We start from the raw sequence: 57,671 nt of genomic DNA, 5'->3' as shown, positions 1-57,671 counted from the left end.
TGCTGACGGGCGGGGCCTCGCGGCCGCGCTAGCGCTTGGCGCGTCAGGCGTGCTGATGGGTACGCGCTTCTATGCAACCCGGGAGTCCGCAGGAAAAGATGCTGCGAAAGCGAGAATTCTCGCCGCGACTGGCGACGACACCTTGCGAAGCATCGTATTCGACGTTTCCCGTCGCAACGTTTGGCCCGCTCCGTTCACCGGACGGTGCCTCCGCAATGGGCATCTGGATCGCTGGTATGGCCGGGAGATTGAGCTGCTGCGTCACCTCGACGAGGAGTCAGCGAAATACGCGAACGCCCGCGAGGCTGGGGATTTCGACATCGCCGCCGTAATTGCAGGCGAAAGCGCCGGGTTGATTCAGGATATCCCGACTGCCCAGGAGGTCGTCGAGAGGACCGTGCGAGAGGCTTCGGCAATTCTTGCGAATGGCGTTCACCGGATTCGTTTGGACCAGGATTGAGGCGTTGGCCATTGCGGTCGCCGGGTAGCACGACAGCTCAGCCGCTTCAACGTCTCACCGCCTTTGTCAACAGGCGCCCCCCTCCTCGATACCACCAGGCGCACTCTGCTACGTCGCCTTCTTGACATCGTCGCTCGACGGATTTGTCAGGATGGCGCTCGCAATCACGTGAACAAGATGATCCCCCCGTGGCGCGAATGCGGGTTGGCCGACGACCCAGCCGAGCACCGGCATCAGGGCGGGGTCGACATGACCCATTCGCCTTCCCGCAAACGCGACATCGGCTCGAAACGATCAATGCAGGGTCTGGACGCTGCTAACGGCCTCCCCATCGGCGTCATCGGACGCGGCTTGATCGAGGATTGCGCACCTAAAGTCGAACTTGACGCGAAGGATCGCCGATTCAACACGAGCGTCGCCGCGATAGCCCTTCAGGCGAGTATCGATCGCCTCCTCGACGGCGAGGATCGCCTGCTCGATGCTCTCAGGGTCATCGCTATCGAAACCGACCTCAATCTCAATGCTCTCCAGTAGATTCAGCGCTGTTGCCATGTCCTCGGAAGCGACGAATAGCGTCTCGGCGTTTTCTCTCATCTTCCCTCCCCGTTGGGTTGTCTTGAGTCTTCAGACAAGTGCGAGTTGCACGGTTATCGTTGCATATCCGGAGCAAGCCTGCAGGGCGACCGAGGCGGGTGTTGCGTTCGAAACAACGGGAGGGTTGCCGAACGTTGTGAAGCGAATAGAATTGAATGTTCCAGCTCGATCCATGGTCGTTGCGCTCGACCCGAAGCTGTCGTTCGCCGAAATCCGTGACAAGACCGTTCTGTTCGGCGCAGCTCGCTAGCCGCCGGTCAACCAGCGAGCTTCGCGTGACTCGTTTCCCGACCAAAAATGACGAGCCGGTTCCACCATGTCATGCTCTCGACATAGCCAACGCATGGATTGCTTGCACCACGCCGGATGATTGCCGGAGGCAGCGAATTCGACCGTAACCCTTGTTGGAGGTGATGATGCGCAGACGTTCTGTTCTGAAGACCGGTGCTGCAACGCTAGCCATTGCGGGACTGTCGCTGACCCGATTCCCGGCGGCAATGACTGAGGCCGTTGCCGCAGAGTCCAATGCAGCGAAGCGTCACGAAATCGACGCGAAGGTCAACGCGACACTGTCGAGGCTGTACGAGACAGTCAAAGGCTCAAAGGAACTTGTCGCCAAGGCGGATGGCGTACTTGTCTTCCCGGCTGTGATCAAGGCTGGGTTCGTCGCCGGGGGAGAATACGGTCAAGGCGCTTTGCGGGTGGGCGGGAAAACGGTTGGCTACTACAGCACCGCGGCGGGCTCATTCGGCTTGCAGGCAGGTGCGCAATCCAAGGCTGTCATCTTCCTTTTCATGACCCATGATTCGCTTAACAGCTTCCGCAACTCGAAAGGCTGGTCAGTCGGTGGCGAAGGGTCGGTTGCGCTGCTGAAGGTTGGAGCAAACGGCCAGATCGATACGACAACGGCTAGCGCACCGGTTCAAGCCATTGTGATGACCAACGCCGGGCTGATGGGCGATGTGTCGCTGTCCGGCACCAAGGTCTCCCGGCTGAAAATCTGAAGTCGCTCGCATCGTCCTTGAGGCCGCAACTACCCGTGCGGCCTTATCGGGTCGGCGTGGTGCGTCGCCGTCGGCCCGCGTTCGCCCAGTTACCGACGTTGACAAGCGCTTGAATCTGCATTGAAGCACAACAAGGCGCGATCGTCGTTAGTCGGCAATGATTTTACGGTTGCATTTAAGGCTGCGCCGGCTCGAACGGCATCGCAACGTCTATTGCGGCGCGATCCAGGTTGGTATGCGGCCGGCGCGTTTTGTGGCTAGCCGAGATTTTTCCAGAACGTTTCGGCCAGGCTCAGGCCGGCACTCAGGAAATTATCGGCTTTGGTTTGATCCAGATTGCCGTCTGCATCGCGTGTATAGGAATCCAGAAGATCGTTGAACACCTGGCTTCCGCTCGAAATGCTCTTGCTCACGCCCGTCACGAACTCGGTAAGCGATACCTGACCGTCATCGGACGTGTCGAAGCTGCTAAAAAGCTGCTTTGCGTCGTCGGCCCCTACGCCGGCGCGCGAAAGTTGAGCCTGGAATTCGTCGAGCGACAGGGCATCGTCGTTGTTCTTGTCGCCCTGCACGAACATCTGGGGCGCCCATGCAACCGCGAGCGGCGTCGCGCGCAGTGTCTGCGTTTCAGCCGCGCCGGTGCTCGTATTGATGGCCGTGACCGTTTTCTGGGTCGAAAAGCTGTTGAGCGTGGCACGATCGGGGGAGTCCGACGAAGCTGACTGCTTTTGCGCGAAGCTGGAATAAGCGTCGTAAGCAGAAGTCTAACCGTTCACTGAGGACATGGACATCACAGAATCCTTTGACGAATTGTGTTTGGTGGGCCGCAAAATGCCGTACGGCCGTGCAGACATTCATTCTGGATTACGGTTGCATTTCATCTGACTTTAGACGTTGTACAAATCTGTACAAATCTCTACAAAGGCACACGCGATCGACGCATGAGGTCGGCGCGCGATGCGACCAGGAGGCGTCATTCACCAGCGCCGTCGCCCAGAGACTCAGATGTCCGCTCCGCATCAAGCAAGCGACCGAACCATTTGCGACGGTGAACTGCAGCACGTGCCTATCGATTCGCCGGTTGTATGATTCCTGCCTCACTGCCGACAGCGGCCAGTCCAGTTATTTCTGACTGTTTGTGCAAGCTTGATGGTTACTTGCACAACGGTATAACGCGCCGCGGCCACGACGGCGGACTGCCAATGCGCGGTATCGGACTCGGCCGGCGGGAACTTTCATTTCGCAATCCTGGCCATTGCAATGTTGACGACGTATCTTTTCAAAGAATAATATGCGCACATATTATTCTTTGAACGGAGCTGGCATGTGGTCAGTCGAGGTCACGGGTGAATGTACAGCGACACCAGCAAAGGTTTTTGGCGTCCTGGCGGAACCGGAGAAGTGGTCGGAGTGGAACAAAGGTGTCCTTAGCATCGAAATGCACGGACCGTTCCAGGCTGGCACAACTGCGGTGATGGTCTTGCCAGACTTGACGAGGTTGCCGTTCCGCTTCGGGTGGGTTGAGGCTGACAAGGGTTTCGAGGATATCACTGAAGTACCCGACGCTGGCGTGGTGGTTCGCGTTCGTCACGAGCTATCGCCGACCGAACGCGGCACCCGGATCACGTATCGCTGCGAGGTCGATGGCCCTGAACCCGTAGCCCGTGAGGTGGGCACCCTTGTTACGTCTGATTTCGCCGATGTCATCGCCGCCCTTGGTTTGCGGGCAGAGCAACCAGGTGAGTGAGGTCCGCTGGACCTCATGCCGCGCAAATTAGCCCACGAAGTGCCAAAGCGTCGGCAAGTGAACGATGACCAGTAAAGTGATGAGCGTTAAGACCGGCTAGCCCGGCGCCTGCAATATTGTCCGGAAGGTCGTCGACGAAAAGCGTTTCGTGCGGCAAAGCACGAAGCTTCTCGAGACATCGACGGAATACCTCGACGTCCGGCTTTGCGGCCGAGAACGATGCAGATGCGTACACGTGATTGCCAAATACGCTGGCGATTTCCGGGCAAAGGTACTTGATGTTTGACGACACGATCTCCGGATTATTTGTCAATACGGCGATCTGACAACGATTCGCTGCTTCCTTTGCCAATTTCAAGACCTCGTAATTGGGCGACATCGCTGCCTTGCGGGCGCTCAACCAGTCCTTCTCCGAGATCTCGCACCCAAGCAGTTTTCCCGTCGCAAACAGGTATTCCGCATCGGTCACCGCGCCAGCGTCGGCCTTTGCTTCGAGCCCGGAATCCCAGATCGCATTCGCAACCTCTCGCTCGGTTCGGCCGGAGAGCGCGGCCAACCTGCGGACCCGCAACGATCTGTCGTAGTGACAGAGAACGTCGTCCATGTCGAACAACGCCAGGGAGATTGAATTCATTGGATTTTGGATATCAGGCGTTCAGGGCCTGCGGGACGTTCCCGTATCAGCAAGCTGTCGAACTTACAACAGCAGCCCCCTGGTTGGCAATGGCGTCTGCACCTGTCGCGACATGTTGCACAGTCCTGCACGGTGGAAACCCGGTGCTTCGTAGCGGATCGTCAATTCCAGGAACTCGCCGGACGGCCGTTTAGTGCCGCGAAGCCGTCACACGAACCACATCGCGGGCAATAGCGGCAATGGGTCGTTCAGCGAACACTGGCAGTATAGGGCCACCTCACAACGCTAAACATTTGTCCACTGTAAATTTGAATTGACAATCTTTAAATATAGTCAGTTGTTCGTGCAACGAAAGTTATGATTAAATTAGCACGATCGTTAGTCTGGCTGTTCACTCCATTTAACATGCGTGCACCGGACGATAAAAGAAGTTAAAAACTTAAATCCCATCTTCAACGGCGGTATTGACTGGCCACGAATGCGTCCAACCAGTCGCGCATGCCCGGCACCGCCAAAGTGGCCTGATCCGCGAACCAGATGTTGGCCGCCACTCTTGCTGTGACGGGCCTGAACAGCAAAGCGCTCGAAAATCCCCCAATCAATAATTCATTGCGCATGCACTGTTGTGCAGCCGCCGCAAGCTCATTTTTCGCTAAAAAAATTACCAATTCTTCTTATATCTTTCGTGCCGAAAATTTTAAGGCAATTAACGTAAGTAATCGTGCACGAGGTAGCGAATTGGAGTTTCCGGAAATGCGAAATGGTGTCAATGCGGCGGCATCGGGAAATGGAGTGAAACAATATCCGCCGGTGGAAACTGGCTGGGGCATCAAGCGAGGTGAGCTTTTCCTCCTCTCGCGCAGCCGAATCTCCATCGCGATCATGCTGGCCGTTGCAGGGAGCTTCGCATTGGGCAGCGGCTCAGTTCGAGCGAACGGCGGTAACGGCGCCACTGTCCTGGGCGTTGGACTGGGTGGTACAGGCGGCACGGACGGCAGCCCATCGAGCGCCACGGGTCAGGACGGCGCCGCGGGTGGCGCGCGGGGCGTCTATGGAACGAGCGTCGTTCTCGGTACAGCGGGTGCTGCCGGCACCGTGGGGATGGTCGTCACTACACAAACGAGTATCTCGACAACCGTCAGTGGCGGTACGGGACAGGCTGGTCAAGCCGCTGTCGCGAACGTGAACAGCGACGGCGGCAATGGCGGCGGCGGCGCTGGCGTGCAGGCCACGGCCGACGTGACGGTGACCGGCACGGGCACGGGCGACGGCATTCTGCTCGTCCAGGTCAACGGCACGTCGGCGGCGAACAGCTTCCGCCTGGCGGCGCCCGTTCAGGCCGGTGCCTATCAATACCTGCTGTACCAGGGCGGCGCGACCGACGCGAACGGCTGGTACCTGCGCTCGCAGTTTGCGACGGCCCAGGCGGCATCATCGAACCCCGGCGACCCGGCCGCGGCACCGGCCACGACAGGTCCGGTTGCGTACCGTCCCGCAGTGGTCGGTTATTCCGTCACTCCGCTGCTCAACGCGGAATATGACTTCAGCATTCTCGATCGCCTGCAGGAGCGCGTTGGAGACGTGACAAGCGTCGATTCGGCGGAACCTGCACACGGCAACGGTGTGTGAGGCCGCATTGGCGGACAGAATCTCGACGCCGACGCAGGCGAGCGATTCTCCACCGACGAGCGTACGTTCTTCGCGCAGTTCGGCAGAGACTGGACGCTCTCGCGCTACGCCAGTGGCGCCAGCACGCGCGCCGGCGCAACGATCACGATCGGTTCCACGTCCGCGAGTTTCGCCGACAGCGCGCGAAGCGTGATGGGGACGTCCGGCTCAACGGGCAGCGTGGAAACGCAGGCCCAATCGTTTGGCGGCTACTGGACGAAGTACTTGCGGGACGGCACTTATTTCGACGGTGTGGGTCAACTCACGCACTATCACAACCGGTACGGCGACATTTACGGCGGCAGCGCTAGCCAGAACGGCTTCGGCGCAGGCGCTTCCGGTGAAGTGGGCAAGCCGTTCGCGCTCGGCTCGAGTGGCGTGGCGATCGAGCCGCAGGCTCAACTGCTCTATCAATATCTGCACCTCAATGGCTTCGACCGACGGCATCGCGCCTGTTGGCTCGAACACGACGAACGCGTTGCGAGGCCGCCTCGGCTTGCGGCTGTTCAAGGCCAATTTGAGCAATGACTCGAAGACGTCGAGCGTGACGCCCTACTTCACCGCCGACGTGCTGCACGACGTCTTCTCGCCGGGGCAGACCACGGTCGGCGGTACGCCTTTTGACAACGCAATGCAAAAGACCTGGTATGCCGTTGGCTTTGGCATCATGGGCGGATTCGGCAAGCACTCGCAGGTGTACGCGAACGTGAAATACGGACACAGCCTGGGTGGCGACTATCGCGACAACGTGTTCGGGCAGGCAGGTTACCGGTTCAACTGGTAATGCGTTTGTCCGCGGCGACTTCGCCGTGACAGTCGGCCGTCGTTGCGGGTCGCGACGACGGATCTCGAGCACACGTCTCGTGCTGTACAAAGGCTCGCAACGGACTTTAAACAGCGAGCACAAAAATTACCAATTGTTTCAATGTCGCAAGATAACTTGCAACCCGTCGAGCGTATGCTTCGCGCACCAGGGACAAAACAAAAGGTGCTCGATATGAACGGCATGCATAAAACACTAATGGCCGCTGTTTTCGGGGCGGCCGCTCTCACGGCTTGCGGCGGTGGAGGCGGCAGCAGCAGTAGCAGTAGCGGCGGCAACCCGACCGGCACCGTGAACGTCCAGATGACCGACGCCCCATCGTGCGGCTTCGACCACGTCTACGTAACGGTGAGCCAGGTCGGCATTAACGCAAGCTCGAGCGCCGGCGACAACGACAGCGGATGGACCAACATCACGCTCGCTGCCCCGCAGAAAATCGATCTACTTTCGCTGACGAACGGCACGATGGCGACGCTCGGTCAAGCAACCCTGACCGCGGGCCAATATCAGCAGGTACGGCTTGTCCTTGCCCAGAACCAGGGGAACACGGTGGCCAATTCGGTCGTGGTGTCGGGAACGACCAACGAACAGCCACTGGCGACGCCAAGCGCAACCCAAAGCGGCCTCAAGATCATTCGCCCCTTCGACGTGGCCGCGAACTCGACCGTCGATCTCGTGCTCGACTTCAACGCCTGCAAGTCAGTCGTTCAGAAGGGCAACGGCTCGTATGCGTTGAAGCCGGTGATTACCGCCACGCCGACGACCGTCACAGGCTTGATTGATGGCTACGTCGCAGCGGCCGAAGCTGGCGCTACGGTGTATGCCGAGCAGAACGGCAAGGTGGTGAGCGGCACGGTGGCGGACAGCACAGGCCACTTCGTGTTTTCGACGCTGGTCCAGAGTTCGACCAACGGCAACTACGATATCGTGATCGTGCAACCCAACGAGACAACGGGGATCATTTCGTCAGTGCCTGTCGTCGTAGGCGCTACGACCCACGTGTCAACGGCAGGCCAACCCATTGCGCTTCCCGCCTCGGCGATGCATACCGTGAGCGGCACCGTCACGGTGTCGGCGGATGCCAGTGTGCGTGCGATTCAGACCACATCAGCGGGCGTCTACGAAATCGCAGCGGCGAATGCCAACCTGGACACGGGCGTCTATACAACGAGCCTGCCCGTTGCGGCGCCGATGGCCGGCGCCTATAACGGAACACTGCCCGTTAGCCTGACCGCGGTGACCTCAGCGGCGGGCCAGTACACAATCGAAGCGGATGCGGCTTCCGGCACCACGCAATCGACGGCCGTCAACGTGACGAGCGGCAGTCAGACCAGCGTGAATTTCACTTTCTGATAACGGCAGGAATAACGAAGGGGCGAATCGCCTCTTCTCTTCGGGGGACGGTCATGAAAAGAATCATCATCGCTTTGGCGATTGCTTCCGGCACACTGGCCGGGTGTGCCGTGTACGTGCCGGGCGAACCCGCCGTGGCCCCGCCGCCGCAAGGCGGTCCTGGCAACGGGTTCTGTCCGCCCGGACAGGCCAAGAAAGGAAACTGCTGAGACGATTCTCTTGTATGCGGGAAAGATGCCGAGGGCCATGTCTGAGGCGAGACCGAACCGCCGCGCGGAGAACCAGTCACGTGTCTCCAGATATGGCGACGCGCAGTAACGAGCCCGGCGCCGTGCCCATCAAAAGTGTGTGCGGTAGCGTACAGACACGATGTAACCCCGGCACCCCGGCAACCGTATAAGGCGTTATAACCATCCCAAGGACTTTCCATTTTGCGAAGATCGCTGCGCGCAATGCAAGGACCTCATTCGATAACAGATATCGTTAGGAAACCTTGACGAATGCGTTGGCGCAATTCTACTTTGGATGAGCATCCCGAGACTTTAAAAATTCAAACGCTCTCTCGTTGAACGCTCGAGAAGCCCGCGGCCCAGTTTTCCCACCCTTACGTCGAACGCCCGTTGCGTCCCAGCTGTTTGACCAAGTCGGTTGACAGCCGGCGGAAAGCCTCTGGCGCGGAAATTCAGATCAATGTCTCCCATTTAGGAGAGTGACATGGCATGCATCGAGTCCGACTACTTCGTGACAGGAACGGGCGCTACCGCCATGGCATTCGTCGACACGCTGCTCACCGAGTCGCCCGATGCGCGAGTCGTGATGGTGGATCGCCACCACCGTCCCGGCGGCCATTGGAATGACACTTATTCGTACGTGCGGCTGCACCAGCCGTCTGCCTGGTATGGCGTGGCCTCGCGTGAACTGAGCGACTGGTCGCATGAAGCGACGGGCTTTAACGAAGGGATGCTTGGGCTTTCCTCGGGAGCCGAAGTGCTCGCGCATTTTGAGCAGGTAATGAAACAGCGCTTCATGCCCTCTGGCCGCGTGCAGTGGTTCCCGAAATGCGATCACTTCGCGAGCGAAGGCCGCACGCACCGCTTCCGCTCGCTGCTGACCGGCGCCGAGCACGAGGTGCGCGCGCGGCGCAAATGGGTGAATGCCACGCATGCGAAAACCGAGGTACCGTCCACTCACCCGCCAAAATACAGCTTGGCCGCGGGTGTGCAGTGCATTGCCTGCAACGAATTGCCGAAGGTTACGCGGCCGTACTCGTGTTATACCGTCGTCGGCTCCGGCAAGACCGGCATGGATGCGTGCATCTGGCTGATCGAGAACGGTGTGCCGCACGAGCGCATCCGCTGGATCATGCCGCGCGACGCATGGGTGATGGATCGTGCCAACATGCAGCCCGGCCCGACCGGCTGGCGGCGTTATTTCGAGAACAGCGTGGTGCAATTCGATGCGATCCGCGACGCACGCGACGTCCCCGACCTGTTCCGGCGACTCGAAGCGGGCGGCGCGCTCATGCGGATCGACCCGGCCATCGAACCCACGACCTACCGCTGCGCACTCGTTTCGCGAGGCGAGATGGCCCAGTTGCGCAAGGTTGGTGAAATCGTTCGGCTGGGCCGTGTGCGCGCAATCGAGCCGTCGCGCATCGTGCTGGAGAAAGGCGAACTCAGCGCCGATCCTGACACGCTGTACATCGACTGCACGGCCTGCGCGATCCAGCCATTGCCGGGCGTACCGGTGTTCCAGGAGGAAGCCATCAACCTCCTGATGGTCCGCTGGTGCCAGCCGCTCTTCTCGGGCAGCGTGATCGCCTGGGTCGAGGCGCACATGGAAAATCTGCAGGAACAGAACGCGATGTGCATGCCCGTGCCCGTGCCCGAACTGCCGATCGATTACCTACGGATGTGGCTGCCGACGCTCGCCAATGCCGCGCACTGGCAGCAGAACCCCGACTTGAGCGCCTGGCTCAGACAGTGTCGCCTCAACGGGCAGGTTGTGATTCTCAAAGGTGTGGAGTTGGACGCTGCCGTGCAGGACCTTCTCAAGACCGTCGGGGCCAAAGCTTCGGATGCGGCGCAGTGCATTGCGCAATTGCTGGCAACAGCGGAGGCAGCGTGAGCGGCCCCCGCGAGCTGCAACTCGAAACGCTACAGGTCGGTGCCATCCGCATGCGTGTCGCGCTGCAGGGCGCTGGGCCACTCGTGGTGTTTTGCCACGGATTTCCGGAGTCGTGGGTATCCTGGCGCGCGCAGATGGCTGCGGTCGCGGACGCTGGCTATCGCGCCGCGGCGCCGGACATGCGCGGCTACGGCGGCACCGACGCGCCGGCGGACCCCGCACAGTACACGATGCTGCACCACGCAGGCGACATGGTGGAACTGGTCCGCGTCCTTGGTGCCGATACGGCGGTGATCGTCGGCCACGACTGGGGAGCGCCTGCAGCCTGGAACAGTGCGTTGCTACGGCCCGATGTCTTCCGCGCCGTCGTCGGCCTGAGCGTACCGTATGTCCCGCCCGCGAAAATCGACCTGCTGACGGCACTCGAACGGCAGGGTGTGACGACCTTCTACATGCAGTACTTCCAGCGAGAGGGTGTGGCCGAGGAGGAACTTCAAGCCGATGTCGAAGCGACCCTACGCCGCGTCACGTTCAGCATGTCGGGCGACGGCCCGGGCCGCATGGTCGCAGGCATCCTCGCGCCGGGCGCCGGCCTCCTCGATAACACCGTGGACCCCGACGTCTTGCCGGACTGGCTTCTTCAGGACGACCTCGACTATGTCGTCGGTGAGTTCCGGCGCACCGGCTTCCGTGGCGGATTGAACTGGTACCGCGCGATCCGCCGGAGCGCGGAATTGCTCGCCCCCTGGTATGGTTGCCCAATTCGTCAACCTTCGCTCTTCATTGGCGGCTCGCGGGACGATGTACTCAGGTTTCCCGGCATGCAGCAGCGTGTCGCCGCGTTGCCGCAAGTGCTGCCGGGTTTGCGCGGCGCTCACGTGCTGGAAGGCGCAGGCCACTGGCTGCAGCGCGAGCGCGCCGAGGAAGTGAACCGGTTGCTGCTCTCCTTCCTGAGCGAACTCGACGGATGACCTGCACAATCGCGCGACATGGAAGCGCCAGCGCCGACAAGCGACTTCTGTCAGCGCAACCGCAAAACCACGCTTGACGCTATTGCCCGGGGGCTTGCGGCGGGTCACATAGCCTGGCCACGCATCGCCAGAACTCGTGCTCGTGCGGTGCGTTGTCGAAGAAGCCTGGCGTTGCCTGCCACAAGGAGGCGCTTTGAATTCGCCCTTCCGGGGTTTTGCAGTCGTTGGCTGCTTGCTCAACCGATTTTGCTGCGCCATCAAGACAGCGCGGATCACCTTGTGAGCACATTGCCGCGGCCTCTTTTTCGCAGGCAGCAAAAGCACAACCCGCAGTGAGATACAGTGCGGCTGCCATTATTTGCGCCGCAATTTTAATCGGGAAATGCGTAAAAAGACGCGGGTCTGGAATAGCCCACTGCTGCGTGGTCTGGACGTTCACGGTAGCCTCCCTCGGCGTATTCGCCATTCACTGCATTCACAACGATGGGGAGAAAAGACCTGAGTAGTCCGGCGATGGCCTGACCGTTGAGCATGCATCGGACAGGATTATTATTTGTTATCCTAAGTGGTTTTCGTATTCTAGTTCGCCGCACTTACGTATCAATTAAACTGAAATTTACGGATAGCAGAAAAGGCGCTGACCGTAGGCTTTCCGCGCCGCCGGAATCGTTGAGTTTTGGATCGGGAGCTTGGCGTGCCGCCCTGCTCACCCCTCATAGGGCGAGCGCCTTTAACCCGGCGAACTACAATGGCGCGCCTTTACACCCATGCAGCCCCGGCAGCTTGCGCCGCACGAGCAGCGCATTGGCCCCCCACTGCAGCGCACCGCACAGCAGCAGATAAACGAGCCCGACGAACAGGAAGATCTGCGCCGGATACACCAGCAGCCGGTTATTGAGTTGATTGGCGAGGAACGTGAATTCCGGCACGCCGACGATATAGGCGAGCGACGTATCCTTGATCAACGCCACCCACTGATTGACGAACGACGGCATCATCACGCGCACCGCTTGCGGCAGGATGACTTCGCGTAATGCCTGCCAGCGCGTCAAGCCAAGCGAAAGCGCGGCCTGCCGCTGCCCTTCGCTGATCGACGTGATGCCCGCATAAACCGAATGCGACAGATACGCGCCGCCAATCAGCGCCAGCGCACACACGACGGTCGCGAGGCCCGGAACGTCGACGTGCAGCAGGATCGGCATCAGAAAGAAAGTCCAGAAAATCAGCATGAGCACAGGTATCGCGCGAAAGAACGCGACGCCGGCGGTCAGTGCGAGACGCACGGCGCCTCGCGTCATGGCGAGCGCAACGCCAAGCGCGAGTCCGATCAACGCCGCGAGCAGCGCGGATATCACGGAGAGCGCAATCGTCAGCGCAATGCCGCCCAGCGGTCCAGCCGGAAACGCGCCGAGCATCAGGTAGCGCAACGCAGGCAGCCACTCGAACCCGTTCACGCGCGGCCTCGCTGCAAACCGCGCAGACCGGCGCGTTGCCACAACACCAGCGCGACCTCGATCACCGCGATAGCCAGCACATAGAACATAGTGGCCGTGCCGAATGCCTGAAACGTCCTGAAGCTTTCCGTATCGACCTGACGCGACATATACGACAGCTCCCCAACGCCAATCGCCATCGTCAGCGACGAGTTTTTTATCACGTTCATGTATTGGCCGGCGAGCGGCGGCGTCGCAATGCGCAACGCCTGAGGGAGGATCACATAGCGCAGGGTCGCGTAACGGCCCATGCCGAGCGCCGCAGCGGCATGCCACTGTGCGGGGTTCACGCCGCGCATGCCGGCCAGGAACTCTTCGCCGATGAACGCCGTGGTGTAGCAGGTCAGTCCGACCCAGCCCGCGAACAGTTCGAAACTCGGCCAGCGCAGCGTGAGCGGCCCGAACGTTGCCAGGTGCGGCGTGTTAAGCCAGTCCATCAATCCGGACGGCAACACAGCCGCGGCGCCGAAATACCAGAACAGCAGTTGAACGAGCAGCGGCGAATTGCGGAAGACGAACACGTAAAGCGCCGCCACCCGCGCAATTGCACGGGTAGGGGCGCTGCGCGCGACCGCCAGCAAAAAACCCAGCGGCGTCGCGAACGACGCCGCGCAGGCGGAGAGCATCAACGTAACGAAGAAACCCTGTTCGAGCCACGCAAGATACTTCGGTTCAAGCCAGTTATGCATGAATCAACCGCGGCGCTCAACTGTTCTTTTGCGGATCGCCGATCTTGAAGAGACGGGGCAGCGGCGCCGCACTCTTCGGGCCGAACCACTTGTCATAAATCTGCGCGGCTTCGCCGTCGGTTTCCAGGTGCGTCAGCGTGCTGTTCACCGCATCGAGCAAACGCGTTTCGCCTTTGGGCACGCCAACGCCTTCGTAGTCGTTCGAGATCGTGAACGGGGAAATCTCATAGTTCGCCTTGTCCGGCGCGCGTGCAAGCAGCGCGACGAGTTTCGGACCATCCTGCGTAATGGCTTGCACGTTGCCCGTGCGCAGCGCGGCGAATGCGAAAGGCGTGTCGTCGTAGGCGACGATCGTTGCGCTCGGGAATTTCGCGCGCACCTGCTGTTCGTTGGTCGTGCCTTTGTCTGCGCCAATGCGCAGGCCATTGATCTGTTCCGCAGACGTCAGCACGCCCTTCTTCGCAATGAACTGGGTGCCGGAAGCAAAATACGGGGTGCTGAAATCCACCTCCTTCTTGCGATCGTCGGTAATCGTAAAGTTGGCGAAGACCAGATCGACCTTGCCCGACTTCAGAAACGCAATGCGATTGGCGGGGTTGGTGGGTTGGATTTCGAGCTTCACGCCAAGGCTTTTGGCCACGGCGCGCGCGTAGTCCACGTCGAGCCCGACGATCTGATTGTCTTTCTGATCGACGAAACCGAACGGCGGGTTGCTGTCGAATGCAGCCACGCGCAATACGCCCGCGCGCTTGATATCGTCCAGACGATCCGCATGCGCGGCGGTCGATGCCACGACCAGAAGTGCCGTCAACAGTGCGCCTGGCACTGCGCCCCAGATGCTGCTTTTCATTATTGAGTTTCCTTCTTCTTTTGTTGCCCTTGCGCTGCCACACTGAATATTCGCGCTGGCGAAGTACGCAGGCTATCGGTATGACGCGCACGAAGGAACCAAGCATTTCTCAGATCGAAAGCGCTACGGGCGATATGGACCGCTGGGACAGTGCTGCATTCGCGGGGTGCTCCACGTTATAAGCACCCGGATATAGCGACGTAGCGACCCGATTCGCTCGACAGGAAGCGGAAGTCATGTTGACGCACGCCGCTTCACACATGTGACCTGCGTCGCAACTCTTGCCGGGTAAATCGCCGCGACCCGGTAATGTCGACTATCGCCCATGTCGTCGATGCGTATTTCTTTCGCGCGAGAAACCTAAATGTGAATGCGTTGCGAAGTGCTTACAAATTCAAGGGCTTATCTCCCTTGACCTGGGCACAGGGGCTGCTTACGCTCGACCAGGGACTTTGCTCTCAGGTTCTTCATCGATGAGCCACCTGGTCGGGCCGCGCAGTCAGATTCAGACTGCAGCCATGCCCGCTGCAAAGCCCGGCTTTTCTGCATTTTGGGGGACTTTTATGTCTTACCGCCGCTGGACCTCTCCTGCCGAGACGGCAGAATGGATCATCCTCGTCGGCGCAGCGTTCGCCGTGCTGGGCGGGTGGATCCCCTGGATGGGCCACGCGCCTTACTACTTCGTTGCCGGCGTTGCATTGATCGGCGCCGGCATCCTCATGCTTTGGAACCGCTCCGCGGGACTCTGGTGGTATTTCGCCATGTTCGCCGCTGCCGTGATCTGGTCGATCTTCAAGGTTGGGCTGGATGGCTGGAGTCTTCTGCCGCGGCTCCTCGTGCTCGCCCTGATCGGCATCGGGATAAGCCTCGTCATTATCACCAGCACTTCGACAGTTGGCCGGCCGCTACGCGTAGCGGCCATCATCACGGCGGTGATCTACGCCCTCGCCATTGCCAGCATGCTCTGGTCCGCCATCTACTGAGCGCGACCGCGAGCTTCCCGTTTGTCCTGGCCGTCACGTTGCCCAGGCCTTCACATACGCGGGCGCCTCGCGCTCCGGCGTTGCCGTGTCGGCCTCGGGCGGCAACGGTGCGAGCGTGAGTGGCAGCACGCCTGCCCAGACGGGCCGGTCCATGTCCTCCTCGTCGTCCTTCGGGCCGCCCGCGCGGATCTTCGTCACGGACTCCGCGAGCGCAATGCGCATGACCGTGGTCGCCGCCAGCTCCTTGCTATTGCCCGCGCGCACTTCATGCCTGCGCCCCGGCGCAATGTGCTCCATGAAGGCGTCCAGCACGGCAGCCTTGTGCTCATGGGCCACCACCTCGAATACGCCGTAGATCACCGCGGAACGATAGTTCATCGAATGATTGAACGCCGAGCGCGCTAGCACGAGCCCATCCAGATGCGTAACGGTCACGCAAACCTGGGCGCCTTCGGCTGCGAGGCGCAACATGCGGCTGCCGTTCGAACCGTGAATGTAGAGATAATCGCCCTCGCGCCAGCATGCGGTGGGAATGCAATGCACGCCGTGCTCGTCGGCGAACGCCACGTGGCAGACGTAGGCTTCGTCAAGAATCGCGTGCAACGTTGCCGCGTCGTAGTGCGCGCGTTGCGCGACCCGGCGCACGCGCGTGCGTTGCGAAGGTGCCGCGCTGGTGTCGGCGGAGGATTCGTTGACGGCATCGGCGAGGGACATCGTTGTGCTTCCTCTACGGTTGGGGTTGAGATGCCGTCTACGATAGTCAAGCTGTGGCCCCATGGGTAGATCCAGACTTCCATTGCGCAATGGAGCCACGAGCGGGCCAAACCTTCTCCGCGAGTAGGTAATACACCATAAACCGTTAGATTTCTACCTTAATTGCCCGCAAAGGCCCTTGTTGAAATTTGTCAGGAAAAAGCTGCAACTTCGAAAAATCTCCTGTACAATCCGGCCTCCTTGATTCCCCGATAGCTCAGTCGGTAGAGCGCCGGACTGTTAATCCGTAGGTCCCTGGTTCGAGCCCAGGTCGGGGAGCCAGACATGCGGGAGTAGCTCAGTTGGTAGAGCGCAACCTTGCCAAGGTTGAGGTCGCGAGTTCGAGACTCGTCTCCCGCTCCAGCACCCAGGCGGGCCATCCGCCTGCGATCAAGGCAGCAAGTCGGCGCACTTGCCCTTGCCTTACGGTAGTGAAAACCTCAAGCACGTCCCCTGCCCGATCAGCGAAGTCGCTTCGATCTGTCCGCCATGCCGGATGCGGTCGCCTTCAATGAGCCTGTGTCGCGAAGTTGCCGATAACAACGTCGCGCGCTCGACATCCCAGCCTTTTGCACTATTTCCGATAGTTGCCAGCGCAACGACATTGAGCGTGCCCTGTTCGGGCACATGCAGCCCGACGCGCTCGGTGCAGGCGTTTTGAAACGCAATGTCCCGCTGCACTTCCACTCCATCAACCTGCACTGCGCCGTCGCGCAACAACGCGCGCTCGCTCGATGCGCTTCTCTGTCTTTTGTACACGACCCAAAGCGCCAACTCCGCCTGCCCCGCGGCGGGAATAGCGCGAATCGCTCAGGTGTTTTGATGGCCTGGGACGTTATTGGAGCCGAGGTCGGTTCATCGCTCGCCCATTGCGCCCGCGCGCACCGAACGTGCCCTCCATCAACCCAACCTGGCCTCGTCGATGAATTCCCTAAATTCGCCTCAAATTCCCTTCGTGCCGCACCGCCCGCTGGCGGGTAGCGATCACCGCACGCTCACATTAGCCGCGCTTGGCGGCGCACTCGAGTTCTATGATTTCGTCATCTACGTATTTTTCGCCGCCGCCATTGGCCAATTGTTCTTTCCTCCCGCGATTCCCGACTGGCTGCGCCAACTGCAGACCTTCGGCATTTTCGCGGCAGGCTACCTCGCGCGGCCGCTCGGTGGCGTGATCCTCGCGCATTTCGGCGACCTGGTCGGGCGCAAGCGCATGTTCACGCTGAGCGTGATGTTGATGGCGCTGCCCACGCTCCTCATGGGCCTGCTGCCGACCTACGATGCCATCGGCATTGCCGCGCCTGTCCTGCTGTTGTTGTGCCGCGTGCTGCAAGGCGCCGCCGTGGGCGGCGAGGTGCCGGGCGCATGGGTCTTCGTTTCCGAGCACGTGCCGCCTCGCTATATCGGCTATGCGTGCGGCCTGCTCACCGGTGGCCTGACGCTCGGCATCCTGCTCGGCTCGTTGCTCGCCTCAGGCATCAATCATCATTATTCGCAGGCGGAAATCGCCGCCTACGCATGGCGCATTCCCTTCGTCACTGGCGGCCTGTTTGGCATTCTCGCGGCCTTCTTGCGGCGCTGGCTCAACGAAACGCCGGTATTCGTCGAGATGAAAGCACGCCGCTCGCTCGCCACCGAAGTGCCGCTCAAGACCGTGCTGCGCAAGCACGGCCGCGCTGTAGTCGTCTCGATGCTGCTCACGTGGACGCTCACCGCCGCGATCGTCGTCGTGATCCTGATGACACCCACGCTCGTGGCGAGGCGCTTTCCTATCGACGCCGCCACCGCGCTACAGGCGAATTCGGCGGCAACGTTCTGCCTGACTATCGGCTGCGTGGTGGCGGGATCGATTGCGGGCCGCATCGGCACGCGGCGCACGATCTTCGTTGGATGCCTGATGATCGGCGCATCGTACTTCGCGATGCTCCGTCATCTTGCCGTCGATCCGGGCGCGCTGCTGCCGCTCTATGCCGTAGCAGGTTTTTTTGTCGGCGCGGTTGCGGCGATTCCTGTGGCAATGGTCAACGCCTTTCCGCCCGCCGTGCGCTTTTCCGGCATCTCGTTCTCGTACAACGTGGCCTACGCGTTATTTGGCGGCCTCACGCCCGTTCTGGTTTCGCTGATGCTGAAGTGGAACCCGTCCGCCCCCGAACTCTATGTGGCCGCGCTGTGCGGCATCGGCGCGTTGACGAGTCTTGCGCTGCCTCGCGCGTCCGGCGCCACGGCAAAATAACTTTCCATTCCGAAATGACTCGAAATGAATCACCGGTAACCTGCGCGGCCTGCACGCTCACTACGTGCACCGCGCAGCGTTCTCTCCAGCAAGCACACGCATGGTTGCCGGTGTTGTAAATAATCACACCCGCTATACAAGCGTATGATTCCGCCCGGCGAATTCCGTCATTACTATCAGCGCTGTCGACCCGCGCTGGAGTGCTGGTCCATCGCGCCGTTGTTGCTCAGGAGATCATGCGTGTCCGCCGCTCATCACGTCTGTGTGGTCGACGACGATCAGTCAGTTCGGCTTGCACTTGCCAGCTTGCTTCGTTCGCTCGGCTATGAAGTCGAAACCTTCGAATCGGGGAATGACCTCCTGCGATGGCTTGCGCACAATCGCACTGCGTGCGTCGTCTCCGATCTCCAGATGCCCGGCATGTCCGGCCTGCAAATGTTCGAGGGCATGATCGACATGGGCGTCGATGCGCCGTTCGTGCTCATCACGGCGTATCCGACTGCCGAAGCCGAGTCGCGGGCCATGTCGATCGGCGTTCGCGCGTTCCTCACCAAACCGGTCAGCGCACAGGCGCTGGCCATGCACGTCAAGCAGGCGCTGAATCGGGCCGGCTAGCGCTCGAGCGCCGCGTTCCCCCCCGCCGCTTCAAACGCGGCGGCGAGCGAGAAAACGAAACGCGCGCCATGCGGCGTGTTGGGCTCGAACTCCAGCGTGCCGCCATGCCGCTCGATAATCGAACGGCAGATCGACAAGCCCAAACCCATGCCCGTTGCCTTGGTCGTCACGAACGGTTCGAACAGCGACCCCTCGACGCAGGCTTGCAGCCCAGGCCCCGAGTCGGCCACGGTGATTTCCGCCCGGCCGCCGCCCACATGGCGACTGGAAAGTTCGAGTACGCGGGCGCGCGAATCGACGCCGGCCATCGCCTCCACGGCGTTGACAATGAGATTGAGCGCGACCTGCTGAACCTGCACGCGATCGCCCTTCACGAAGAACTCCGGCGCGATGGCGTTATCGACTTCGACCTGGTGATTCTCGACTTCCGCGCCCGCAAGCAGCAGCGCTTCGGCGACCGCGCGCCTCAAATCGAACACGGTTAGCGTGGGCGGCGCGTTCTTCGCCAATTCACGTATGCCGTGAATGATGCTCGATGCACGCAGGCTCTCGCCCGCCACGAGCGTCAGCATCTTGCGCGCCTCCTCGAGTGCGGGCGGTTCGCGCTCGAGCCAGTGCACGGCCGCCGAGGCCGATGAATGAATCGCGCTCACAGGCTGACTGATTTCGTGCGCAATGGATGCCACCAGTTGGCCCATGGTCGTGAGGCGCGTCACGCGCGCAAGCTCGGCCATGGCGTTGCGCAACGCTTCCTCCGTATGCGCGATGCGCTGATTCTGCTCCACGAGATCCTGATAGAGGCGCGCGTTTTCGAGTGCGATGGCGGCCTGTGCGCCGAGCACGGAAAGCACGGCGATCTTGTCCTCGGTAAATGCGCTTTCGCTAAGCCGGTTCTCCAGAAAGATCACGCCCACCAGACCGCCTTGTTTGAGCAGCGGCAGGCAGAGCACCGACTTCGCCTGGGTCCTTCGCACATAGTCATCGCGCGTATAGCCGCCCTCTGTCGCGGCGCTGCCGAGCGCGAGCGGCTGCCCCGTGCGGATCGCCGTGCGAACCAGCGTAAGCGGCAAGTCCTCGCTCGAAATCTCGCGCCGCACGACATTGACTTCGGCGAGTTCGGCGCGCGTCACGGCCTCCGCATGAATCTGCAAGCCGCCCTCGTGGTTCAGCGCGAGCACGCAACGCTGGGCGCCTGCGTGCTCGAGCGTCACGAGCGCGAGCGTTTCGATCAGACGGCTCAGCACGATTTCGCTGGACAGCGCGCTCGAAGCCTTGATGATCGCAGCAATATCGAGCTGTTGCGACGGGTAGTCGAATGCCGGCATCGGCGCAGCGGCCGACGGCTCCGTTTTCAGGCCTCGCTCCGTCATGGCGCGCACCTTGGCGTTCGCGCCCCACCATGCATAGGCATGCGAAGCATCGCGCAAGTAGGCGTCGGCAATCGTGCCGCGCCCTTGCTGGCGATGAAATCCCGCCGCGAGTTCGCACGCCAGCGCCTCGACATGCAGAATCCGCCGTTCGTGGGCGTGACGAATCGCCTTGTTGTAGAGGTGCTCCGCGTCGCGGGCGCGGCCGTCGAGCCGCGCGATCTCGGCATCGACGAGCGCGGCCCGGCCCGTGAGATTCGCGGGACCGACGTGCGCCCATGCGCTCAGCGCCGCGCAATGCGCGTCGAGGGCTTCACGGTGTGCGGCCCGTTCGTGCTGCGTCGCTGCCATTTCGCACAGCTTCGCGCGCGTGAGCGCGCCAAAGAAGCGATATTCGATCAATTCGAGGAACATTCTCGACGCGCCGATCGATCGCCTCGCCGCCACCTCTGCCTCGAGCGCCGCTTCGAAATCGCCGGAAATGAAGCTCGCCTGCAGCATGCACGTCCAGTAGGCAAAGCCAACGCTCGTGTTGTTCGCGCGCACCGCGTCGATGTCCCGCTGATATTCCTCGTCGCCGGCATGATCCGCCGTGTCGCGCCGCCCCGCGTCGCCCAGTTGTTCGACGAGCTGGATCTGCGCGCGGAAAACGCCGGAATACAGAAAGAAACGCGACAACCTCGCGACGTTCAGACCGTTTTTCGCCTCCGCGAGAACTTCGTCCAGCGGCCGGCCGGCGAGAAGCAGCACGCTCACGACATTACGCGCGCCCGACACGTCGAATACCAGATCGCCGTCCGCTTTCGCCACCCTCTTCGCTTGCTCGATATACGGCATGGCGTCCTGGGCCGGCCGGCTCCACGGAATCACGAGACTGCCAAAGCGCATGTAGATGCGCGCCTTGTAGCGCGAGCGCTTGCAACGATCGACCACGTCGACGGCCAGTTGCGCAAACTCATAGCCCGTCCTGTAGTCCCCATAGCGCTCGGCGAACACGAGATTCAGGCAAACGAAACCATACGCCGCGGAATCGGAAAGACCGTGCCGCAAACTCAGCAAGGTCAGGTTCAGCAGAATCACGTCGAGCAGATTGGCATTGAAAAAGAGCGCGGGCGGAATGAGATCGGCGAGCACATCGAGCGCGCAGCGCCACACCGGGTCTTCGACCCACGCGTTTTCGCCAAGCTGGGCAATCGACCTGTCGCCCAACTCGCTGCGCAACTGCCGATAAAGGCGATCGACTTCACTGTCCGACGGGCGCTCTTCGATGTTGACACCGAGCCGGGCCAGAAAGTCGAGCCCCGTGGTCAGCGCCTGAATTTGCCGGTTCTGCGCGGTTTGCAGGCTCGCCGTCAAGCGCGTCAATTCCGCCCGCAGCGCCATGCTCACCGGCTTGCGGCCGAGCGCCGCGAGCCGCGCCTCGGCGGGCGCGAGCGTGCCGATCAGGCACTCCACGTCAGCCCGGTGAAATTCCGTCCATTGTGCCGTGTCTTCGTCGGTGCTTTCGTCGATCAGCGCCGCCGCCGTTTCGAAATAGACCAGCGCCGACGTGTACGCGGTCGCCGCCTTCGCACGTTCCCCCGCGAGCAGATTGAGGTAGGCAAAGCGCTTGCGCTCCTCGGGCGAAACGACATGCGAAGCCCCACGATTGATCTGATTCGCGACGACGAAAAGTTCGTCGCTCGGCTCGTCCTCGCGCAAACGCGTGGCGAGCCTGCGCCCGATCTCGAGGTGCAGGGCCGCTTGTTCGCTTTCGCGCATCGAAGCGTAGGCGGCCTCGCGAATGCGGTCGTGCGTAAAGCGCAGCCTGTCCGCATCGCGGTCGATGAGCGAAGCGTTGATGGCCTCGCGCAGGCTTGCCTCCAACGCCTGTTTCGTGAGGCTCGCCGCCGCCGCGAGATCGGCGATCTTCGCGGCGGCTCCCAGACAGGCAAAGACCTGCAACGCGTCACGCGCGGCCTCGCCCAGCCGTGCGAAGCGCAGCAGCATGAGGTCCGCCACGTTGTCCGAATACAGCTTGGCGCGAATGCGATCGACGTCGCGCAGGCGCAACGCGCCCTTTTCCTCGAATTCAATCAGCCCTTCGCTCGCGAGCTCCGCAGCCAGCTGAATCGTGAAAAACGGATTGCCACCCGTCTTTTCCCGAATGATGTCGATCACCGGCAGCGACGCGTCGAGCTTGCAGCCCAGCGTGTCGCCAACGAGGCGCGCCATGTCGCCGCGGTCAAGCGGCTCGACTGCAATGACCTGATGCCGGTCTTTGGTCTCGGCAATGAGCCGCTCGAGCGCATGCCCCGGCGTCACTTCGTTGCTGCGAAACGCTGCGATGAGCATGACATGCGAGAGGTCGCTGTCGCGGGTCAGATAGTCGAGGACCGTCAGCGTGCCTTCATCGACCCACTGCATGTCATCGAAAAACAGCACGAGCGGGCGCTCGGGCTGCAACACGCTTTTGAGCAGATCGGCAATCGTGCGCAAATAAATCGCTCTGTCGACATTGAATTGCGTTTCGACGTCGCTCGACAGAGCGCCCAGTATCAGTTTCAGGTCGGGCAAAAGGCCATAGAGAATTTCCGCGCGAGCGCCCATGCACGCCGTGAGGCGATTGCGCGTCGCGGTGAAGCTCGCGTCCTCCTGACCGAGAATCGGGCGGATGAGCCGCTCGAGCGCGCGGGCCAGCGCCCCATAAGGTTGGGTCGAATCGAGCTGTTCGCACACGCCTCGCGCATACGAGATCGATGTCGTGCCGATTGCGCTTGCCCATTGATCGACCAGCGCGGACTTTCCGCTACCCGAATAGCCGGCGACGAAGACCAGCTCGACCGCGCCGCTCGTGCTCACGCGGCGCAAGGTTGCGTCGAGCGCATCCATCTGGCCACGGCGGCCGTATAGCGCCCCGGCGTGCCGGCTGATCGCAACGCTTGCGTGCAAGTCCAGCGGAAACACGGCGGCGGCATTGCGCTCCGGCCCGGCGTTCAGGCAGCGCATCAAGTCGGCCAGCAGCCCGGCCGCTGACTGATAGCGGTCGTTGGGATTCTTGGCGAGCAATTTCATGACGACCGCTTCGACCTGGCGCGGCAATCCAGGCGCGTAAGCGGAAGGACGCATGGGTTGCTTGGCGAGCTGCGCATGCGCGAGCGCCATTCTGTCGACGCCCGTGAACGGCAGCACGCCGGTGAGCATTTCGTAGAACAGGCAGCCCAGCGAATAGAGGTCGGCGCGACAGTCCAGCAGGCGCTCCATCCGGCCGCAAAGTTCGGGCGCCATGTATTCGATCGCCCCGCTGCTGGCACGATGAAGATTGGTTTCGCGGTCCGAACGATCGGCCATCATCGCGTGACCAAAGCCAAGGAGGCACGCCGATTCGTCGGCGCTATCGAGCAGAATACAATCGGGATTCAGGTCGCAATGGACCAGCCCGGCTTCATGCAGCGATTCCACGGCGGTGGCAATCGCGATTGCGGCGCGCAGAAAGCGCTCGAGCTTTTGCGGCGAACGCCAGCGCGCGCGCAAGAGCGTGCCGCCGGGGTCGCGCAGCGCGAGCGCAACGAAGCCGTTTTCCCGCAATAGCGCATAGGGCCGTGCAGCCCACGGCGCCGCGAGGCACGCGCGCAACGCATAAGCGTGCTCTAACCGCGCGCACCGCTCGTGCTCTTTCGGGCCGTCCTCCGTCACCATGAACAGCACGTGCGCGCCTTCCTTGTTCACGCCGCGATAGAGCGCCGGCGGCCCCGCGACCAGTTGCGTGACATCGTAATCGGCGAGTTGGTCGAGAATGGGCGCGTAATGGCTCATGCGGTCGTTCCGTTCGCGCGTGCCGCGACAGTGCCTTCGGCGCCGCTTCCTGCCGCGCGAAGCTCGAAGCAGAACGTCGCGCCCGCGTCCTGATTATTGAACGCCCAGATCGAACCGCGATGTTCCTCGATGATCGAGCGGCAAATGGACAGGCCAAGCCCCATGCCGTCCGACTTCGTCGTGAAGAACGGCTCGAATAGCCGCTCGACGATATCGGCATCGATACCCGTGCCCGAATCGCACACACACACGCGCACGGACTCCGCGCCAGCGAATTCGGCCGAGATTTTCAGCACCCGCGTACTGCCCGGACACTTCAGGATCGAATGCATGCCATTGAAGATCAGGTTCATGACCACCTGCTGGATCTGGATCTTGTCGGCGGCCACCTTGGGCAAACCGTCTTCCGACACGACACGCAGGCGAATGTTGTTCTTTTCCATTTCCTGCCGAACGAGTGCAACGACTTCGCTGACGGTTTGCGTCAAATCGATCGCGGCGCGATTCGGGCGCTCCTTGCGCGCGAGCGCGCGCAGGCGGTTGATCACTTCGCTCGCGCGGTCCGCGTCGCTCACGATGCGCGCGAGATTGTTGCGCGCTTCGGCAACCGAAGGCACCGCGCGGTCCAGCCAGCGCATGCCCGCCTCGCCATGCGTGATGATCGCCATGAGCGGCTGCTTGAGGTCGTGCGCAAGCGATGCCGTCAATTCGCCCAGCGTCGACACGCGCGTGACGTGCGTGAGTTCCGCCTGCGCGCGCAACAGCGCGTTTTGCGCCTGGTGAATTTCGGTCATGTCGGCAAGGGCGCCGACGTATTCCACGGCACGGCTCGCCGAAGCGATTGGTCTCGCCACCATGCGCAGGTACTTCACCGCGCCCGTTTCCACGCGCACGCGATACTCGGCCTCGATGATCGACGCGCCTGCCTCCCCCTCGCACAGCGCGCGCCTCACCTGATCGACGTCGTCGGGATGAATGCGTTCCAGCATGAGATCCATATGCGGCCGCGAGGGCTCGTCCATTTCGAGGATCCGGTAGGTTTGCGCGGAGCACGTCAAGTCGCGCGATTCGACATTCCAGCCAATGCTGCCGATATTGCTGAGGCGCTGGGCTTCGGAGAGATACATCTCGCCGCGCCGCAACGCGTCTTCGAAGGCGCGCCGGTCCGTGACATCGATCGTCGCGCCGATATATTCGCGCGCACCGCTCTCGTCGCTCGACCACGGCCGGAAAATCACCTGCAGGCGGCGCACGCTGCCGTCGCTTTGCCGTGTCGAGAATTCGTGGCTATGCATGCCGTCTTCGCAAATTGCGTTGACGAAGACTTCCTTGAAACGCAGGCGGTCCGCCTCCAGCACACGCTCGAGGCACATTTCGATGGTCGGCCGCTCGCACGTGAATTCCACGCCCCACAGCTCGTAATTCTCACGCGACCACAGCAATTGGCCCGTGGTCGTGTTCCAGATCCAGGTACCCGTCTTGCTGATGCGCTGGCCCTCTTCGAGGAACGCCTCGCTGCGCCGCAGCCGCGCTTCGGTTTGACGTCGCTCCACGTTCTCGCGCTTGAGCGCGGAATAGAGCCGTGCGTTCTCGATGGAAATGGCGGCCTGGGCGGCCAGCATGTTCATAAGGTTGATGCGCGCGAGATCGAACACATACGGCGTGACGCTGTTTTCCATATACAGCACGCCAACGAGCCCCGCGTGGCGCAACAAGGGCAGGCAGAGCAGCGAACGGCAGCGGCCCTCGCTCAGGTAACGGTCGTCGCGGAAGTCGTTCGGCTCCGCGCCGTCGTCGATGACGACGTTCTCGTGAACCCGCATGACATGGCGAATCACGGTAAGCGGGACCACCGACTCGCACAGGCCCATGTCGCTCGCTTCCACGGTAATGCCGTTTTCCCTGGAACCGGCCTGGGCCACGATGCGAAAGCTCTCGCCCGACCAGAGAATGAGCAGCGCACGCTGCGCGCCGCTGTGGCGCACGGCAATCTGCATGAACGCCTGCACCAGCTTGTCGAGGTCGATCTCACTTGAAACGGCCTGGGACAACTGGACCATCGCGGCGACATCGACCGTGCCCTGTGGCGCCGCGTGAGCGCCGGAACTGCGCGCGGCAGGCGCACCGTCACGCAGATGGTGAAAGGCCTGCTCGAGACTGCGCACCTTGGCGTCGGCGCCCCAGCGCGCATAGGCGTCGCGAGCCGAGCGCAAACACGCCTGGGACACCGAAACTAAACCGCGTTGCCGGTAGAAGTGCGCCGAGCATTCGCGCGCCATGGCCTCATAGTGCGGCTGCCCATTCTCACGCGCCAGTTCGATCGCGCGCTCGTATTCCTGCTCGGCCTGCGCATAATCGCCCACGAGCCGCGCATATTCGGCCGTGACGAGCGCGCAGCGGCTGCCGAAGTTCTCCGGTGCGCTATGTGCCCACGATTCAAGCCGCTCGATGGCGCCGATCAGTTCGCGCTCCATCAATTCGTGCGCGGCTTCCTGCCCGGCTTCCTGCGGCAATTCGTCGATCACGCGCACGAGCGCAAGCGCCCGCAAAAAGTAGTACGTCACCTCGATCGGCATGGCCATCACCGCGCCGAGCAGCGGCTCGATCTCTCTTGCGCGCGCAATCGTGGCAGCGAAGCGGCTGTGCAGAAAGTCCAGCTTCATTTCCATGATCGCCGCATAGGCGATACCGCAGCCGAACTGGCTCTCACGCACGAACGAGACGAGTGCTTCGTGCGTGGAGGCAATGCCCAGGTCTGCCGCATCGACGCCCTGCAAGCGCAACAGGAACATCAATTCGAGTTCGATCGTGACGCTGATGGTCTTGTTGCGCAGTTCGTTCGCAAAGCGCAGATTCTCGCGGCACAGGTTAGTCACCTCGTTGAGGTGCTCGCCGCGCTCATAGGCCTGCCAGATACTCTCGAACGCGATATAGCCCGCGTAGATGAAGTCGCCCGCTTCGACGCACTGGCTCATCGCACGGCCCAGCACCGGAATGGCCGCGCGAAACGGCCGCCGCCAGATCAGGATATGGTCGCCGTGCAAATGCAGCAGCGTGCCACTCAAACGCGGTTCGCCATAACGCTCGTTCACGGCAAGCGCAAGCTCGGAAAAGCGCAACGCAAGATCGAAGTCGCGCGTGGTGCCGACCAGCAGCAGCGCGTAGATGGCGTACACATAGCCTGCCAGCCGCGTGTTGCCATGCGCGAGGCACAACTCGGCTGCCTTGAGCACGAGAATCGGGAACAGCTTTTGTACGCCGATATACGCACTCGGAATCGCGTCGATGATGAGGCCGATCACGGCCTCGTGCATGGGGTCGTCGAGGCAGCCGCGCGTAAGCAGCGCCGCGACCCGGTGCGGCGGGCACAATTCGCGCAACGCCGCGAGCTTTTGCGCGACTAGCGCATCGTCAATGCCTTCGCCCTGCACCTCGACATTCAGCAACGAAAGCGCGCTGAGCGTCGTTTCGACCGCTTGACGATAATCGCCGGACGCCTGGTGAATGCGGATTTCCATGCGCAGCGCGCTAGCGCGCTTGAGCAGACCGCCCGCGCAATCACACGCCTTGCGCGCCGTTTCCAGCGCCAGGCTGAAACCGCCGGTGAGGTACTCGCATTCCGCCATGTCGAGCAGCAGCCGGAATACGTCGATACGCGCCTCGCTCACGCCGTACTGCTCGATAAGCTTTTCCGCCTGGGCGAAATACTCGCGCGCGGAACTCCACGCAGCCGCCGCTTTCGCCGCGTTGCCCGCCAGCACGTCAAGCTCCGCAAGTCGCGTGCGGTCGGCTTGCGAAAGAATGCGCTGCGCGCGGTTCAGGTGGCCGACCACCTCGAACACTTCGGCCGTGCTCGGGGCCGTCGGCATGGCAAAGAGCAGGTTGGTGCCGATCTGCGCGTGCGCGAGTTCGCGTGCCGTTTCGCCGAGCATCGCGTACGAGGCTTCCTGCACGCGGTCGTGCGCGAAGCGGTAGGCTTCCCCCTTGCGCGACACGAGGCCCGCCGTCTCCGCTTCGCGCATCGTCGCCAGCACGCGGCGGCTATCAGTGCCGAGCACGCGGGAGAGCGCGCCCACGCGCGCCGTTCCCCCCACGCACGCGAAAACCGCCAAAACATGCTTCGTTTCATCGTTCAGGCGCGTGAGACGCAGCGTGAGCAGGTCGACCACATTGTCGGTGTAGCCCTTGTGGCGAATCTTGTCGATGTCCCACGTCCAGCCCACGCTGTACGCGTCCGGCACGATGAGCCGGTCCTGTATCAGCTCGCGCAGGAATTCGATCGTGAAGAACGGATTGCCGCCCGTCCTTTCGAAGATCACCGAAGCGAGCGGCGCGACGGCCTCGGGCGGCTCGACCAGCGTCTCGGCAATCATCGTCACGATGTCCGCGAGCGTGAGCGGCAACAGGCCGATCTTTTCGGTCACCTTCCTGCCGAACAGAATGCCGTTGAGCCGTTCGCTCGCCACCCGCGAGCGGCCCAGATCGATGCTGCGATGCGCGAGCACGAGCAGCAGGTGCTTCAGTTCGGCGTCCGTTGCGAGGCCATCGATGATTTCCAGCGTGCCGGAATCGAGCCATTGCACATCGTCCAGAAAGAGCACGAGCGGCCGCTGCTTGTCCGAAAACAGCATGAGAAAGCGCTTGACGACCAGCAGAAAACGGTTGGTCGCTTCCTGCGGCGGCAGGGTTTCGATTGCGGGCTGCGGCCCCACCATCGCGCCGATTTCCGGCACCAGATTGACGATCAGTTGGCCGCCCTTGCCCACGGCTTCCTCGAAGCGCCCCTTCCATAGCGCGATTTCCGGGCCGGTCTTTCTGAGCAGCGGGCGCACGAGCCCGCGCAGCACCTGGACAAACGCCGCATACGGCACATTGTCGTTGTACTGATCGAATTTTCCGAGCGTGAAATGCACGCCGGCCGAGCCGATATTGCGTTTGAATTCCTCGATGAAAAACGTCTTGCCGACGCCGGGCTCGCCCTCGACGATCACCGCCATGGCGTCGCCGGTCTGGCGCACGCGTTCCAGCGCGCCGTGCAGCTGTTCGAGTTCGCGCTGCCGCCCGTACGTACGCATGGGAAACACGGCCTGCGATTGACGGTCGCCCCGGCCGAGCAGTGCGGGCGATATCTGTGCGCCGTAGGTCATTTCATCGAAGCAAAGCTGCAGGTCGGCCTCGACGCCCGCCGCACTCTGATAGCGGTCGTCGGCGGCTTTCGCCAGCAGCTTGTTGATGATGAATTCGATCTCGGGACGGATTTCAGGAACGAGATTGCCGAGCGGCCGCGGCGTGCTCACGAGATGCGAATAGACCCATTCCTCGCGCTCGCGCGCGTCAAAGGGCAACTGCCCGGAGAGCAGTTGGTAAAGCAGCACGCCCAGCGCGTACAGGTCGCTGCGCGGATCGTTACGCTGGCTCGCGGCGCTGGTGCGCTCGGGCGCGAGATACGGAAGCTGGCTCATGGGCACGATACCGATCTCGCCGCCGCCCGCATAGCTGCCCTCGATACCGCAAGCGCTGCCGAAGCCCGTGATCCACACGCGCTGCTCGCGATCCACGAACAGGCTGGCGGGGCTCAGGTTGTGATGAACGAGTCCATGCGAGTGCATGTCCTTGAGCGCCGAGGCGAGCGACACCGCGAGCGCAAGAAAGCGCCGCAGCGAGCGGCCATGCGCCATGTCGCCGCTGAGCGATGCCCCCTCGCAATTGTGCAGCGTGAGCAGAAACTGGCCGCCCGAACGAAACAACTCGCGCGGACGAATGCCCCATTGCGCGTCGATCGATTCGCGCAAGCTGTATTCTTTCTCGAACGATGCGAGGAGTTCACGCGAAGCGCGTGCCTCGAACGGCGCTTTCACGATGAGCGGCTGTTCGCACGCCTCGGTGCTCACGCGGTATAGCACCAGGTCGTCGTCGCGATGAAGCCGTTGCGCGCAGGTAATGCGCCCGTGAATTTCCGCGGCGCCTGTCGCCTCCCAGCCCGGGATCTCTGCCATCGAGTGCCGACCCGCTCTAGCTGCCATGCCTCTCCCCATCCATGTCGTGCCGGTGCGCCATTAATTGCGCGCGTGCCCGGCTGCGCTAATGACCTCCATCTTCCTCACGAGATCGGCGACCGACTGCGCTTCGAGCTTGCGCATGGCGGAACTGCGATGAATCTTGATCGTGATCTCGCTCAGCTTCAATTCGCCCGCAATCTGCTTGTTCAGAAAGCCTTCCACCACGTACGACACGACTTCGCGCTCGCGCGCGGTCAACTGGTCGTAGCGCGCGCGTAGCGCCGCCTCCGAGCGGGCGCGTTCGCGCCACGCGGCATGGCTCGCGATGGCGGTCGTTACGGCATCGATCACGCGCTGCTCGCGCACAGGTTTCGTAAGAAAGTCGATCGCGCCCGCCTTCATGGCACGCACCGACATTTCAATGTCGCCGTGCGCCGTCATGAAGATAATGGGCATGTCCACTTCATAGCGGTGCGCGCTCTGCTGAAAGGTCAGGCCGCTCTCGCCGCGCAGGCGCACGTCCAGCAGCAAACAGCCCGGCACGTCTTCTTTCGGCGCCAGCAGGAATTCGTCGATGCGCGTGAACGTGCGCGTGGCGAAGCCGGACGAGCGCAGCAGGCTCGAAAGCGCCGCGCAAATCGACTCGTCGTCGTCGATCACGTAGACAACCGCACCCTCCCCCCCTGGCGCAATACGAACCGCGTCTTTCTCCATTACCGTTCCCCTGCAACCATGCACGTTATCTCCGGCGAATCGTTCATCAATCGTGGGTACGCGGATCGGCTATCGACCCGGCGTCGCCTCCGATCTGCAGCGTCCGGATTTTTCGCACCAGGTCCGCCGTCGTGCGCGCGGCAAGCTTCTTCATCGCTCTCGCGCGGTAAATCTTCACGGTCATCTCGCTGAGTGCGAGTTTGCTCGCCGCCGCCTTGTTCATATACCCCGCGGCAACGAGCACGGCGATATCGCGCTCTCGCGGCGTCAAAGTCGAAAACCGCTCTCTGAGCGTGCTCGACTGGCTCAGCCTCATCAAACGCGCCGCGTCGCGCTGCAACGCCTCGGTCACGGACTCGATCATGTCCTGCTCGCGAAACGGCTTGGTCAGGAAATTGATGGCGCCGCCTTTCATGGCGCGAACCGACATTTCAATATCGCCATATCCGCTCATGAAAATAATCGGCATGACGATTTCATTTTCCGCCGCCCATGCCTGAAACTCGAGACCGCTCTCGCCTTTTAACCGCACATCGAGTATCAGGCAACTCGGAATATCGGCCTGCACGCGCTCGCAAAATTGCGCTGTGGCCGGGAAGGTCTCGACATGAAACCCCACCGATTCGAGCAGGCTCTTGAGTCCTTCCCGAAGCTTTTCGTCATCGTCGACGACAAAGACTTTCGATGCAGCGTGCTCCGTGCAAGCCCGGCTCGCCTCCACGGACGCGCGCTTGCCACGATCGCTCTCGATTTGGTACATGCCAAACTCCACCGGTTGCTGATTTCAGGCGTCAACCCAAAGGGAATGCCGCGCGCGAGGCGCGCGATTGCGCGATGATTGGTAAGCGTTGTGTGCTCGGCGAGGGGCGTGCGGTGGGTGAACCCTCATTTCCCCCTTGCATCTTACCTACGGATTGCGGCAAACCCTATCTATACCTCCGTATGATTTCGGCGGCTTGGGGGCTCCGGTAAGCTTATGCCGCGTACACGCGACGGATCACAGCCATACCGCCTCCAGCACGCCACGGGAGATATTCATTGTGTACGCCACAAGTCATCTGGGTGGTTGACGACGACCCTTCGGTCCGTTCCGGCCTTTCCAGCTTGCTACGCTCGCTCGATTACGACGTCGTGACATTCGAGTCCGGCATGGATCTGCTGGCCGCCGTGGGCGAGCGGCACCCGCGCTGCATCATTTCGGACGTCCAGATGCCCGGCATGACCGGCGTCGACATGTTTTTGCGCCTGATTGGCGCGGGCATACGCATACCCACGATTTTCGTCACGGCCTACCCCATGCCCGAACTCCAGAGCCTGGCGCTGGACAATGGCGCGAGCGCGTTCCTCATCAAGCCCGTCAGGGCCAGGGATCTCGCCGCCGCCGTCGCCGTGGCAGCCGGTAGCGCAGCGTAAATCGTCGCGGATCGCCGGAGCATCCCAAGGTATAGTGCGCCGTTGACATTCGTATAGGACGAACCACCTAACGTCTGATAGAGCCAGGACGGCCCGCGGTCTATGCTTCCCACCGGGCAAGACCCGCTTCGACAACTCCTCGTTCATACTCAACGTCAACAGGTGATTCCATGACGCTTCGCTCCAAGGCACTTACGGCCGCACTCGCCGCGCTGCTCTCCTCCGCCGCTCTCGCACAAACCACGACGACCGGCGACACGCCCGCACTGACCAGGCAGCAGATCCGCGCACAAATGCGCGCCGACCGCGCCGCCAATCACGCATTGGCGAAAAAGGTCCGCGAAGCCCTGTACAAGGACCACGACCTGAACGACACGGACATCGCCGTGTTCGCCAATACGCGCACGGGCAAGGTCATCCTGGCGGGCACGATTCTCGACGAATCGCAGGACCAGGTCGCTCAGGACGTCGCAGCGAAAGTGCCGGGCGTTCAGCAGGTCGCAACCAAGCTGACGCTGTACGCAGCGCCCTGATCAACACTACCCCAACGCTCCCGGTTTCACCGTAAGCGAGTGCGCCGGCCATGCCGGCGCACGTCAAGTTTCACCTCGCCCGCAACACTAGGCAGCAACGGCCTCGCTCAGCACGGCGCACACTTCATCGAGCAGTCCTGGCATGGCCGTGTAGCTCGCCTGCGTGAGACGCAACACCCCCCCTTGCGTGCAGACGCCCACGACCTGATCGTCCTTGAAGCCCGAACTCACGATCGGCCCCCATAGCGCCTTCAGCGCAAAACCTTCGTAGGCCGAAGCGACCGGCTCGCGGCCCAGGTTCGAAAGCAGCACGTCGAACGCCAGCATGTGCGAAAGAAAACCCGCGGTGTCTTCAACGGAAGGATTCGACGACATGAATGCATCCAGCGCTTTCGTTTCCTGTACGACCGATGCGTGCGTTTGCGCGGGTGCGAGCAGGGCCTTGACCTCGCGTGCCGCGTCCCAGAACGGTGCGCCTTGCGGACGATCGTCGACCGTCACGGTCTGCGTGATGTACACGCCGTTGGCCTGGCCCATGCCGCCCACGGTTCGGCGCACGTCGATCGGCGAAACGGTACGCACCGAACGCTCGCGCCACGCCTGCGACAAGCGCCGCCCCGCTTCATTGACCGCTGCCGCGAGCGCGCCGTGCACTGTCGTGCGCTCCATGCGCGATCGCTCCACAACGGCCCGCGTGAGCGGCGCGCTGAGCGCAAGCGCGGCGACCTCGGCACGCGCGCCCGAAGCCGCGCGGAACACCTTGGGCTCGGGCGCCGGCGCCATCGCGCCGGGCACGGTGGCCGTGGCCATTTGCGCTCTCAACAGGCTTTCCAGCGGCTGCACGAGGGGCAGACTCATGAGCGAGCCGCCCGCGAGCGCGCACAACAGATCCTCCATCACATAGGCGCCGCCCATGCCATCGAGCACCGAGTGATGCGCGGCGAGAATGACCGTCGAGCCGCGTTCACCTTGCAGCAAGGTTGCACGCACAAGCGGTGCAGTTGACCAGTCGAACGGTGCGTTCATTTCGCTCGCCGCCTCGACTTGCCACGAAGCCCTCGCATTCTCCACTACGCGCAGGGGAATCCGCGCATCGGGATCGCGATGAAACGCAGGGGCGCCGTCACCGCCGGCAACGATACGCGTGGAGAGCAACGGATGCCGCTGCTGGATCGCAAGCAATGCCGCATGCCACGCGCTGGGCTCGAACAAGCGGTCGATTTCCGCGACGAGCGCGAAATGAATCGCCCGATTGCGGTCGAGCAGCCAGAACAAGTGTTCCGTACCGCCAAGCGCCCGCACCCAAGCGGGCTCCTGTTTCATGGTGTTTTCGCTATCCGCTTGCTGATTTCGCATGTGAATTCCGTGTTTTTGAAAAGGGAGTGAAACGTTGAATGCAATCGCTTCCCCAACAAGAACACCTGTAAAGCGCGCTGCATTCCACGATGCATGCGCCGATCAGCACGACGTTTTGTGTCGCAATGTGTATGGCTTCCGCCATTGATACAAACACTTTCAATCAGCAGCCGGCCGGAAATATGGCAGATACCTTCTCCGGTTGTAATTCGTTTTGTCTCCTGCCCGTGAGGCGCCCGGCCCGTCAAGAAGATGAAGGCGGCCGGCGATAGCTGCGCGTATGGAATTTCAATCGCCCGCCGGGTGTTCTCGTCAAGGCGACGGTTTTGCCGCTTAACCCTATCGTCGAAAAATGAAAGCTACCGAGACGATGACTGTCGCCGAATTGTCGGCGCTCCTGCCTTCCATGCTTCCGCGATTGTGGGCGTTCGCGCTACGCATTTCGGGCGATCAGCATGATGCCGAAGACCTCGTGCAGCGGGCATGCGTGCGTGCGCTCGAACGCGCGCATCAGCTCGAGCCCGGAACCGCGCCGCTCAGCTGGATGTTCTCCATCGTTCAGTCCACGTGGCTCAACGAACTGCGCGCCCGCAATGTGCGCAACCGTTCGGGCATGGAATGGGATGACGGGTTTCTCGAAACTGTTCCCGATCCTTCCGCGAGAACGCCGGAAGAACAGGTCATGAATGGACAGATCATCCGCGCCGTTGAGCGATTACCCGAGGCGCAGCGCATTGTCATGCTGCTTGTCGCGGTGGAAGGGTTAAGCTACGGCGAAGCCGCCGAGGTGCTGGACGTACCGATCGGCACGATCATGAGCCGCCTTTCGCGGGCACGTCAGGCGATCGGCGCCCTGTTCAACGATCAGAAAAAAGAAAAGCGCGCGCCAAGCGCGGAGAACAGCAAGGAAATTGGGGCATGACTATGGATGACATCCTGCTCATGGCTTATGTCGACGGTGAACTCACGCCGCGTGAGCGCGAAGATGTGGAGAAGACAATTAGCGCGTCGCCCGAGATCGCGGAGCGCGTGGCGCTATTCACGGCGTCGGCGCTAAGGTATCGGCACGCCTTCGCACACCAGAAACTGCCGCCCGTTCCCAAGCGGCTCACGCTCAAGATCGAGCAGCTCAGCCGCGCGCATTTGGGCATGCCCGAGGCGGCGAGCAGCACGGACACCGCGCGCCGCGGCGCCACGGAACCTGCCTGGTTTGCGCGGCTTATCTCGCGTTGGCCGTTTCGCGTTGCGCTGCATCTGTCGCTGCCGGGTTTAGCCATGACATTCGCCGCGGGCGTGCTGAGCTGCGCGCTCGTGCTGCGACATGCAACAGACTGGGCGCGCAGCGACGGTGGTGCAGGCACCGGCGCGTTGCACACCGCGGCCGCGAGCGTCTCGCCATGGGTTGCCGCGGCGGTGAACTATCAGCAGCTTTACACGCGTGATACGGTTGCCTTCGACGCGCTTACGCCGGAAGTGGTCTCGCAGGTGATCGCGCAGATTCACGTCGACGACGGCGTACCGATACGTGTGCCGGACCTGCGTCCAGCGGGGCTTACATTCACGCGCATTCAACGATTGCGTTTTCACAACAGACCGCTCGTGCAGATCGTGTATCTACCCAAAACGGGTTTGCCGGTTGCCCTGTGCGTGATGAAGGACGAAAAACCGGACGCGAGCATGACGCACGAGCGTGTTGAAAGCATGAATGTGTTGACATGGCGGCGTGCCAACCTCAGCTACGCGCTAATTGCGTCGCTCGACGACGATCAGTTGCTCGCAATCGGCACAGCGATTGCAAAGGGCCAGAGGATCGAAACCGTGGGCCAGGTTGCGCCTGCTGGCCATGCTTCGGGTTGACGGCTTGCACGTTTTGTCGACCACTCTGGATTCCGAAATATTCCGAAATAATCTTGTTGCCGCAAACATCTCGGCGTCACGCGAACGAGCACGCCGCCGGGAATAAACACCGATAACGGACTGTTCTGATTGCGCGGCCGGACAATTCACCCTTTGGGACGATTGCGCTGGCCGACCTTCATGTTCAATCAGGCGCCGCCAGCGGCTCCGTTACGTTATCGGCACACCATGTCTTCCTTTTCCCGCATGCTGCTCGTGTACGACGGCACGAGCGAGGCCCAGGCCGCTCTGCAACGCTGCTCGCAACTCTCGCTCGCCTTGTCCGCTCTCGTCGATGTCGTCGCCGTCGTCGATTCCGAAAGCGTGAACGCAAGCTGCGCTGGCCTGCTTACCGACGTTGCCTATACTCACCTCGAGGAAATGGCCCGCAACACGCTCAGCGACGCCGTCACGCGGCTGGCCAATATCGGCATTACCGCAAACGGCTTCGTCAAATTCGGGCGAATCGCCGATGTCGTGGCGCGCCACGCGCAAACGTTCAACCCCGACCTCATCGTGCTCGGCCACCGCTCGAGAGCCGGCCGCTCGCGGTGGTGGAACGTGCGTCCCGCTCATGTCGATCTCGCCGAGCGCTTGTGCGGAACGACCATCGTTACCGTGACGCTGGCGTCTGCCTAGACATGTGCAACACAGCGCCGATGCCCCGGCAATTCGACTTGCCCGCCTCACGCTGCTGTCAACGGCAGCGTGAGGCGGGCCTCGAGGCCGCCTGTACGCCGGTTTTCGAGTTCCAGCTCGCCGCGCATGGCGAGCGTGAGGCGTCGCGCAATCGCGAGCCCGAGCCCCGAGCCCGACGCCGAAGCCGCCGTTTCGGGCGCGCGATACCAGGCCGCGAACACCGTTTCCAGACGGGCGGGCGCGATGCCCGGCCCCGAGTCGAGTACGGCCAGCACGAGACGTTGCGCCTCGACTCTCACGCTCAGGCGGACATCCACGCCGTAGCGCAGCGCATTGTCGATGAGATTCACAAGCACGCGGCGCAGCGCATGGGGACACGTCACCACGGGACGCCCCACCTGCCCCTCGAGTTCAACGGTGCGCCCGGCGTCCCGATAGTCGGCAATCAGCGCGCCGAGCAAACTGTCCGCATCGACCGAACGCATGGGCTCCTGGGCGCTGCATTGCATGCGCGCGCAGGAAAGACTGCCCTCGACCAGCTCGGTCATCTCCGCAAGATCGCGGGCGAGCGCGTCTCTTACTGCCGCTTCCTCCACGAGTTCCGCGCGCATGATCATGCGCGTAAGCGGCGTGCGCAAATCGTGCGCATAGGCGGCAAGCACGTGAAGCAACTCGGCCTGGCGGCGCGCGCGATGGCGCGCGCACACATTGAACGCGCGAGCGAGACGCGCAATGACAGCAGGCCCCGCGTCTTCGGACAGGACCGCTTGAGCATCTTCGCCGAGGCCGCGCTCGACCATGGCCGCCATGCGCTGAACGGATACCTGCAACTCGGCGAACTTCAGCGCCACGAGCGCCGCCACGAGTATGGCGGGCAGCATCATGGGCAAGCCGTAGCGCGCAAGCTCCTGCCACGGTACGGCATGCGTTGCGTACGAGGCGTAGGCGCAGGCCGCCGCAAGCAATACCCATAAAGGCCGCGACCACGCCTCGAAAGAGCGCCACGCGCCGCCGGGCGACGAAGCGCGCACCGCGCTTGCGTGCAGCGACGCCTTTGGCGTATTCGATGGGTCGATGGCGTGCGCGTTCATATTCGTTCTCCTGTACTGGCCGGGCCTCACCCGGCCGGGCCACTTTGCACCACAGGGGAACGCGCGTATTAGACAGACAGCTGGCACGCTGCCTGGAAACATCGGCTTCGCGGTACGCCCTGCCCGGCAGCGCCAGAATAGGCCACCTCAGGCGTACGGCGCCATTATATGAACGTATATCTTCAAACCTACGGATGGGTAAAACGGCGCGGCTCGCGTCCCGCACGCCAGGAACGACGAGCGTGCGGGACACAGCGGTTTTTACGCGAGCTTGCGCATCGGCCTGAACCCGGCGCGAACCTCCTGTGCGAACAGGAGCGGTTCTTCCCAGGCCGCGAAATGGCCGCCCTTATCGACTGTGTTGAAGTAGACGAGATTGTGATAACTGCGCTCCGCCCAGCTGCGCGGCGCCTGATAAATTTCTCCCGGAAACACGGTAATCGCCGCTGGCAAGCTGATATCGACCGCGTTGAAGTTATTCGAGTGATCTTCCCAGTAAATCTGTGCGGACGACGTCGCGCTGTTGGTGAGCCAGTACAGCGAAATATCGTCGAGAATCTCGTCGCGGGTCAGCGAACGTTCGGGAACACCGCCGCTATAAGTCCATTGGGAAATCTTGTCGTACATCCATGCCGCCTGGCCCACGGGCGAATCGGCGAGCGCGTAGCCCACCGTCTGCGGGCGCGTCACCATCATGGCCGAATAACCGCAGTTGTCGCGATAGAACACATTCAGCTTTTCGTACGCACGTGCCTCGTCCGGGGAAAGGTTCGCGGGTGCGGGCTCGCCCAGCGCAAGCAGCCGCGCAATATCCGGCGGCACGGTTGCCGGCATGTTCACGTGGATGCCGATCAAGCCCTTCACATGCTGCATGGCCATACGGTGCGAGACGACCGAGCCGCAATCGCCACCTTGGGAAACGAAACGTGCGTAGCCAAGGCGCGCCATCAGCTCACCCCAGGCCCGCGCAATATGATCGGAGCCCCAACCCGGCGTGGTCGGCTTTCCAGAAAAGCCGAAGCCGGGCAAGGACGGCACGACCACATGGAAAGCGTCGTCGGCGCTGCCGCCGAAAGCCGTGGGATCGGTCAGCGGTTTGATGGCCTTGGTTAGTTCGAGAATCGAGCCGGGCCAACCGTGCGTCATGATCATCGGCAACGCATTCTCGTGTTTCGAGCGCACATGAATGAACTGAATATCGAGCCCGTCTATTTCCGTCACGAACATGGGAAATTCATTGAGTTTCGCTTCGCCCTTGCGCCAGTCATAATCGGTGCCCCAATACTCGACCAACTGCTGCATGCGCGCGAGGCGAACACCTTGCGATCCGTCGGCCACGGTTTCTTTTCCAGGCCAACGCGTATTGGCAAGACGCCGCCGCAAATCGACAAGCGCAGCGTCAGGAATGTTCGCCTTGAATGGACGGATTTTCGCATTCGGCGTGTCGGCGTAAATTGCCTTGGGAAAGAGCGCAAATGCACCAGCCGCCGCCGATGCGGCTAGCAGGTGGCGTCGCATCGGAGAAAAATCATTCGAAGACATCGTTGGCTTCCTGTTCATGAGGGATAGTCGAATTGACGCGGCGACACGGCAACGCTTGTTTATTCGCGCTGACGATCGTTTCCGGAAAGTCGTCCCTCATTAAAGTCAGGCAATGTATCTCGTGTATGTCGGCAATGTAATCTTTCGTAAGCCGCACATAAACGCGGTCCACCCGGTTATATTTTTTATTACGGTGAAATACCCCTATACCAAGGTATATGACCTACTATCCTTAATCATCTGTCGACTCAATCCAGAATGGAATGGTCCGATCGTCTGCATCCGGTTACGCTGCTGGCAGCGGTAAATAGGCGCCGCTGCTCCGCTTATGACGATCATGGAAAAAATCGATCACATACTGCTTGTTGACGACGACCGCGGCATACGCGAACTGGTTGCCGGTTATCTCCAGCGAAACGGCATGCAGGTCGCGACCGCGTGCAACGGCAGGGAGATGCATGAGTATCTGGGAAGGCATACACCCGACCTCATCCTGCTCGACCTGATTCTGCCCGGCGAAGACGGTCTCGCGCTCTACCGCGGATTGCGCGAAAGCCGCCATCGCGCACTGCCCGTCGTCATGCTCACGGCCCGCTGCGATGTCACCGACCGCATTGTCGGGCTCGAAATGGGCGCGGACGACTATATGGCCAAGCCGTTTCAGGCGCGCGAACTGCTCGCCCGCATCCGTGCGGTGCTGCGCCGCACGCGCATGCTGCCGCCCGACCTGCAGCCCGTGGACGACACGCCGGTGCTCGGCTTCGGAGACTGGCGCCTCGACACCACCGCGCGCCATCTGCTCGAATCCGACGACACGGTCGTCGCGCTCAGCGGCGCCGAATATCGCTTGTTGCGCGTGTTTCTCGACCACGCGCAACGCGTATTGACACGCGACCAGTTGCTCAATCTCACGCAGCGGCGCAACGCCGACCCGTTCGACCGCTCGATCGATTTGCTGGTGAGCCGGCTGCGGCAGAAGTTGAACGACACGGCACGCGCGGCCCGTTACATCAAGACACTGCGTAACGAGGGCTACATTCTTTCCACGCCAGTGACGGTTCACCACGACGCGCGCGAAGCCTCGCCCGGCAACCGTGCAAGCGTTGAAAGCGAAGCGCTCTGTTTTTAGCGGCCCCTGCCTCTCAACAGGACGTCGTTGGGCTCGAGCCGATCTACGCGCACGCCTGACCGCCGCGGCGCCCGGTGCAAACGCGGCACGGAATAAACGCCGGGGCTCGGGTGTTCCAGTGAGATCGGCGCATTCGGGCGCGATGGGAGGCATGATGCGGTTTTCGGTACTCGGCGCCGGCGCGATCGTGCGATCGCGGTATGATCGCGGGCATCGCTACGCCTGCCAATCGCCTACACCACACGCTCGTCAAGCTGCTCGAAAAACCCGCCACTCACGCCTGACGACCTCTCACGCCCATGCAATTTTCCGACTTCTCCTCGCCTGCCTTCTACGCCAATCCGTATCCCCTTTACGAAAAGATTCGCGCAGCAGGGCCGATTCTGCCGGTTGGCCCCAAAGCCTTCGTGACCGGGCGCTTCGAGATCGTCGACGCCCTGTTGCGCGACCCGCACATGGGCAAGACCTATCTGCAAAGCGTGGCCGCGCGCTATGGCGCCGAGGCGACGGCGCAACCGGTGTTCCAGTCGCTCAGCCGTACCTTGCTGATGATGAATCCGCCCGCGCATACACGGTTACGCGCTTTGTTGATGAAGACCTTCAACGCGCGCGGCATCGAGAAGCTCACATCGATTGTCGAGGCGACAACGCATGAACTGCTCGAACGCGTGGCCTCGCACGCCGAATTCGATCTGGTCAGCGACTACGCGTTCCCGTTGCCCGTGCAGATCATCTGCCGGCTGCTCGACGTGCCCGTTACGGACGCGACCGCGCTAGGCGGCGCAGCAAGCCAGCTCGTCGCCGCATTCGATCTCGCACCGCTCGACGAAAACGGCTTGCGCGCGGCCAACGAAGCCGCGCTCACGCTCGAGTGTTACTTTCACGGCGTGATCGAGCGTCGCCGCGCCCACCCCGGCGACGATCTGATTTCCGCCATGCTCGGCGTGGAAGACGAAGGGTCGCGGCTAACGGACGAAGAAGTCGTGTCGAATGCGGTGCTGCTCTTCATTGCCGGGCACGAAACGACGTCGAACATGATTGGCAATATGATGATCGCGCTCTTTCGCCATCCGCAGCAAATGGAGGCGTTAAAGCATGACCCGAAGCTATTGCCGCGGGCGATCGCGGAGTGCATGCGTTACGACGGTGCGGTGCAAATGCTGGTCCGCACCGCGCTCGAAGACATCACGCTTGGCGAAGCCTCGCTCGCGCGCGGCTCCGTCGTGTTCATGCTGATCGGCTCGGCGAACCGCGATCCGGCCGCGTTTCCCGCGCCCGACACGCTGGACTTCGCGCGCGGCACGAGCACGCCAGCGGTCGCGTTCGGCGCGGGCATTCACTATTGCCTGGGCGCGCGGCTCGCCGCACTCGAAATGGATGTCGCGATGCGCTCCCTGCTTGCCCGCTTCCCCGAGATCCGTCCTGTGAATCTGGACGGACTGGTCTGGCATCGCCGCAACAACCTGCGCGGCGTGACGTCCTTGCGCGTGCACACGCGCTGACGCAGTACGGTGCGCCGGGCTGCAATGGCTTGCTACCCGGTGGCCCGGTTTGCCTCGATGTCCGCGAGAAACCGCGTAAGTACCGGGTCGAATGTCTCCGGCGACTGCCAGAACGGCGCATGACCGAGCCCGGGCAAGCGCACGCATTGGCCGCCCCACAGGTTCCCATAGGATACCGAATCGAAATAGTCGAGATTGACGATTCGATCCGCGCCGCCGTTCACGACCGCGAGCGGTATCACGCTCGTCTCCACGATCTCGCGCTGGTCTGCATTGAGCCCCGCACGTAGGCCCTCGAACAAGCGCTTTCTCATGCGTCCATCGGCACGCGCTACGGCGTCGCGCAGGAACGGCTCGGCCGAGTCGCCGAAAATGCCTTGAACAAACGCGTCGATTTCCGCGCCGGAGAGATGTTCCCGGCTGGCCGCGCCCGCCTGTGGGAGACCCGTGAAGCCTTGTGCCATGGTGTCACGCCCGACCGGCGGCGTGCCGCTGATCATCAAACCCTTCAAGCCTGGAAAACGCGCGATCATGTCGATGCCGATATGACCGCCGAGCGACCAGCCCAGCACCACCGCTTCGTCAATGCCGAGTTCGCCAAGCAATTCGACCGCAGCGTCAGCCAATCCACCGCGCAAATAGGTGCGGCTCGGGTCCGGCGCATTGCTCGACTCGCCGTGACCGGGCAGATCGAATGCGATCAAACGATGGCGCGCAGCAAGCGGGCCGTCCAGTTGATGGCGAAAAACGCCCCGGCACGAAGAATTTCCGTGAATGAGCAGTACCGGCAAGCCTTCCTGCACGCTCTCCTCCAGCGCGATATCGCCATGCGACGTCTTGACGACGCGCCGAATCAGCTTCGTCATACGCGCTCCCTGAACTGCGCCGAATCGTGCGGTCGCCGCACTCGTCCGTCGCCAGCGTTCCACGCCGCACGCGCACTGCTCAATCCCGGATAGCGATGCAAACGCAGATTGCGAATACCCAAAACCTTGCCTCCTTACGGTACGTCGAGCCCCTCATCGCGGCCCACAGCGCTTCACGAGCCGCTACAGATGCTGGACTTGCAGCACGGCATCGGCAAACGCCTTCGGCGCTTCCTGCGGCAGATTGTGGCCAATGCCGCCGCTGATGTCGCGATGCTGGTATTTGCCCGTGAACTTTCCGGCATAAGCCGCCGGCTGCGGATGCGGCGCACCGTTGGCATCGCCTTCCATCGTGATCGTGGGTACTGAAATTGCCGGCGACTGCGCCAGCTTCTTTTCGATGTCGTCGTATTTCGCCTCGCCCTGGACGAGACCCAGCCGCCAGCGATAGTTGTGAATCACCACCGCAACATGATCGGGGTTCTCGAAGGAGGCGGCCGTGCGATCGTAGGTGGCGTCGTCGAAATGCCATTGCGGCGAAGCGAGGCGCCAGATCAGCTTGTTGAAATCGTGGCGATTCTGCTCGTAGCCCGCCACGCCGCGCGCCGTGGCGAAGTAGAACTGATACCACCACGCCAGTTCGGCCTGCGGCGGCAACGGCTTCGCGTTGGCGGCCTGGCTGCCGATCAGATAACCGCTCACGGAAACGAGCGCCTTGCAACGTTCGGGCCACAACGCCGCGATGATGTTGGCGGTGCGCGCGCCCCAGTCGAACGCGCCGAACACGGCCTGCTTGACCTTCAATGCGTCCATGAACGCGACGATATCGACGGCAACAACGGCTTGCTGGCCGTTGCGCGGCGTATCGGCGGACAGGAAGCGCGTCGAGCCATAGCCGCGCAAATACGGCACGAGCACGCGATGCCCGGCCGCCACGAGTATTGGCGTGACCTCGGCAAAGCTGTAGATATCGTAGGGCCAGCCGTGCAATAGCACAACGGGCGGCCCGTCCTTCGGCCCGGCATCGACGTAACCGATGCTCAAGCCGTTTGCCTGCACTTGCTTGATCTCGCCGAATGAAGCTGCACCCGCCGCCGATTGCGCACGGGCCAGTTCGCTCAAACCCGCGCCCACTAGCGCAGCGCCCGCAAGGCCCGTTCCGAGAATACGCCGGCGGCGTTCGTTGATCGGTTCCGACATGATCGCTTTTCTCCTGATAATCGAAGTCAAGGGAAAATTCTTGCGCGTGCTCACGCAAATTCGCCGCTCGTAAGCTAACTGGCGACTCATTCGTTGCCCCCAATAATTTCCTTGAGCTTACTCGCGCGGCGCAGCTCGAAGCGGGGAAACAAGAGACGCGATAGCGTACCACCCCGGCAAGAGACCGCACGATACGGCGATCGGTTTAGCGCACTATACGCAGGTATATCTGCGCAATGGCTTGCTAGCGCTTGCGATCGCGCGGCGGCGTCAAGCGCAGCATCGCCGCCATATTGACGAGTTCCGGCAGCGAATCGGCGCTCATCTTCTGCATGACCTTGCCGCGGTGCATCTTCACGGTAATTTCGCTGATACCGAGTTCCGCGCCTATCTGCTTGTTCAGCAACCCCGAAACCACGAGCGCCATGACTTCCTGCTCGCGGGGCGTGAGCGTTGCATGGCTGTCGTGGAGCGCGCGCAACGCCAGATAGCTTTCGAGGGCTTCACGGCTGCGCGCGATGGCGTCGTGAATGGCGTCGAGCAAGGTTTCGCCGTTGAACGGTTTGGTCAGGAATTCGACTGCACCGGCTTTCATCGCCTTCACGGTCATGGGCACGTCCCCGTGACCGGTGATGAAGATGATCGGCATATCGGGCCGGTCGGCGGCAATGCGCTGCTGCAGTTCCAGACCGTTGACCTGCGGCAGCGATACGTCCAGAACGAGGCAAGTGGGTGCGAAAACGCGCGGGTGGGCGAGGAAATCTTCGGCGCAAGCGAATATCTGCGCATGCAGACCTGCACTGCGCAGCAATAATTCCAGCGATTCGCGCACGGAAATGTCGTCGTCGATAACAAAGACGATGGGCTCGGCTTGCGAACCGCCCGACGGCATGGCGCCCTGACTTGCTCCACCTGCGTGACCTTGAGGCACGTTATTCCTCTTTAATGCCCCGAAGCACTGAATCGCGCTCAGTTCTCGCCCAGCGCAACCTTGAGCGCCGCGAGAAGCGCCGTATCGCTGAAGGGCTTGAACAGGCAATCGCACGCGCCCTGCGCGATCAGACGGTCGCGAACGGCTGCGTCTTTGTGAGCGGTAATGAAAATGACCGGTACGTTCTTGCCAAGGCGCTTCAACTCGCGAAATAGCCCGAGGCCGCCCATACCGGGCATGTTGATGTCGAGAACCAGACAATGGGTTTGATCGACGGCTTCAGACGCAAGAAAAGCCTCGGCAGACGAGAACACACTCACGGCATAGCCGAACACTCTCACCAGATCTGGAAGCGACTCCCGCACTGCTTCGTCATCATCGACCAACGTTACCAGCATGATTGCCCGCAATCAAGTCTCGTTGAGACCACTACTCCGCCCTCTGAGGATGCACCAGGCCGCGTGGGGAATCTACGGTACCTTGGTATCACTCAACTCAAAATCTGTCCGCAAGGAGCGCTAACACTCGCCATGCACCGCGTCAAAGCCGCGCTGAAGCGACGGCTGCCGCAAGGCGGCCCCTTGCACGCGTACCACCGGGCTGCCACGCAGCCGGGGCCTGCGGGCAAACCTTCGCGGCCATGATCACGAGTTCAGGCAAGGACCCTGCCTCCATTTTTTCCATCAGCCTGCCGCGATGCCCCTTGACCGTGATCTCGCTAATGCCTAGTTCCGCCGCCACCTGCTTGTTGAGCAAACCGCGCACCACGAGCGTCATCACTTCCCGTTCGCGCGGCGTGAGCGCGGCATAGCGCGCCTCCAGCACGCGGTTTTCGCTCTGCGTGTCGATCGCCTCGCGGCTGCGCTCGATACCGTCGCGAATGGCGTCCAGCAGCGCTTCGCCGTTGAACGGCTTGGTGAAGAATTCAATGGCGCCGGCTTTCATGGCCCGCACCGTCACCGGTACATCGGGGTAGCCGGTGATAAAAATGATCGGCATGTCCGCACGCTCGGCCACGATCCGGCGCTGCAGATCCAGGCCGTGCAGATCCGGAAGCGAAACATCGAGCAGCAGGCAACTCGGCCCGCAAACGCGAGGGTGAGCAAGGAATTGTTGCGCGGCGCCGAACACCTGCGGCTGCCATCCCGCGCTGCGAATGAGCAATTCCAGCGATTCGCGCACGGACACGTCGTCGTCCACCACGAACACGACCGGAAGCGCCTGCGAGACGTTCGCGCACACCTGGCCTTCAGTTTCGCCAGGTCTTTGCATGGCCTCCTCGCTAATCTCCGCGCCCCATATACGTCAAGGCGCCAGACGCCCCTGAAGCAAACACCGCACGATGCCCGATCCCGTCGTACGCGTCCATCATACGGAGGTATGTATACGCGCCGCTCGCGGGCGCGCAGGCGTCATTTACGCGCCATACACGGGCAGCGAGAACGAAAAGATTGCGCCGGGACCATTCGTCGGGATCTCGGCCCAAAGACGCCCGTTCTGGCTTTCGATGATCGACCGGCTAATCGCGAGACCAATGCCCATACCGTCTTGCCTCGTCGTATAGAAGGCATCGAAAAGCCGCTCCGCGTCTTGCGGGTCGAAGCCGATTCCCGAGTCCCGCACGCTCAGGCGGACCGTTTCGTCCGAACCGGCCTCCGTCTTCACCGTCACGTGCCGGGGCCGGTCGTCCACCGTGCGCATGGCGTCCGCCGCGTTGCGCAACAGGTTCATGATGACCTGCTGCACCTGCACGCGGTCGCAGCCCGCGCAAGGCAGGCCCTCTGCGAACTCCATGCGCATGACGACACGCGCGCGGTCGAGATCGCTCTGCATGAGAGCGATGATGTCGCGCGCGGTGTGAGCGAGATCGACCGGTTCAATCGTGGCGCTGCGCCTCGTGAAAAGCGCGCGCAGCCGCGTAATGACGTCGGCGGCGCGGTTGCCGTCGCGGATCGTGCGCCGCGCCGTTTCCTGCGCGCCTTCGATATTGGGCGGCACGGCCGCCAGCATGCGCAGGCAGGTGCTCGCATTGGTCACGATACCGGCGAGCGGCTGATTGACTTCATGGGCAATCGAAGCCGTCAGTGCGCCAAGACTCATCACCCGCGCGACATGCGAAAGCTCCGCGCGTGCGCGGTCGAGCGCCTCTTCCGAACTGCGGCGCTGGCTGATATCGAGCGTCGTGCCGCTATATTCCTTGCGGCCCGGACGGTCCGTCATGCGGTGCGCGATCAGATGCAGATGCTTGATGCGCTGGTCCGGCATCAATAGCCGGTGCTGGCATTCGATATCGCTTTCGCCGCGCCGCCCCTGCTCGATGAACTGCGCGACGAACCCCATATCCTCCGGGTGCGCGCGCTCGGCAATACGCGCGAGCGTCACGGGCGTGCCGGGCTCGAACTCGAAGATGTGGTAGATCTGCTCCGACCAGGCAATCTCATCCGTGTCGGCGTCCCATGAGAAGTTGCCCATTCTGGCCAGCGCCTGACCTTCGGCCAGAAAGGCCTCGCTGCGCCGCAACTCTTCCTCGGCGCGCTTGCGATCGTCGATGTCGATGTTGATGCCATACCACTTGACGACGTTTCCATCCTGGTCCCGCAATGGGCTCGTGCGAAACAGAAACCAGCGGTACTGGCCGTCGTAGCGCTGCATGCGCGCTTCCGCGGCGCCCGGCATACGGCTTGCCATGATGTCGGTCCACGCGGCCATGAGCCCCGGGAGGTCGTCCGGATGAACCGCCTTGGTCCATTCGTGGTCCTTCACCTGCGAGAGCGTTCGCCCGAGATAGTCGAGGTAGTACTGGTTATAAAATTCGCCCGTCCCGTCCGGGCGCGCTGACCAGACGAGCGCGGGCAGTGCGTTGATGGTCTCGTTGAGGTGGCGCTCGCTCTCCGCGAGCGTGATCTCGGCTCGCTTCCTGTCTTCGATATCGATGCACAGCAGAAACCAGCGCAGAATGCTGCCGGTGCGATCGCGCAGCGGAAATCCGCGCACGTTGACCCAGCGGTACACGCCGTCTGCGCGACGATGACGGCTTTCGACGTTGTACGTTTTGCCGCTTGCAAGCGAGGCTTCCTGCGCCGCAATCGCCTCGTCGAGATCGTCCGGATGAACGATCTCGTGATTGCGCCAGTCCCTGAGTTCCTCGAAGGACTTGCCAAAATAATCGAGCGTGAGCTGGTTTTGCCCTTCGACCTCGCCTGTCGGCGACGTCACGGTAACCGGTACGGGAATGCATTCGACGACCAACTGCAGATCGAGCGCTTGCCGGTCGAGCGCTTCCTGCGCGCGCCGCAAGTCATCGATATCGCTGCACGTCGCGCACCAGCGAACGATTTGCCCTTCGGCGTCGCGAACTGGACTGATTTGAATATCGAACCAGCGATGCTGGCCGTCGAAGCGCCGCAGGCGCGCCGCGATGCCCCCAGGCTCGCCGCAAGCGAGAATGGCGCGACGCTGCTCGAGCAGTTCCGGCAAGTCGTTGGCGCTTACCGCGTCCAGCCACTGCGAGCCCGATGACGCCGCAAGGCCAAGGCCCGTGTATTCGGACCATTTCCGGTTGACGAAGTCGACCCGGCCGTCGGGTAGCGCAGTCCATGCCATAACAGACAGCGCATCCAGCACGAGGCCGGGATCAAGGGCCGATCCCATCATTTTTCTGATAATTACGAGCAGGCGTCAGCGTTTCAAACATACGCAAAAGCTCGCGCTCAGGCATGTTTTACGCGGATTATCCGGTCTGACCAGAGGATTTTGGGATTATTGCATGCGAAAACAGGCGTCGCAACCGCCCATTGTTCCGGAAAAGCCGGCTAATTTCGTTGCGCACGCATCGGACGGACGCCGCGCCACGCGGCGCAGCCTCGGGGCCGCAATAGCCTGATTGCTCAGTCTGCGATTTCGACGGTCAATTCGATCTCGACGCAGGCATTGAGCGGCAACTCCGCAACGCCCACCGCCGAGCGCGCGTGCACGCCCGCCTCGCCAAATACCTTCGCAAGCAATTCCGAAGCGCCGTTCGTCACGAGATGCTGCTCGGAGAATCCTGCCGCCGAATTGACGAAGCTCGTGAGCTTCACGATTTGCTTGACGTGGTTCAGGTCGCCGATTTTCGCATGCAGCGTCGCGAGAAGATCGATGGCGATCTTGCGCGCGGCCTCACGGCCCGCTTCGGTGCTCAGCGTGGCGCCCAGCTTGCCGGTCACGACCGCGCCGGCATCGCGGGCAAGGTGGCCCGCCAGATAGACGGTACCGCCGCTGCGAACGCTCATGGTGTAGGCCGCAGCCGGCGATCTGACCTGCGGCAACTCGATGCCCATCGACTTGATCGTCTCGTAGACGTCACGCTTTTCCATCGCACTCTCTCCAATTGGATAATTTCAAGGTGGAGTGCAAAAGATAACGGCAAAGGCAGAAAATAAACGCTAGATCATTGGGTGATGAACGCATCCAAAAGATTGGGAGAATATAAACCGTGGTATTAACTTACTCCCCGGACGGTTCGATCCCGAGTGCGACGATCTTGCGCACCAACTCGGCAACGGAGCGCACATTCATTTTGCGCATGGCCTGCCCGCGGTGGATCTTCACCGTGACCTCCGCAATGCCCATTCTCGAAGCGATCTGCTTGTTCATCAGCCCCGCCGCAACGTTGAGCAGCACTTCGCGCTCGCGCGGCGTCAGTGCGTCCCAGCGCTCGCGCGTTTCGACGAGCGAACTGTCCGCTTCCAGACGTTGCGCGTCGCGCTGCAGCGCGGCGACCACGGCGTCGATCATGTCCTGATCGCGAAAGGGCTTGGTGAGGAAGTCGATTGCGCCCGCCTTCATCGCTTCGACCGTCATGGCAATGTCGCCGTAGCCCGTCATGAAAACGACCGGCATGGGCGAGCGTTCCTGCATGAGGAGCGACTTCTGCAGCGCCAGGCCGCTTTGACCGCGCAGGCGTACGTCAAGCACAACACACGATGGCCCCGCTCGCCTGGGCGCCGCGAGGAACGCTTCGGCGGAGTGAAAGGCGTGAACTTCCAGGTCGATCGAGCGCAGCAGGCTCGTGAGTGCGTCGCGCACCGAATCGTCGTCATCCACGATATAGACGATTCCGGCAGGAGTGTTGACGCAAAGGGCAGCCGACCGGTCGGTCACAGTGTTTAGCATCTACGATAGTGTTCTGCAGTGTTACGTTGTGCGAATCGAACCACATGGACACCGCCCAATACCCATGGGACGCCAATGGTCGACTCACCCGCTGAAGCGCCAGCCGAGCGGCCGACGTCAGCCGCTAGCTAGCGCAATCCTTGCAATGCCAAGCCTGAAGCTTACATCGCGCGTTCATGCGAGGCTGTAGTACTTTGGTATTGGGGAAGTCCGGCTGCGTCGATGCAGCCCGATCACTGGCGGGAAAAACTGACGGGAAGAAGAAATCCCAAATAATGAATTTCAGGCGCCTGATTTTATTGTTTATACGGCGCAATGCTCGCTATTTGAGCTTATTCGGGGTCGGCCAGACGAGCGCCCAACGCTTCCAGCGACACGGCCAGTATCATCGCTCCAGAATTCAAAGGGACCATGTAGCGCCGCGCTAACGGCCGGAAAACGGCATCGCCTCGCTTGATACGCTCTCCGGAAAGTACGCAGACGCCCGATTTTCTGGCGATTGCCCGTTTCCAGACCTGTTCGCGGTAGCTGCAGCGCGTCGGATCGCTCCACGACAACGTGAACGAAGAATTGGCCAGTCGCTCTTCGATTGTGACCGTGCAGCTTGCGTAGGTGTTGTCATCCGCGGGCCGGAGGTCGTTTCGCGTGCGCGTCGCGCTTGCGCGGCGCGAAACGCTCGTCCGCGAAGCCGGCGAGGCAAGCAGGCCGGAGACCACGTGTGCCCACGGATTGTGCGGGCAGTCGGGCGTTGCCGCGTCCACGCAGTCGCGTGGTGCATGGGTTTCGTCGTTGGCATCGTCCACACCACGGGGCCGCGCGAGACGCATGCTTTCGCCCGGGCCTGCGCCATCGAGTGCGGTTCCCGCGTATGTCGACCTCCACGAATCCAATCTCACCACGGCTAACTCCCATGTTCTGGATGAGCGTGACTGTCACGCGTGCCCCGTCTCGCGAAGCCGGAACGTCCTGTGTATTGCGCCGACCGATTTCCAATAACTGAAGCTTAAGGAGAAGCGCGGCAACCAGGTATTCTTCCCGCGCATAGGCTGAGTGACGCTTTTGGATGGCGACCCCATACCTTGGTATACATTCAACCTTCAGTACGCACTGAATAGCGGGAAGCGGATTACCATATCGGCCTCGCCGCACAACGGCAAAGCACGAGATGCATAGCGGGCCTTTCAATTCGCCGGCGGCGGCGCGAGGCTCCTGTGCCGATTTATGTCCCGTCTTTCGCATTCGCAAGTTCTTTTCCGGTACGCATGCATTGCGCTCACGCTTGCGGCGCTTGCCGCGGCGTTCGCCTGGACCGCGGGCTGGATACATTGGCCCGGCGCCCAGGCCGCGCTCACGCCCAGCCGGCTCATCGACGCGTTCGAACGCAGCGCGGGCAAGCACCCCGGCTTTCGCCGCAACCACGCGAAGGGTATCTGCGTGAGCGGCTATTTCGACAGCAACGGCAATGGCGCCGCGTTGTCCCGCGCGAGCGTATTCGAGCGTGGACGTACGCCGCTGATTGGCCGCTTCTCCGCGCCTGGCGGCAATCCCGCCGAAGACGACGCAAACACGACCGTGCGCAGTTTCGCACTGCTTTTCGCGATGCGCGACGGCGAGCAATGGCGCACCGGCATGAATTCCGCGCCAGTATTCGCGGTGCGCACGCCACACGCGGTGTACGAACTGCAAGAGGCCATGCAGAACGACAAGCGCACCGGCCGCCCCGACGCCGCAAAGCTCGATGCGTTCTTTGCGCAGCACCCCGAAACCAACGCGCTGCGCGACTGGCTCGCCGCGCATCCGCCGGCTTCCGCGTTTTATAACGCGAGTTATTACAGCATCGATGCGTTCCGTTTCACGAACGCAAGCGGCGACGTGCGATTCGTGCGCTGGAGCGTCGTGCCCGATGCGCCCTATGCGCCCTATGCGCCGGTAGACACGCGCAGTCCGAGCGCAAGCGACCCCGACTTTCTCGCGCACGGCCTGAGGGTGCGATTGCAGTCGGGGCCGGTCAGCTGGCATCTCATGCTGACACCTGCGGGCGCGGGCGACCCGGTGGACGACGCCACACGCGCCTGGCCCGCCGAACGCGAGCGGCATCGTGTCGACGCGGGTACGATCGTCATCGATCATGCGCAAGCGCAGATCGATGGCGCCTGCCGCGACATCAATTTCGACCCAACGGTGCTGCCGGTGGGCATTGCGCCCTCTGACGACCCGCTGCTCGCCGCGCGCGCCGCCGCTTACGCAGTGTCGTTCGACCGGCGTACGAGCGAAGAAGCGCAAGCTGGCGTGAAAGGCCACTGAAGGCCGTTGAGCGTCGCCCCTTCACAACCCAAACGCCGGCATGGAATAAAGCGCATCGCCCACGTGTTTCGTTACAAGTTCACCCAAAAGGCCCGAGCCGCGCCCCCCCTGATCAGACGGTCGCACACGACCGCGTCGCGCGCGCCAGTCCGGATTGAACGGGGATCGTGGAGAAAACCCTTCGATGAGCGGTACAGACTTACCGGCCATGCTACCCGCGATGATTCCGCGGCTGTGGGCGTTTGCGCTGCGCCTTTGCGGGGATCAGCACGACGCGGAAGATCTCGTGCAGCGCGCCTGCCTGCGCGGGCTGGAACGCGCGCATCAGCTTCAACCAGGCACGGCTGCGTTGAGCTGGATGTACTCCATCATGCATTCCACATGGATCAACGAGCTGCGAGCCCGCAGCGTGCGCAAGCGCGCGAGCTTCGAGTGGGACGACGATTTCCTCGAGAATCTCCCCAATCCCGTCGATAATGGCCCCGAAATGCAACTGATGCACAGCCAGATCATCGAGGCAGTCGAGCGCCTGCCCGAAGCTCAGCGCGTGGTGATGCTGCTCGTCGCAGTCGAAGGCATGACGTATCAGCAAGCCGCCGACGTGCTCAAGGTACCCATTGGCACCGTGATGAGCCGGCTTTCGCGGGCGCGCCAATCGGTCGGCGTCATGTTCAGCGGGAGAGCGCCCAAGGCGCCGCCTGCCCCGCAGCACAAGGACTCAATCGCATGATTGCCGACGACGCCCAGTTACTCGCCTATGTGGACGGCCGCCTGTCGCCCGACGAGCGCGCCGCGATCGAAGCGCAGTTGCGCGAGTCCGACGAGGCGCGCAAGAAGGTTTCGCTGCTGCGCGCCTCGCAGGTCGACTTCGCAGGTGCCTTCGCTGAGCAAGCGCTGCCGCCCGTGCCCGAATCGCTGCGCCTGAGTATCGATGAAATGGTGCGCGCGCAACCTTCTGCGAGCGCAAACGACAAGACGATGCCGTTCTCCGAACAGCACCCTTCCGCGCCCGTGAGATCGCGCCTGCGCCGCGTGCCGGTCTGGTTCGCGGCGGCGTGCGTGGCGGGTGCGTTCGTGGCCGGCCAGCTCGTGCGCTTCGACTCGCTGCTCGGGCCTGCGGGCCCAGGCTCCGGCTCCGCACAACTGGCGAGCGCCTCGGAGATGTCGCCGTGGGTGCAGGCGGCGGTTGGCTACCAGAGGCTCTATACGCGCGAGACCGTTGCGTACCGGCAGGACGATCCAGTGCTCGCCGCGAAGGTCGTGGAAGACATCCGCCGCGACGACCGCCTCGCGCTGCGCGTGCCGGACCTGAGCAGCGCCGGGCTCACCTTCAAATCGGTGCAGCGCCTTCATTTTCACAACAAGCCGCTCGTGCAGATTGTTTATCTGCCGCGCAGCGGGCCGCCCGTCGCGCTGTGTGTGATGAAGGACGCGCGCCCGGACGAAGCGGTCGCTTCCCGCACCGTCGACTCGATGGGCGTCACCACATGGCGGCAGAACGAGTTGACGTACGCACTCATCGGGCAGACCAGCGACGTCGATCTGGCGGAAATCGGCAAACGCATTTCCAACCTCGATACGGCTGCGCTATTCAGCGAGGCGCAGCAAGCCGGGCCGATGCGCAGCGGGTAACGGATAACGGTAACGCGTCATGCCAGCAAGACCGTTCAGTGATGAGCCGTCTTACTGATAAAAGAGGTAAGTCGCGAGATAAGGCGAACTACCCGACTCGTGTTCGGCCGTGCACGGCGCAGCGGGCTTGACGCCGCCAACCGTCCTGATCCGCTGCACGTAGCGCACGGATTCGAGCAGGCCCTGCGCGCCTGTGGAGTGCGTCGCGAGCAGAAGTTGCGGCACGCTATCCGGCGTATCGCTGGGCTTTTGCGCGACGAGTTTTCCTTCGACGCGGCTGCCGTCGCGTGCTTGCCACGCGGGTCCGGCGGAATGTTCGATCACGGCCGCGCCGTGCGCGTCGTAGAGCGTTGCGCGCGGCTGCTGGAACACCCATCCGAGCGTGTGATCCGCGCCGTATTCGCAGGTGTAAATCTGCACGCCCGCAGCATTCGCGGTCAGAAACGGCTGTGCGCCCGGGATATCGAACGATTGCGCTTGCGCGAGCGCCGCCCTCATCATCAAAACCAGCCCTGCCCCGATTGCAATCGGCTTCCCGCGTGAAAGGTGATTCATGGAGAGGCTCCTTTAGGCTGCGCGGCCGACCCAGTGTGGTGCGCTCTTGCTCAACAGCCCGGCGCGGAAAACTATTCCATCGCTATCGGGTTGGGCTTTGAGGCTCAGCGCGTGAGTCTGATTTGTATCCCAGTGTATATAAGGCCCTGTTTGATACGCAAGATTGCACAGGCCACTTTTCTCGACACATGCGCGATACGTCCTGCAGTTCTAATGCATTCCACATTGATCACGCTTTCCCAAGGTCGTTTGACTGAACACGTTAGTCCAACCGCAACGTCAAGAGGTGAACCATGAACCTTCGTAACCAGGCCCTCACGGGCGTATTCGCCGTGCTGCTTTCTACTTCCGTTCTCGCGCAAACCGCGGCGCCCGCGGCTCCCACGAAGGAGCAGGTTCGCGCGCAAATGAAGGCTGACAAAGCAGCGAACAAGGCCTTCTCCAAGACCGTCTGGCAAGCCGTCTACAAGACGAAGGGTCTGGAAGACACAGACATCGCCGTGTTTTCCGAAGCGCGTACGGGCAAGGTCATTCTCGCGGGGATGATCATGGACGCTTCGCAGGAACAGATCGCGCAGGACGCGGCGGCGAAGGTGCCGGGCGTTCAGTCGGTCACCAGCAAGCTGACCGTGTACGAAGCGCACTGAACGGCGATTGCGCGTCGATTGCGCGTCGATTGCGCGGCGCACGCCGAATCCGGCGTTCCTTCACGCTCGCCCGGCGGCCAGTGCCCTTATTGGACGCGCCGGGCGCGTGTGGCCGCGCCCTCTGTGCGGCGCCTTGACGGCCAGCCATATTCGGCGGCCTGCCAGGCAAGCAGCCCGGGCAAATAGAACATCAGATCGCGTACGCGCCTTGCGCCCGCGAGTGCGAGGCAGGTGGGCGCGTCGAATCCGAGCAGTCCGCCTATCACGACGAAACCGCCTTCCTGCACGCCGAGGCCGGCGGGCACGAGAAACGCAATGCTGCTGAGCATCTGGATCAGCGCTTCGATTACGAACGCCTGCATGAAGGTCGCATCCGTGCCGAGCACACGCAGCGCGATCCAGATTTCAAGCGCGTAGCCGAGGCATTGAAGCGTTTGCCAGATGAGCACGTAGCGCACGACCACGCCGGTCTGCCGCCAGATCAGCTTGAGCGATAAGTCGACGCGTACCGACTTGCCCACGAGATCCACGACCTTGCCGCTCGTAACGCGGTTGAGCGTGCGTGCCGCCCGCTCGAACGGCCGCGCGTGCTGCACGAGCGCAAAGAGCACGAGCAATGGGATGAACCCAGCGAGACCCCATGCGAAACGCCCCACGAAGCGCGCGGTATCGGAAGAGGAATGTTCGAGCAGATAGCCTGCAGCGATCAGCGCATAGAGAACCTGGCTGATCAGCGTGAGCTGCATGTCGGCGATCAGGCTCGCGACCGCCGTGGCCGGCCGCACGCCCGCACGGCCGAGCAGGCGAAACGAAACGAGCTCTCCGCCCACGCGCGCAACGGGCAGCAAACCGTTGATCGACTCGCGTATCCATACGAGTTTGAGCATCGCCGCGAACGACGGACGCTGCGCCGCGCGAATCAGACTGCGCCAGTCCCACGCATTCGCGCACATCGGCAGGATATGCACGGCGGCCGCCAGCACGAGGCCCATGCCCGCGCCGCGCAACAGTTGCAGCACCGCCGCAGGATGTTCGCGCCATACGAGCCACACGGCGATCGCGAGACCGACCAGGGCGGCGATACGTCCCATGTGCTTCATCTGCGGGTGCTCTCCAGGCTCTGCTCCCGTCTCATTGTGCCCCCCTCAACTGTGACGCTCAGCTCTCGTGGACTGGCGAAAGCATGCCATTCCTGTCGACGCGAAAGCGCGTGCCGCGCCAAACGACGCCAGACGAACAAAAGCTCGCAACGTAGATCGCGAACTGGACCATTTCCCAAAGGGGTAAGCATAACAGTCCGCTGGACTTGTCACCGGTCGCGCGATCGGTTCTCCAGATCAGCCACGCGCGCGCGCAGAGCGCCACGGCGGCCAGCATCCACGCCGGCGCGGCCCCGCCGGACAACGCCACCGCCAGCATGGCGAGCGCGAACGGATGCATCAGCACGGCGCCCAGATGCCCCGAGCGGTCTGCCGCGCGCACGGTGCGGCTCCAGCGCAATTCATGCGCAAAGAGCTGAGCGAACGTATTTTCCACGCACGCGTGCCGCACGAGAATGGGCGGAACGGAAACTTCCGCGCCGGCACGGCGCACGGCCTCGCCAATCGCATGATCTTCGGCGAGGTGATGCGCGAATTGCGCAAGGCCGCCAATGCGTTCGAGCGTGTCACGCGTCATGGCGATGGACTGGCCGAAACACGGCCGCGCGCGCCCGATTGCGAGCCCCGTGACAACGCCGGGCAGGAAGTGATAGTTCGTCAACGCCGCCGCCACGCGAGGCCAGAATCCGGGCGCGCACAGGCCGCGATAGACGGCGGTCACGAGACCGACGCCGGGCTGCTGCAGCGCGCCGACCACCTGGCGAAGATAGTTTCGATCGACGAGCACGTCGCTATCGGCAAAGCACAGCACGTCGTGCTCGGCCTTCTCCAGCATGTTCACGAGATTGGCGATCTTGCGGTTGGGACCGTACAGGCGCGAGTCGGCGACGACCGTGATGTGCGCGCCGGGGTAGCGCACGCGTAGCCGCTCGATCGCTTCGAGGGCTTCATCGCGCGCGTCGTGAACGCCGAAGAGATACTGGACTTGTCCAGGATAATCCTGCTCGAAGAAGCTGGCGAGATGTTCCTCGAGGTGCCATTCGTCGCCGTGCAGCGGCTTGGCGATCGTGATTGCCGGAAAGTCGCGCGGCGCAGCCACCTCACGCGCGAAGAAACGGCCGACCAGCGCGCTGGCCGTGCACGTATAGATAATGCCGAGCGCCGCGCAAAGACCGATTAGCACCGCTAGCGAATCGAAGAGCAGATGCGAGAACCCGGGCAGTGCAGTGCGCATGACTTCAATTGCCGCAGCGGCAACGGCAAGCGCCGTCACGGCCATCGCAACGATGGCGCCCGTTCGCCCCGTCGCGTG

Annotated in this window: 49 protein-coding genes, 2 tRNA genes and 1 pseudogene (1 of these 52 running past the window's edge); 23 read left to right on the top strand and 29 right to left on the bottom strand. The window is 62.3% G+C overall.

The genetic code is table 11. The features are described from left to right. A protein-coding gene (locus U5A57_RS34850; protein ID WP_321916208.1) for a nitronate monooxygenase crosses the window boundary here: on the top strand, positions 1-460 show its end. 524 nt of this gene lie to the left of the window's left edge; only the last 460 of its 984 coding nucleotides appear in the window; the start codon falls outside the window, past its left edge; it ends in the stop codon at positions 458-460. 108 nt (positions 461-568) lie between these two features. Here U5A57_RS34850 and U5A57_RS34845 read toward each other — a convergent pair whose 3' ends face one another. Together U5A57_RS34845 and U5A57_RS34840 are read right to left on the bottom strand one after the other, a co-directional pair. Further along, positions 569-718 carry a hypothetical protein gene (locus tag U5A57_RS34845; RefSeq protein WP_321916207.1) on the bottom strand — a complete coding sequence of 50 codons (150 nt, stop codon included), beginning with the start codon at positions 716-718 and terminating at the stop codon, positions 569-571. Positions 719-754: 36 nt separating this feature from the next. Then, on the bottom strand, positions 755-1,054 hold the full coding sequence (locus U5A57_RS34840) for a hypothetical protein (RefSeq protein ID WP_321916206.1): 300 nt from the start codon (positions 1,052-1,054) through the stop codon (positions 755-757). A 413-nt stretch (positions 1,055-1,467) separates the two neighbouring features. Here U5A57_RS34840 and U5A57_RS34835 point away from each other — a divergent pair, with 413 nt between their 5' ends. After that, positions 1,468-2,058 (top strand): YSC84-related protein, encoded by a 591-nt coding sequence (locus tag U5A57_RS34835; protein ID WP_321916241.1) that lies wholly within the window; start codon positions 1,468-1,470, stop codon positions 2,056-2,058. 257 nt (positions 2,059-2,315) lie between these two features. Here the strand turns inward: U5A57_RS34835 and U5A57_RS34830 are convergent, their stop codons facing one another. Beyond that, positions 2,316-2,636 carry an EF-hand domain-containing protein gene (locus U5A57_RS34830; protein ID WP_321916205.1) on the bottom strand — a complete coding sequence of 107 codons (321 nt, stop codon included), beginning with the start codon at positions 2,634-2,636 and terminating at the stop codon, positions 2,316-2,318. A 746-nt stretch (positions 2,637-3,382) separates the two neighbouring features. On the opposite strand from U5A57_RS34830, the gene U5A57_RS34825 reads away from it, so the two are divergent. Beyond that, complete coding sequence (locus tag U5A57_RS34825; protein WP_321916204.1) at positions 3,383-3,805, top strand: SRPBCC family protein; 423 nt, start codon at positions 3,383-3,385, stop codon at positions 3,803-3,805. 13 nt (positions 3,806-3,818) lie between these two features. On the opposite strand, the gene U5A57_RS34820 is transcribed toward U5A57_RS34825, so the two are convergent. Further along, positions 3,819-4,439, bottom strand: a complete 621-nt coding sequence (locus tag U5A57_RS34820; RefSeq protein ID WP_415774694.1) for an HAD family hydrolase — start codon at positions 4,437-4,439, stop codon at positions 3,819-3,821. Between the two features lie 537 nt (positions 4,440-4,976). Between U5A57_RS34820 and U5A57_RS34815 the strand changes: the two are divergent. The 4 genes and pseudogenes from U5A57_RS34815 to U5A57_RS34800 all read left to right on the top strand — a co-directional run bounded on the left by U5A57_RS34815 (position 4,977) and on the right by U5A57_RS34800 (position 11,381). After that, positions 4,977-6,891 (top strand): annotated as a pseudogene (locus tag U5A57_RS34815) (autotransporter outer membrane beta-barrel domain-containing protein). Between the two features lie 213 nt (positions 6,892-7,104). Then, entirely contained in the window at positions 7,105-8,283 is a 1,179-nt protein-coding gene (locus U5A57_RS34810) for a DUF4382 domain-containing protein (protein WP_321916240.1), read from the top strand. A 714-nt stretch (positions 8,284-8,997) separates the two neighbouring features. Further along, positions 8,998-10,410: a hypothetical protein gene (locus tag U5A57_RS34805; RefSeq protein WP_321916202.1), complete on the top strand. Its 1,413-nt coding sequence runs from the start codon at positions 8,998-9,000 to the stop codon at positions 10,408-10,410. Further along, the gene (locus tag U5A57_RS34800) at positions 10,407-11,381 is read left to right on the top strand and encodes an alpha/beta hydrolase (RefSeq protein WP_321916201.1); all 975 of its coding nucleotides are present in this window, start codon (positions 10,407-10,409) and stop codon (positions 11,379-11,381) included. The genes U5A57_RS34805 and U5A57_RS34800 overlap by 4 nt, the downstream gene beginning before the upstream one ends. A 79-nt stretch (positions 11,382-11,460) precedes the next feature. Here the strand turns inward: U5A57_RS34800 and U5A57_RS34795 are convergent, their stop codons facing one another. The 4 genes from U5A57_RS34795 to U5A57_RS34780 form a co-directional block, all read right to left on the bottom strand. Further along, entirely contained in the window at positions 11,461-11,820 is a 360-nt protein-coding gene (locus tag U5A57_RS34795; RefSeq protein WP_321916200.1) for a hypothetical protein, read from the bottom strand. A 304-nt stretch (positions 11,821-12,124) separates the two neighbouring features. Continuing rightward, entirely contained in the window at positions 12,125-12,835 is a 711-nt protein-coding gene (locus tag U5A57_RS34790; protein WP_321916199.1) for an amino acid ABC transporter permease, read from the bottom strand. Beyond that, positions 12,832-13,563: an amino acid ABC transporter permease gene (locus U5A57_RS34785; RefSeq protein WP_321916198.1), complete on the bottom strand. Its 732-nt coding sequence runs from the start codon at positions 13,561-13,563 to the stop codon at positions 12,832-12,834. Before U5A57_RS34785 ends, U5A57_RS34790 begins: the two co-directional genes overlap by 4 nt. 16 nt (positions 13,564-13,579) lie before the next feature. Next, complete coding sequence (locus tag U5A57_RS34780; RefSeq protein ID WP_321916197.1) at positions 13,580-14,413, bottom strand: ABC transporter substrate-binding protein; 834 nt, start codon at positions 14,411-14,413, stop codon at positions 13,580-13,582. A gap of 473 nt (positions 14,414-14,886) precedes the next feature. Here U5A57_RS34780 and U5A57_RS34775 point away from each other — a divergent pair, with 473 nt between their 5' ends. Next, entirely contained in the window at positions 14,887-15,396 is a 510-nt protein-coding gene (locus U5A57_RS34775; protein WP_321916196.1) for a hypothetical protein, read from the top strand. 33 nt (positions 15,397-15,429) lie between these two features. Here U5A57_RS34775 and U5A57_RS34770 read toward each other — a convergent pair whose 3' ends face one another. Further along, the gene (locus U5A57_RS34770) at positions 15,430-16,173 is read right to left on the bottom strand and encodes a pyridoxamine 5'-phosphate oxidase family protein (RefSeq protein ID WP_415766272.1); all 744 of its coding nucleotides are present in this window, start codon (positions 16,171-16,173) and stop codon (positions 15,430-15,432) included. A gap of 182 nt (positions 16,174-16,355) precedes the next feature. On the opposite strand from U5A57_RS34770, the gene U5A57_RS34765 reads away from it, so the two are divergent. Next, positions 16,356-16,431: transfer RNA gene (locus tag U5A57_RS34765), tRNA-Asn, on the top strand. Between the two features lie 5 nt (positions 16,432-16,436). After that, positions 16,437-16,512 (top strand) — tRNA-Gly (locus U5A57_RS34760). A 60-nt stretch (positions 16,513-16,572) separates the two neighbouring features. Here the strand turns inward: U5A57_RS34760 and U5A57_RS34755 are convergent. After that, a complete protein-coding gene (locus U5A57_RS34755; RefSeq protein WP_321916194.1) occupies positions 16,573-16,908 on the bottom strand; it encodes a hypothetical protein in 336 nt (111 codons plus the stop codon). A 163-nt stretch (positions 16,909-17,071) separates the two neighbouring features. Here U5A57_RS34755 and U5A57_RS34750 point away from each other — a divergent pair, with 163 nt between their 5' ends. Both U5A57_RS34750 and U5A57_RS34745 read left to right on the top strand, forming a co-directional pair. Further along, entirely contained in the window at positions 17,072-18,379 is a 1,308-nt protein-coding gene (locus tag U5A57_RS34750; protein WP_321916193.1) for an MFS transporter, read from the top strand. Positions 18,380-18,619: 240 nt separating this feature from the next. After that, positions 18,620-18,994, top strand: coding sequence for a response regulator (locus U5A57_RS34745; protein WP_321916192.1), 375 nt, complete (start codon positions 18,620-18,622; stop codon positions 18,992-18,994). Here U5A57_RS34745 and U5A57_RS34740 read toward each other — a convergent pair. Genes U5A57_RS34740 through U5A57_RS34725 form a run of 4 tightly spaced genes read right to left on the bottom strand, consistent with a single transcriptional unit; the run spans position 18,991 to position 31,629 of the window. After that, positions 18,991-24,156 carry an AAA family ATPase gene (locus tag U5A57_RS34740; protein WP_321916191.1) on the bottom strand — a complete coding sequence of 1,722 codons (5,166 nt, stop codon included), beginning with the start codon at positions 24,154-24,156 and terminating at the stop codon, positions 18,991-18,993. The genes U5A57_RS34745 and U5A57_RS34740 overlap by 4 nt on opposite strands. Beyond that, positions 24,153-30,179, bottom strand: a complete 6,027-nt coding sequence (locus U5A57_RS34735; RefSeq protein ID WP_321916190.1) for an AAA family ATPase — start codon at positions 30,177-30,179, stop codon at positions 24,153-24,155. Before U5A57_RS34735 ends, U5A57_RS34740 begins: the two co-directional genes overlap by 4 nt. A gap of 33 nt (positions 30,180-30,212) precedes the next feature. After that, positions 30,213-30,869 carry a response regulator transcription factor gene (locus U5A57_RS34730; protein WP_321916189.1) on the bottom strand — a complete coding sequence of 219 codons (657 nt, stop codon included), beginning with the start codon at positions 30,867-30,869 and terminating at the stop codon, positions 30,213-30,215. A gap of 46 nt (positions 30,870-30,915) precedes the next feature. Continuing rightward, positions 30,916-31,629: a response regulator transcription factor gene (locus U5A57_RS34725; RefSeq protein WP_415774693.1), complete on the bottom strand. Its 714-nt coding sequence runs from the start codon at positions 31,627-31,629 to the stop codon at positions 30,916-30,918. Between the two features lie 278 nt (positions 31,630-31,907). Between U5A57_RS34725 and U5A57_RS34720 the strand changes: the two genes are divergently transcribed. Together U5A57_RS34720 and U5A57_RS34715 are read left to right on the top strand one after the other, a co-directional pair. Then, positions 31,908-32,282, top strand: coding sequence for a response regulator transcription factor (locus U5A57_RS34720; RefSeq protein ID WP_321916188.1), 375 nt, complete (start codon positions 31,908-31,910; stop codon positions 32,280-32,282). A 170-nt stretch (positions 32,283-32,452) separates the two neighbouring features. Next, positions 32,453-32,815, top strand: coding sequence for a BON domain-containing protein (locus U5A57_RS34715; protein WP_321916187.1), 363 nt, complete (start codon positions 32,453-32,455; stop codon positions 32,813-32,815). 87 nt (positions 32,816-32,902) lie between these two features. Here the strand turns inward: U5A57_RS34715 and U5A57_RS34710 are convergent, their stop codons facing one another. Further along, the gene (locus U5A57_RS34710) at positions 32,903-34,171 is read right to left on the bottom strand and encodes a condensation domain-containing protein (protein WP_321916186.1); all 1,269 of its coding nucleotides are present in this window, start codon (positions 34,169-34,171) and stop codon (positions 32,903-32,905) included. Between the two features lie 370 nt (positions 34,172-34,541). On the opposite strand from U5A57_RS34710, the gene U5A57_RS34705 reads away from it, so the two are divergent. From U5A57_RS34705 to U5A57_RS34695, 3 genes are all read left to right on the top strand, one after another. Beyond that, positions 34,542-35,093 carry an RNA polymerase sigma factor gene (locus tag U5A57_RS34705; protein ID WP_321916185.1) on the top strand — a complete coding sequence of 184 codons (552 nt, stop codon included), beginning with the start codon at positions 34,542-34,544 and terminating at the stop codon, positions 35,091-35,093. Beyond that, entirely contained in the window at positions 35,090-36,028 is a 939-nt protein-coding gene (locus U5A57_RS34700) for an anti-sigma factor (RefSeq protein ID WP_321916184.1), read from the top strand. The genes U5A57_RS34705 and U5A57_RS34700 overlap by 4 nt, the downstream gene beginning before the upstream one ends. 228 nt (positions 36,029-36,256) lie before the next feature. Further along, positions 36,257-36,706: a universal stress protein gene (locus U5A57_RS34695; protein ID WP_321916183.1), complete on the top strand. Its 450-nt coding sequence runs from the start codon at positions 36,257-36,259 to the stop codon at positions 36,704-36,706. Positions 36,707-36,753: 47 nt separating this feature from the next. Here U5A57_RS34695 and U5A57_RS34690 read toward each other — a convergent pair whose 3' ends face one another. Both U5A57_RS34690 and U5A57_RS34685 read right to left on the bottom strand, forming a co-directional pair. After that, on the bottom strand, positions 36,754-37,797 hold the full coding sequence (locus U5A57_RS34690) for a sensor histidine kinase (RefSeq protein ID WP_321916182.1): 1,044 nt from the start codon (positions 37,795-37,797) through the stop codon (positions 36,754-36,756). A 261-nt stretch (positions 37,798-38,058) separates the two neighbouring features. Next, complete coding sequence (locus U5A57_RS34685; RefSeq protein ID WP_321916181.1) at positions 38,059-39,339, bottom strand: epoxide hydrolase; 1,281 nt, start codon at positions 39,337-39,339, stop codon at positions 38,059-38,061. Positions 39,340-39,676: 337 nt separating this feature from the next. On the opposite strand from U5A57_RS34685, the gene U5A57_RS34680 reads away from it, so the two are divergent. Both U5A57_RS34680 and U5A57_RS34675 read left to right on the top strand, forming a co-directional pair. Beyond that, complete coding sequence (locus U5A57_RS34680) at positions 39,677-40,468, top strand: response regulator (protein ID WP_321916180.1); 792 nt, start codon at positions 39,677-39,679, stop codon at positions 40,466-40,468. Positions 40,469-40,767: 299 nt separating this feature from the next. Next, complete coding sequence (locus U5A57_RS34675) at positions 40,768-41,970, top strand: cytochrome P450 (RefSeq protein ID WP_321916179.1); 1,203 nt, start codon at positions 40,768-40,770, stop codon at positions 41,968-41,970. Positions 41,971-42,002: 32 nt separating this feature from the next. Here U5A57_RS34675 and U5A57_RS34670 read toward each other — a convergent pair whose 3' ends face one another. From U5A57_RS34670 to U5A57_RS34630, 9 genes are all read right to left on the bottom strand, one after another. Next, positions 42,003-42,836 (bottom strand): alpha/beta hydrolase, encoded by an 834-nt coding sequence (locus U5A57_RS34670; protein WP_321916178.1) that lies wholly within the window; start codon positions 42,834-42,836, stop codon positions 42,003-42,005. Between the two features lie 183 nt (positions 42,837-43,019). After that, positions 43,020-44,036, bottom strand: coding sequence for an alpha/beta hydrolase (locus U5A57_RS34665; RefSeq protein WP_321916177.1), 1,017 nt, complete (start codon positions 44,034-44,036; stop codon positions 43,020-43,022). A gap of 244 nt (positions 44,037-44,280) precedes the next feature. Further along, positions 44,281-44,928, bottom strand: coding sequence for a response regulator transcription factor (locus tag U5A57_RS34660; protein WP_321916238.1), 648 nt, complete (start codon positions 44,926-44,928; stop codon positions 44,281-44,283). Between the two features lie 77 nt (positions 44,929-45,005). Then, positions 45,006-45,377, bottom strand: coding sequence for a response regulator (locus U5A57_RS34655; RefSeq protein ID WP_321916176.1), 372 nt, complete (start codon positions 45,375-45,377; stop codon positions 45,006-45,008). A 130-nt stretch (positions 45,378-45,507) separates the two neighbouring features. After that, a complete protein-coding gene (locus tag U5A57_RS34650) occupies positions 45,508-46,239 on the bottom strand; it encodes a response regulator transcription factor (RefSeq protein ID WP_321916175.1) in 732 nt (243 codons plus the stop codon). Positions 46,240-46,383: 144 nt separating this feature from the next. Next, positions 46,384-48,618, bottom strand: a complete 2,235-nt coding sequence (locus U5A57_RS34645) for a PAS domain-containing protein (RefSeq protein WP_321916174.1) — start codon at positions 48,616-48,618, stop codon at positions 46,384-46,386. Positions 48,619-48,854: 236 nt separating this feature from the next. Continuing rightward, entirely contained in the window at positions 48,855-49,322 is a 468-nt protein-coding gene (locus U5A57_RS34640; protein ID WP_321916173.1) for a RidA family protein, read from the bottom strand. Positions 49,323-49,452: 130 nt separating this feature from the next. Further along, positions 49,453-50,121, bottom strand: a complete 669-nt coding sequence (locus tag U5A57_RS34635; RefSeq protein ID WP_321916172.1) for a response regulator transcription factor — start codon at positions 50,119-50,121, stop codon at positions 49,453-49,455. Between the two features lie 332 nt (positions 50,122-50,453). Then, a complete protein-coding gene (locus U5A57_RS34630) occupies positions 50,454-50,924 on the bottom strand; it encodes a DUF3331 domain-containing protein (RefSeq protein WP_321916171.1) in 471 nt (156 codons plus the stop codon). Between the two features lie 418 nt (positions 50,925-51,342). On the opposite strand from U5A57_RS34630, the gene U5A57_RS34625 reads away from it, so the two are divergent. From U5A57_RS34625 to U5A57_RS34615, 3 genes are all read left to right on the top strand, one after another. Further along, positions 51,343-52,425 (top strand): catalase family peroxidase, encoded by a 1,083-nt coding sequence (locus U5A57_RS34625; RefSeq protein ID WP_321916170.1) that lies wholly within the window; start codon positions 51,343-51,345, stop codon positions 52,423-52,425. Positions 52,426-52,609: 184 nt separating this feature from the next. Then, positions 52,610-53,155, top strand: a complete 546-nt coding sequence (locus U5A57_RS34620) for an RNA polymerase sigma factor (RefSeq protein ID WP_321916169.1) — start codon at positions 52,610-52,612, stop codon at positions 53,153-53,155. Next, positions 53,152-54,057, top strand: a complete 906-nt coding sequence (locus U5A57_RS34615) for an anti-sigma factor (RefSeq protein WP_321916168.1) — start codon at positions 53,152-53,154, stop codon at positions 54,055-54,057. The genes U5A57_RS34620 and U5A57_RS34615 overlap by 4 nt, the downstream gene beginning before the upstream one ends. A 51-nt stretch (positions 54,058-54,108) precedes the next feature. Here U5A57_RS34615 and U5A57_RS34610 read toward each other — a convergent pair whose 3' ends face one another. Then, entirely contained in the window at positions 54,109-54,612 is a 504-nt protein-coding gene (locus U5A57_RS34610) for a DUF3455 domain-containing protein (protein ID WP_321916167.1), read from the bottom strand. Between the two features lie 293 nt (positions 54,613-54,905). On the opposite strand from U5A57_RS34610, the gene U5A57_RS34605 reads away from it, so the two are divergent. After that, entirely contained in the window at positions 54,906-55,259 is a 354-nt protein-coding gene (locus tag U5A57_RS34605) for a BON domain-containing protein (RefSeq protein ID WP_321916166.1), read from the top strand. Between the two features lie 86 nt (positions 55,260-55,345). Here U5A57_RS34605 and U5A57_RS34600 read toward each other — a convergent pair whose 3' ends face one another. Further along, entirely contained in the window at positions 55,346-56,359 is a 1,014-nt protein-coding gene (locus U5A57_RS34600; RefSeq protein WP_321916165.1) for a lysylphosphatidylglycerol synthase domain-containing protein, read from the bottom strand. Positions 56,360-56,417: 58 nt separating this feature from the next. Beyond that, positions 56,418-57,671: bacteriohopanetetrol glucosamine biosynthesis glycosyltransferase HpnI (hpnI, locus tag U5A57_RS34595; RefSeq protein ID WP_415774692.1), on the bottom strand; the 1,254-nt coding region annotated here is incomplete at its 5' end.

This window comes from Paraburkholderia sp. J11-2 (assembly GCF_905220185.1).
Classification (GTDB): Bacteria; Pseudomonadota; Gammaproteobacteria; order Burkholderiales; family Burkholderiaceae; genus Paraburkholderia.
The sequence above is the reverse complement of the archived record's forward strand: the minus strand, read 5'-3'. Positions and strand labels throughout refer to the sequence as shown.

Excerpts from the sequence above, each read along its gene's own strand:
- U5A57_RS34845 (WP_321916207.1), bottom strand. The coding sequence starts at position 718 with ATGGGTCATGTCGACCCCGCCCTGATGCCGGTGCTCGGCTGGGTCGTC.
- U5A57_RS34840 (WP_321916206.1), bottom strand. The coding sequence starts at position 1,054 with ATGAGAGAAAACGCCGAGACGCTATTCGTCGCTTCCGAGGACATGGCA.
- U5A57_RS34835 (WP_321916241.1), top strand. The coding sequence starts at position 1,468 with ATGATGCGCAGACGTTCTGTTCTGAAGACCGGTGCTGCAACGCTAGCC.
- U5A57_RS34830 (WP_321916205.1), bottom strand. The coding sequence starts at position 2,636 with ATGTTCGTGCAGGGCGACAAGAACAACGACGATGCCCTGTCGCTCGAC.
- U5A57_RS34825 (WP_321916204.1), top strand. The coding sequence starts at position 3,383 with ATGTGGTCAGTCGAGGTCACGGGTGAATGTACAGCGACACCAGCAAAG.
- U5A57_RS34820 (WP_415774694.1), bottom strand. The coding sequence starts at position 4,439 with ATGAATTCAATCTCCCTGGCGTTGTTCGACATGGACGACGTTCTCTGT.
- U5A57_RS34810 (WP_321916240.1), top strand. The coding sequence starts at position 7,105 with ATGAACGGCATGCATAAAACACTAATGGCCGCTGTTTTCGGGGCGGCC.
- U5A57_RS34805 (WP_321916202.1), top strand. The coding sequence starts at position 8,998 with ATGGCATGCATCGAGTCCGACTACTTCGTGACAGGAACGGGCGCTACC.
- U5A57_RS34785 (WP_321916198.1), bottom strand. The coding sequence starts at position 13,563 with ATGCATAACTGGCTTGAACCGAAGTATCTTGCGTGGCTCGAACAGGGT.
- U5A57_RS34780 (WP_321916197.1), bottom strand. The coding sequence starts at position 14,413 with ATGAAAAGCAGCATCTGGGGCGCAGTGCCAGGCGCACTGTTGACGGCA.
- U5A57_RS34775 (WP_321916196.1), top strand. The coding sequence starts at position 14,887 with ATGAGCCACCTGGTCGGGCCGCGCAGTCAGATTCAGACTGCAGCCATG.
- U5A57_RS34770 (WP_415766272.1), bottom strand. The coding sequence starts at position 16,173 with ATGGGGCCACAGCTTGACTATCGTAGACGGCATCTCAACCCCAACCGT.
- U5A57_RS34750 (WP_321916193.1), top strand. The coding sequence starts at position 17,072 with ATGAATTCCCTAAATTCGCCTCAAATTCCCTTCGTGCCGCACCGCCCG.
- U5A57_RS34740 (WP_321916191.1), bottom strand. The coding sequence starts at position 24,156 with ATGAGCCATTACGCGCCCATTCTCGACCAACTCGCCGATTACGATGTC.
- U5A57_RS34735 (WP_321916190.1), bottom strand. The coding sequence starts at position 30,179 with ATGGCAGCTAGAGCGGGTCGGCACTCGATGGCAGAGATCCCGGGCTGG.
- U5A57_RS34730 (WP_321916189.1), bottom strand. The coding sequence starts at position 30,869 with ATGGAGAAAGACGCGGTTCGTATTGCGCCAGGGGGGGAGGGTGCGGTT.
- U5A57_RS34725 (WP_415774693.1), bottom strand. The coding sequence starts at position 31,629 with ATGTACCAAATCGAGAGCGATCGTGGCAAGCGCGCGTCCGTGGAGGCG.
- U5A57_RS34715 (WP_321916187.1), top strand. The coding sequence starts at position 32,453 with ATGACGCTTCGCTCCAAGGCACTTACGGCCGCACTCGCCGCGCTGCTC.
- U5A57_RS34710 (WP_321916186.1), bottom strand. The coding sequence starts at position 34,171 with ATGCGAAATCAGCAAGCGGATAGCGAAAACACCATGAAACAGGAGCCC.
- U5A57_RS34705 (WP_321916185.1), top strand. The coding sequence starts at position 34,542 with ATGACTGTCGCCGAATTGTCGGCGCTCCTGCCTTCCATGCTTCCGCGA.
- U5A57_RS34700 (WP_321916184.1), top strand. The coding sequence starts at position 35,090 with ATGACTATGGATGACATCCTGCTCATGGCTTATGTCGACGGTGAACTC.
- U5A57_RS34695 (WP_321916183.1), top strand. The coding sequence starts at position 36,257 with ATGTCTTCCTTTTCCCGCATGCTGCTCGTGTACGACGGCACGAGCGAG.
- U5A57_RS34690 (WP_321916182.1), bottom strand. The coding sequence starts at position 37,797 with ATGAACGCGCACGCCATCGACCCATCGAATACGCCAAAGGCGTCGCTG.
- U5A57_RS34685 (WP_321916181.1), bottom strand. The coding sequence starts at position 39,339 with ATGTCTTCGAATGATTTTTCTCCGATGCGACGCCACCTGCTAGCCGCA.
- U5A57_RS34680 (WP_321916180.1), top strand. The coding sequence starts at position 39,677 with ATGGAAAAAATCGATCACATACTGCTTGTTGACGACGACCGCGGCATA.
- U5A57_RS34675 (WP_321916179.1), top strand. The coding sequence starts at position 40,768 with ATGCAATTTTCCGACTTCTCCTCGCCTGCCTTCTACGCCAATCCGTAT.
- U5A57_RS34670 (WP_321916178.1), bottom strand. The coding sequence starts at position 42,836 with ATGACGAAGCTGATTCGGCGCGTCGTCAAGACGTCGCATGGCGATATC.
- U5A57_RS34665 (WP_321916177.1), bottom strand. The coding sequence starts at position 44,036 with ATGTCGGAACCGATCAACGAACGCCGCCGGCGTATTCTCGGAACGGGC.
- U5A57_RS34660 (WP_321916238.1), bottom strand. The coding sequence starts at position 44,928 with ATGCCGTCGGGCGGTTCGCAAGCCGAGCCCATCGTCTTTGTTATCGAC.
- U5A57_RS34650 (WP_321916175.1), bottom strand. The coding sequence starts at position 46,239 with ATGCAAAGACCTGGCGAAACTGAAGGCCAGGTGTGCGCGAACGTCTCG.
- U5A57_RS34645 (WP_321916174.1), bottom strand. The coding sequence starts at position 48,618 with ATGGGATCGGCCCTTGATCCCGGCCTCGTGCTGGATGCGCTGTCTGTT.
- U5A57_RS34640 (WP_321916173.1), bottom strand. The coding sequence starts at position 49,322 with ATGGAAAAGCGTGACGTCTACGAGACGATCAAGTCGATGGGCATCGAG.
- U5A57_RS34635 (WP_321916172.1), bottom strand. The coding sequence starts at position 50,121 with ATGCTAAACACTGTGACCGACCGGTCGGCTGCCCTTTGCGTCAACACT.
- U5A57_RS34625 (WP_321916170.1), top strand. The coding sequence starts at position 51,343 with ATGTCCCGTCTTTCGCATTCGCAAGTTCTTTTCCGGTACGCATGCATT.
- U5A57_RS34620 (WP_321916169.1), top strand. The coding sequence starts at position 52,610 with ATGAGCGGTACAGACTTACCGGCCATGCTACCCGCGATGATTCCGCGG.
- U5A57_RS34615 (WP_321916168.1), top strand. The coding sequence starts at position 53,152 with ATGATTGCCGACGACGCCCAGTTACTCGCCTATGTGGACGGCCGCCTG.
- U5A57_RS34610 (WP_321916167.1), bottom strand. The coding sequence starts at position 54,612 with ATGAATCACCTTTCACGCGGGAAGCCGATTGCAATCGGGGCAGGGCTG.
- U5A57_RS34605 (WP_321916166.1), top strand. The coding sequence starts at position 54,906 with ATGAACCTTCGTAACCAGGCCCTCACGGGCGTATTCGCCGTGCTGCTT.
- U5A57_RS34600 (WP_321916165.1), bottom strand. The coding sequence starts at position 56,359 with ATGAAGCACATGGGACGTATCGCCGCCCTGGTCGGTCTCGCGATCGCC.